The sequence below is a fragment of the Kistimonas asteriae genome (assembly GCF_018263925.1).
Taxonomy (GTDB): domain Bacteria; phylum Pseudomonadota; class Gammaproteobacteria; order Pseudomonadales; family Endozoicomonadaceae; genus Kistimonas; species Kistimonas asteriae.
The window spans coordinates 1-57671 of the sequence record NZ_JAEVHF010000026.1 but is presented as its reverse complement, the minus strand read 5'-3'; the positions used below and the strand labels follow the sequence as shown (position 1 = coordinate 57671).

54 protein-coding genes and 1 tRNA gene are annotated in these 57671 nt (G+C 50.0%); 21 read left to right on the top strand and 34 right to left on the bottom strand.

Annotated features, from left to right (window positions below; all coding sequences use genetic code 11):
* Nucleotides 1-115: 115 nt before the first annotated feature.
* The 7 genes from KHS78_RS20995 to KHS78_RS20965 all read right to left on the bottom strand — a co-directional run bounded on the left by KHS78_RS20995 (nucleotide 116) and on the right by KHS78_RS20965 (nucleotide 4931).
* A tRNA-Gly gene (locus KHS78_RS20995) sits at nucleotides 116-190 on the bottom strand.
* A gap of 65 nt (nucleotides 191-255) precedes the next feature.
* Nucleotides 256-1077: a c-type cytochrome gene (locus KHS78_RS20990; RefSeq protein WP_211830933.1), complete on the bottom strand. Its 822-nt coding sequence runs from the start codon at nucleotides 1075-1077 to the stop codon at nucleotides 256-258.
* Nucleotides 1078-1136: 59 nt separating this feature from the next.
* Nucleotides 1137-1445, bottom strand: coding sequence for a hypothetical protein (locus KHS78_RS20985; protein ID WP_211830931.1), 309 nt, complete (start codon nucleotides 1443-1445; stop codon nucleotides 1137-1139).
* 301 nt (nucleotides 1446-1746) lie between these two features.
* Nucleotides 1747-2502 (bottom strand): META domain-containing protein, encoded by a 756-nt coding sequence (locus KHS78_RS20980; RefSeq protein WP_211830929.1) that lies wholly within the window; start codon nucleotides 2500-2502, stop codon nucleotides 1747-1749.
* Nucleotides 2503-2557: 55 nt separating this feature from the next.
* Nucleotides 2558-3790 carry an FAD-dependent monooxygenase gene (locus KHS78_RS20975; protein WP_211830927.1) on the bottom strand — a complete coding sequence of 411 codons (1233 nt, stop codon included), beginning with the start codon at nucleotides 3788-3790 and terminating at the stop codon, nucleotides 2558-2560.
* A gap of 78 nt (nucleotides 3791-3868) precedes the next feature.
* A complete protein-coding gene (gene cdd / locus KHS78_RS20970; RefSeq protein ID WP_211830925.1) occupies nucleotides 3869-4777 on the bottom strand; it encodes a cytidine deaminase in 909 nt (302 codons plus the stop codon).
* A gap of 10 nt (nucleotides 4778-4787) precedes the next feature.
* Entirely contained in the window at nucleotides 4788-4931 is a 144-nt protein-coding gene (locus KHS78_RS20965) for a hypothetical protein (protein ID WP_211830923.1), read from the bottom strand.
* Between the two features lie 171 nt (nucleotides 4932-5102).
* Between KHS78_RS20965 and KHS78_RS20960 the strand changes: the two genes are divergently transcribed.
* Nucleotides 5103-5462 carry a TraR/DksA family transcriptional regulator gene (locus tag KHS78_RS20960; protein WP_211830921.1) on the top strand — a complete coding sequence of 120 codons (360 nt, stop codon included), beginning with the start codon at nucleotides 5103-5105 and terminating at the stop codon, nucleotides 5460-5462.
* A gap of 118 nt (nucleotides 5463-5580) precedes the next feature.
* Nucleotides 5581-6363, top strand: a complete 783-nt coding sequence (gene murI, locus KHS78_RS20955; RefSeq protein ID WP_343216952.1) for a glutamate racemase — start codon at nucleotides 5581-5583, stop codon at nucleotides 6361-6363.
* A gap of 161 nt (nucleotides 6364-6524) precedes the next feature.
* Here the strand turns inward: murI and KHS78_RS20950 are convergent, their stop codons facing one another.
* Together KHS78_RS20950 and KHS78_RS20945 are read right to left on the bottom strand one after the other, a co-directional pair.
* Entirely contained in the window at nucleotides 6525-7511 is a 987-nt protein-coding gene (locus tag KHS78_RS20950; protein WP_246506744.1) for a metallophosphoesterase, read from the bottom strand.
* Nucleotides 7512-7716: 205 nt separating this feature from the next.
* Entirely contained in the window at nucleotides 7717-8706 is a 990-nt protein-coding gene (locus tag KHS78_RS20945) for a metallophosphoesterase (RefSeq protein ID WP_211830915.1), read from the bottom strand.
* A 359-nt stretch (nucleotides 8707-9065) separates the two neighbouring features.
* Here KHS78_RS20945 and KHS78_RS20940 point away from each other — a divergent pair, with 359 nt between their 5' ends.
* Nucleotides 9066-10184, top strand: a complete 1119-nt coding sequence (locus KHS78_RS20940; protein WP_211830913.1) for a bZIP transcription factor — start codon at nucleotides 9066-9068, stop codon at nucleotides 10182-10184.
* A gap of 173 nt (nucleotides 10185-10357) precedes the next feature.
* On the opposite strand, the gene KHS78_RS20935 is transcribed toward KHS78_RS20940, so the two are convergent.
* Nucleotides 10358-10846 carry a GNAT family N-acetyltransferase gene (locus KHS78_RS20935; RefSeq protein ID WP_211830911.1) on the bottom strand — a complete coding sequence of 163 codons (489 nt, stop codon included), beginning with the start codon at nucleotides 10844-10846 and terminating at the stop codon, nucleotides 10358-10360.
* Nucleotides 10847-11044: 198 nt separating this feature from the next.
* Nucleotides 11045-11257 carry a DUF397 domain-containing protein gene (locus KHS78_RS20930; RefSeq protein ID WP_211830909.1) on the bottom strand — a complete coding sequence of 71 codons (213 nt, stop codon included), beginning with the start codon at nucleotides 11255-11257 and terminating at the stop codon, nucleotides 11045-11047.
* A gap of 669 nt (nucleotides 11258-11926) precedes the next feature.
* Between KHS78_RS20930 and KHS78_RS20925 the strand changes: the two genes are divergently transcribed.
* The gene (locus tag KHS78_RS20925) at nucleotides 11927-12472 is read left to right on the top strand and encodes a prolyl-tRNA synthetase associated domain-containing protein (RefSeq protein WP_246506742.1); all 546 of its coding nucleotides are present in this window, start codon (nucleotides 11927-11929) and stop codon (nucleotides 12470-12472) included.
* A gap of 114 nt (nucleotides 12473-12586) precedes the next feature.
* A complete protein-coding gene (locus KHS78_RS20920) occupies nucleotides 12587-13102 on the top strand; it encodes a hypothetical protein (RefSeq protein ID WP_211830907.1) in 516 nt (171 codons plus the stop codon).
* Between the two features lie 19 nt (nucleotides 13103-13121).
* Here the strand turns inward: KHS78_RS20920 and KHS78_RS20915 are convergent, their stop codons facing one another.
* Complete coding sequence (locus tag KHS78_RS20915) at nucleotides 13122-14231, bottom strand: TRAP transporter substrate-binding protein (RefSeq protein WP_211830905.1); 1110 nt, start codon at nucleotides 14229-14231, stop codon at nucleotides 13122-13124.
* 137 nt (nucleotides 14232-14368) lie between these two features.
* Nucleotides 14369-16546, bottom strand: coding sequence for a DNA helicase II (gene uvrD, locus KHS78_RS20910; protein WP_211830903.1), 2178 nt, complete (start codon nucleotides 16544-16546; stop codon nucleotides 14369-14371).
* A gap of 461 nt (nucleotides 16547-17007) precedes the next feature.
* Here uvrD and KHS78_RS20905 point away from each other — a divergent pair, with 461 nt between their 5' ends.
* On the top strand, nucleotides 17008-19842 hold the full coding sequence (locus KHS78_RS20905) for an EAL domain-containing protein (protein WP_211830901.1): 2835 nt from the start codon (nucleotides 17008-17010) through the stop codon (nucleotides 19840-19842).
* Between the two features lie 17 nt (nucleotides 19843-19859).
* On the opposite strand, the gene KHS78_RS20900 is transcribed toward KHS78_RS20905, so the two are convergent.
* The gene (locus KHS78_RS20900) at nucleotides 19860-20639 is read right to left on the bottom strand and encodes a gamma-glutamylcyclotransferase family protein (protein ID WP_211830899.1); all 780 of its coding nucleotides are present in this window, start codon (nucleotides 20637-20639) and stop codon (nucleotides 19860-19862) included.
* Between the two features lie 555 nt (nucleotides 20640-21194).
* Between KHS78_RS20900 and hexR the strand changes: the two genes are divergently transcribed.
* Nucleotides 21195-22049, top strand: coding sequence for a transcriptional regulator HexR (gene hexR / locus KHS78_RS20895; protein WP_211830897.1), 855 nt, complete (start codon nucleotides 21195-21197; stop codon nucleotides 22047-22049).
* A gap of 191 nt (nucleotides 22050-22240) precedes the next feature.
* Nucleotides 22241-22432 carry a PA3496 family putative envelope integrity protein gene (locus tag KHS78_RS20890; RefSeq protein ID WP_211830896.1) on the top strand — a complete coding sequence of 64 codons (192 nt, stop codon included), beginning with the start codon at nucleotides 22241-22243 and terminating at the stop codon, nucleotides 22430-22432.
* Here the strand turns inward: KHS78_RS20890 and KHS78_RS20885 are convergent.
* The 7 genes from KHS78_RS20885 to KHS78_RS20855 form a co-directional block, all read right to left on the bottom strand.
* Nucleotides 22372-22953: a class I SAM-dependent methyltransferase gene (locus KHS78_RS20885; protein ID WP_211830895.1), complete on the bottom strand. Its 582-nt coding sequence runs from the start codon at nucleotides 22951-22953 to the stop codon at nucleotides 22372-22374. The genes KHS78_RS20890 and KHS78_RS20885 overlap by 61 nt on opposite strands.
* Nucleotides 22954-23065: 112 nt before the next feature.
* A complete protein-coding gene (locus tag KHS78_RS20880) occupies nucleotides 23066-23254 on the bottom strand; it encodes a hypothetical protein (protein ID WP_211830894.1) in 189 nt (62 codons plus the stop codon).
* Between the two features lie 2 nt (nucleotides 23255-23256).
* The gene (gene eutC / locus KHS78_RS20875) at nucleotides 23257-24090 is read right to left on the bottom strand and encodes an ethanolamine ammonia-lyase subunit EutC (protein WP_211830893.1); all 834 of its coding nucleotides are present in this window, start codon (nucleotides 24088-24090) and stop codon (nucleotides 23257-23259) included.
* A complete protein-coding gene (locus KHS78_RS20870; protein WP_211830892.1) occupies nucleotides 24087-25499 on the bottom strand; it encodes an ethanolamine ammonia-lyase subunit EutB in 1413 nt (470 codons plus the stop codon). Before KHS78_RS20870 ends, eutC begins: the two co-directional genes overlap by 4 nt.
* Before the next feature lie 78 nt (nucleotides 25500-25577).
* On the bottom strand, nucleotides 25578-25772 hold the full coding sequence (locus KHS78_RS20865; protein WP_211830891.1) for a hypothetical protein: 195 nt from the start codon (nucleotides 25770-25772) through the stop codon (nucleotides 25578-25580).
* Nucleotides 25773-25825: 53 nt separating this feature from the next.
* Nucleotides 25826-25996 (bottom strand): hypothetical protein, encoded by a 171-nt coding sequence (locus KHS78_RS20860; RefSeq protein WP_211830888.1) that lies wholly within the window; start codon nucleotides 25994-25996, stop codon nucleotides 25826-25828.
* Between the two features lie 59 nt (nucleotides 25997-26055).
* Nucleotides 26056-27393, bottom strand: coding sequence for an ammonium transporter (locus KHS78_RS20855; RefSeq protein WP_211830886.1), 1338 nt, complete (start codon nucleotides 27391-27393; stop codon nucleotides 26056-26058).
* Nucleotides 27394-27726: 333 nt separating this feature from the next.
* Between KHS78_RS20855 and KHS78_RS20850 the strand changes: the two genes are divergently transcribed.
* From KHS78_RS20850 to KHS78_RS20840, 3 genes are all read left to right on the top strand, one after another.
* Nucleotides 27727-28947 carry a serine hydrolase domain-containing protein gene (locus KHS78_RS20850; RefSeq protein WP_246506741.1) on the top strand — a complete coding sequence of 407 codons (1221 nt, stop codon included), beginning with the start codon at nucleotides 27727-27729 and terminating at the stop codon, nucleotides 28945-28947.
* A gap of 163 nt (nucleotides 28948-29110) precedes the next feature.
* Nucleotides 29111-30055, top strand: coding sequence for a zinc ABC transporter substrate-binding protein (locus KHS78_RS20845; protein ID WP_211830885.1), 945 nt, complete (start codon nucleotides 29111-29113; stop codon nucleotides 30053-30055).
* 155 nt (nucleotides 30056-30210) lie between these two features.
* The gene (locus tag KHS78_RS20840) at nucleotides 30211-31065 is read left to right on the top strand and encodes a mechanosensitive ion channel family protein (RefSeq protein WP_211830882.1); all 855 of its coding nucleotides are present in this window, start codon (nucleotides 30211-30213) and stop codon (nucleotides 31063-31065) included.
* A gap of 21 nt (nucleotides 31066-31086) precedes the next feature.
* Here the strand turns inward: KHS78_RS20840 and KHS78_RS20835 are convergent, their stop codons facing one another.
* Nucleotides 31087-31560, bottom strand: coding sequence for a hypothetical protein (locus tag KHS78_RS20835; protein WP_211830881.1), 474 nt, complete (start codon nucleotides 31558-31560; stop codon nucleotides 31087-31089).
* Between the two features lie 265 nt (nucleotides 31561-31825).
* On the opposite strand from KHS78_RS20835, the gene KHS78_RS20830 reads away from it, so the two are divergent.
* From KHS78_RS20830 to KHS78_RS20820, 3 genes are all read left to right on the top strand, one after another.
* Nucleotides 31826-34291: a hypothetical protein gene (locus tag KHS78_RS20830; protein ID WP_211830880.1), complete on the top strand. Its 2466-nt coding sequence runs from the start codon at nucleotides 31826-31828 to the stop codon at nucleotides 34289-34291.
* A 114-nt stretch (nucleotides 34292-34405) separates the two neighbouring features.
* Complete coding sequence (locus KHS78_RS20825) at nucleotides 34406-35389, top strand: PLP-dependent cysteine synthase family protein (protein WP_211830879.1); 984 nt, start codon at nucleotides 34406-34408, stop codon at nucleotides 35387-35389.
* Nucleotides 35386-36549: a trans-sulfuration enzyme family protein gene (locus KHS78_RS20820; protein ID WP_211830878.1), complete on the top strand. Its 1164-nt coding sequence runs from the start codon at nucleotides 35386-35388 to the stop codon at nucleotides 36547-36549. The genes KHS78_RS20825 and KHS78_RS20820 overlap by 4 nt, the downstream gene beginning before the upstream one ends.
* A 50-nt stretch (nucleotides 36550-36599) precedes the next feature.
* Here KHS78_RS20820 and KHS78_RS20815 read toward each other — a convergent pair whose 3' ends face one another.
* Entirely contained in the window at nucleotides 36600-37562 is a 963-nt protein-coding gene (locus KHS78_RS20815; protein WP_211830877.1) for a bile acid:sodium symporter family protein, read from the bottom strand.
* A 131-nt stretch (nucleotides 37563-37693) separates the two neighbouring features.
* Here KHS78_RS20815 and KHS78_RS20810 point away from each other — a divergent pair, with 131 nt between their 5' ends.
* The 3 genes from KHS78_RS20810 (at nucleotide 37694) to KHS78_RS20800 (ending at nucleotide 43896) form a co-directional block, all read left to right on the top strand.
* Nucleotides 37694-41245 (top strand): hypothetical protein, encoded by a 3552-nt coding sequence (locus KHS78_RS20810; RefSeq protein WP_211830876.1) that lies wholly within the window; start codon nucleotides 37694-37696, stop codon nucleotides 41243-41245.
* 156 nt (nucleotides 41246-41401) lie between these two features.
* Nucleotides 41402-42715, top strand: coding sequence for a hypothetical protein (locus KHS78_RS20805; protein ID WP_211830875.1), 1314 nt, complete (start codon nucleotides 41402-41404; stop codon nucleotides 42713-42715).
* 41 nt (nucleotides 42716-42756) lie between these two features.
* Nucleotides 42757-43896 (top strand): pyridoxal phosphate-dependent aminotransferase, encoded by a 1140-nt coding sequence (locus KHS78_RS20800; RefSeq protein ID WP_246506739.1) that lies wholly within the window; start codon nucleotides 42757-42759, stop codon nucleotides 43894-43896.
* Here the strand turns inward: KHS78_RS20800 and KHS78_RS20795 are convergent.
* Nucleotides 43893-44342: a hypothetical protein gene (locus KHS78_RS20795; protein ID WP_211830873.1), complete on the bottom strand. Its 450-nt coding sequence runs from the start codon at nucleotides 44340-44342 to the stop codon at nucleotides 43893-43895. The two genes, KHS78_RS20800 and KHS78_RS20795, sit on opposite strands and share 4 nt — an antisense overlap.
* 129 nt (nucleotides 44343-44471) lie before the next feature.
* Complete coding sequence (locus tag KHS78_RS20790; protein WP_211830872.1) at nucleotides 44472-44969, bottom strand: bacteriohemerythrin; 498 nt, start codon at nucleotides 44967-44969, stop codon at nucleotides 44472-44474.
* Nucleotides 44970-45187: 218 nt separating this feature from the next.
* On the opposite strand from KHS78_RS20790, the gene nfsA reads away from it, so the two are divergent.
* Nucleotides 45188-45943 (top strand): oxygen-insensitive NADPH nitroreductase, encoded by a 756-nt coding sequence (gene nfsA, locus KHS78_RS20785; RefSeq protein WP_211830869.1) that lies wholly within the window; start codon nucleotides 45188-45190, stop codon nucleotides 45941-45943.
* A gap of 9 nt (nucleotides 45944-45952) precedes the next feature.
* Here the strand turns inward: nfsA and KHS78_RS20780 are convergent, their stop codons facing one another.
* The 3 genes from KHS78_RS20780 to KHS78_RS20770 form a co-directional block, all read right to left on the bottom strand.
* Nucleotides 45953-46231 (bottom strand): Lar family restriction alleviation protein, encoded by a 279-nt coding sequence (locus KHS78_RS20780; protein WP_211830868.1) that lies wholly within the window; start codon nucleotides 46229-46231, stop codon nucleotides 45953-45955.
* A 489-nt stretch (nucleotides 46232-46720) separates the two neighbouring features.
* Nucleotides 46721-47443, bottom strand: a complete 723-nt coding sequence (locus KHS78_RS20775; protein ID WP_211830867.1) for an SDR family oxidoreductase — start codon at nucleotides 47441-47443, stop codon at nucleotides 46721-46723.
* Between the two features lie 182 nt (nucleotides 47444-47625).
* Entirely contained in the window at nucleotides 47626-48345 is a 720-nt protein-coding gene (locus KHS78_RS20770) for an SDR family oxidoreductase (protein WP_211830866.1), read from the bottom strand.
* A gap of 332 nt (nucleotides 48346-48677) precedes the next feature.
* Between KHS78_RS20770 and KHS78_RS20765 the strand changes: the two genes are divergently transcribed.
* Both KHS78_RS20765 and KHS78_RS20760 read left to right on the top strand, forming a co-directional pair.
* Nucleotides 48678-49583, top strand: a complete 906-nt coding sequence (locus KHS78_RS20765) for a class I SAM-dependent methyltransferase (RefSeq protein WP_211830865.1) — start codon at nucleotides 48678-48680, stop codon at nucleotides 49581-49583.
* A 15-nt stretch (nucleotides 49584-49598) separates the two neighbouring features.
* Nucleotides 49599-50474 carry a LysR family transcriptional regulator gene (locus tag KHS78_RS20760; RefSeq protein ID WP_211830864.1) on the top strand — a complete coding sequence of 292 codons (876 nt, stop codon included), beginning with the start codon at nucleotides 49599-49601 and terminating at the stop codon, nucleotides 50472-50474.
* Here the strand turns inward: KHS78_RS20760 and KHS78_RS20755 are convergent.
* The 6 genes from KHS78_RS20755 to KHS78_RS20730 all read right to left on the bottom strand — a co-directional run bounded on the left by KHS78_RS20755 (nucleotide 50439) and on the right by KHS78_RS20730 (nucleotide 56526).
* Nucleotides 50439-50855 (bottom strand): copper resistance protein NlpE N-terminal domain-containing protein, encoded by a 417-nt coding sequence (locus KHS78_RS20755; RefSeq protein ID WP_211830863.1) that lies wholly within the window; start codon nucleotides 50853-50855, stop codon nucleotides 50439-50441. The genes KHS78_RS20760 and KHS78_RS20755 overlap by 36 nt on opposite strands.
* Nucleotides 50856-50896: 41 nt before the next feature.
* Nucleotides 50897-51322, bottom strand: a complete 426-nt coding sequence (cueR, locus tag KHS78_RS20750) for a Cu(I)-responsive transcriptional regulator (RefSeq protein WP_246506737.1) — start codon at nucleotides 51320-51322, stop codon at nucleotides 50897-50899.
* A 43-nt stretch (nucleotides 51323-51365) separates the two neighbouring features.
* A complete protein-coding gene (locus KHS78_RS20745; RefSeq protein WP_211830862.1) occupies nucleotides 51366-52106 on the bottom strand; it encodes a DUF6498-containing protein in 741 nt (246 codons plus the stop codon).
* 12 nt (nucleotides 52107-52118) lie between these two features.
* Complete coding sequence (locus KHS78_RS20740; RefSeq protein ID WP_211830861.1) at nucleotides 52119-53189, bottom strand: hypothetical protein; 1071 nt, start codon at nucleotides 53187-53189, stop codon at nucleotides 52119-52121.
* Nucleotides 53190-53322: 133 nt separating this feature from the next.
* The gene (locus KHS78_RS20735) at nucleotides 53323-53859 is read right to left on the bottom strand and encodes a hypothetical protein (protein WP_211830859.1); all 537 of its coding nucleotides are present in this window, start codon (nucleotides 53857-53859) and stop codon (nucleotides 53323-53325) included.
* A gap of 222 nt (nucleotides 53860-54081) precedes the next feature.
* Nucleotides 54082-56526: a heavy metal translocating P-type ATPase gene (locus KHS78_RS20730; protein ID WP_211830857.1), complete on the bottom strand. Its 2445-nt coding sequence runs from the start codon at nucleotides 56524-56526 to the stop codon at nucleotides 54082-54084.
* A 223-nt stretch (nucleotides 56527-56749) separates the two neighbouring features.
* Here KHS78_RS20730 and KHS78_RS20725 point away from each other — a divergent pair, with 223 nt between their 5' ends.
* A complete protein-coding gene (locus KHS78_RS20725) occupies nucleotides 56750-57565 on the top strand; it encodes a hypothetical protein (protein ID WP_211830855.1) in 816 nt (271 codons plus the stop codon).
* Nucleotides 57566-57671: the final 106 nt, after the last annotated feature.

Here is a 57671-nt window from a genome sequence, read left to right as displayed (position 1 = left end):
TGCATCAGCCCTATAAACGACAATGAATTAGTAGCCGGCAGCTTTATTAATAATATGTCGCTTAATTATCGGTATTTGGGAAGTTTGTCCAGAGAAGAATGTCGAAAATGCGATTTGGAGCGGGTAGCGGGAATCGAACCCGCCTCACGAGCTTGGGAAGCTCGGGTAATAACCACTATACGATACCCGCGAGCAGAGACTCTATTCTATCGATCTGCACTGAAACGGACAACTGACGAAAATCAACTCAAACGACTACTGACGCTCAGCATCACTTAAAGTCTTGTGCTGCTCTTGGTGTTTAAGGTAAGTGATGATCTGATCCAACTCCTTACTGCCGAGATCTTCATTATCTGGCATTTTCGAATACCGGAAATCAGACGGCTTGTGGATATAGGCTTTCAAGAACGCATCATCCCGGTAAGAGACAATGCCTTTCGGCATCAGCAGATCTGGCCCGAGCCAACCTCCCTGCCTATCCATTGCATGACAGGTAAGGCATCGCTGCCGAAACAACTTAAACCCCTGCCAGACATCAGATGTTTCTCGCACTTTCTGTGGAAAAACCGCCGGATAACGATTCTGAAAACGAAGCAGAACAATTTTTATAATCTGGTTTGGCCAAGGGTAACCTGTTGTAAAACGTTGGTGATCCCCGGTCCAGATCAGGTAATAGGGACTGAAATCGATATGTTTCTCACCAAACGGTTCAAAACCGGATGCGCGATCGGCATCCCGGAAAGCCAGCCATGCTTCGGGTTTTTCCTCAATTTGCTCCAGCCCCAGGACGGGCTGATAGCCATCCAGCGCGACAAAGGCCACATCCGAGAATTCTGGCGCTCGCCAGCGTTCTGCAAAACCACGCATCATCACATCACTGAGTCGGAAAGCTTCATATTTTTTGGTCTTATTAAAGTAGGGGTCATACAAATCGACGATCTGGCTCTTCAGTCCGGAACCGGGCGCCGTGAGGTCAACACTTGCCACCTCGTCCTGCTCAACGAAGAACTGAACAACGCTACCTTCGCTCACCTGTGGATACTGTCCCCAGAGCATAATCAGCAATACAAACCACATAAAATGCTTCACTAACAAACCCTGCGTCCGGTAACGTTCTCTAGTATTGCAAAAAAATCTTATAACTGTGGCAAAACATTTGCTGTGGCAGCCGTAGGAGGATTACAGATAATCTGAAGAATCTCACAAGCCCTAGAATGCCATGCAGGAGGGTTTGAAAGTTCTATTTCATATTGGCGTATTTTGCCGACTGCTTTTTTCAAGCTATTAATTTGGTCGGCGTTAGCAGGATATTGAAGTGCTCCAATGACTCTTCCTTTAAACACACCATAAGAGGGTTCGTCACAAGACAAGTGCACTTCACGAACATGTATTGTAAAACTTGCTTTATTAGCAGATGAAAATTCACAACATACACATTTATTCATCGTTGACCTCCAAGATCACACTTCAATTTAATAGAAAATAGTGAGGCTGATGAACCATAAAATGACTTTCATTCTAAAGTGCAAAATTTACGGATAACGCGTCTAATTCAGCCATGCCGTTTAATGGACAGTGGTTCAATCAGAAAGTTCAGAATAGTCTCCCTCCCAATGATCCGACCTCATAACTAGCTGTGAGCTTATTCTCACAATAAACAGATCCATCGAATAAATACGACGGGCATAACGGCTGACCCAAAAAGCACCTGACTCTTTTTGAAAATCAGCCAGCTCCGTCTATTGCCTATTCCAACGCCTCGACATCCACAATAACCGGATTATTGACACCGGAATCCAGTTCCAGCGGAATCTGGCTGGCATTGATATAAGCCAGCCTGCCCTCTTCCATTACCCTGACGGAGAGGCTATACCGATGATTATCCTTTACCAGCGAGGGCGCATAGGGCACCACGAACGATATGGGTGACGGTTCAGCCTGATCCAGACGCATTTCATTCATGCCAATGGTGAATGACCAGACATCCTGCTGGCTGACATCCTCGATCGAAACCATCACGACCGCCTTTTCCGGCAACTTACCGGTTTCAGAAATGATCCTCCCACTGACCAGCCGACTCTCAGCCTCAAACGTCAATGATTTGTCACCGGACTCATTCACCAGAACCAGAGTATTCTCATCCTGTTCAAGACGTGTCACCTGTTCCAGCTCAGACAGAAAAGTCTGCTCCTGTTTCATCACTGGATCCGGACACGCCATCAGGGTCGAGGCCAATCGACCGATTTCAACACTTTGTTGGTCGAGTGTGTACGTGCCAAAGTAACGATTACAGGAAGCATCCCCGAAAATGCGTCCCTGTCCGTTTTCCGGCGACTCTAACCTCAAGGTGACGCGGGAATTATCCACAGGTGCCTGGCCATTCATTGTAACCAACACCCAGTCATGTTCATAAAGCGTTGTGGTTTCTGTCATTGCTGCATTTTGAAAAGTACTGCATGCCGTCAATAGCAGGCTTGCCATTACCAGACACTTTCTCTTCACGTTTCCAAACTCCATAGAAAGAAATGGTTAGCAGAGTAGTCCATTACCGGTGGGCTTAAACATCCTTTAAGCCCATGGCGTATTTCATCACCTGCTTTTGCCCTGGCGTGAACCGTCCGGCAACCGTTAAGCCAATATTACGCAACACCTTGAGCGGCGCATGATCATTGCTGAAGGTATAGTAAAAAGCATCCATGACCCACTGCATCTTACGGTTGGCCGGCCGACGAATACGCTCGTACTCTTTCAAGACAGCCAGACTGCCGAAAGGTTCGTGCTTTTTATAAGCATTGGTCAGAAATTCCACCAACGTCGCAGCATCCTGAAAACCCAAATTGACGCCCTGACCTGCCAGCGGGTTAATGGTATGGGCGGCATCCCCCACCAGAGCCACACCGGGTTTTACATAATGTCGGGCATGTCGCTTGGTCAGCGGGAAGCTGCCTCTTTCCAGCAGCCGGCGGATAACCGGTAATTCGGCCGGATAGGTCTGCACCATTTCGTTCAGGAAATCCTCATCAGAGAGCGCCCTCAAACGCTGCACCTGTTCCGGCAGGTTATACCAGACCATAGACGCATAACTGCGGCCATCAATATCCGGCAGTGGCAGTAGCGCCAAAGGCCCCGTGGATGTGAATGCCTGCCAAGTGATATCCAGCTGGCCAGGTTCGATTTCGACCGTAGCCACCAGCGCCTGCTGTTCATAATCTTCACTGTGCAGCCCGATACCCGCCAACTGTCGTACTTGCGACTGCGCGCCATCGGCACCAACCACCAGCGGTGCTTCAAATATGCCTCCGTCTTTCAACGTCAATGTGGCTTTATCCGCTGCCCAGCGGATGTGCTCGATTGAAGCAGGACAATACAGATCCACTGACTCAACCCCGGCCAGCACCTGATGAATCGCCAGCTGCGTCACACGATTTTCAACAATGAAACCGAGCTGATCGACAGATAGATCGCGACAGTCAAACAGGGTCTGATTGGGTCTCTGTTGTAGCTCTTTGCCTGTCAGTGGTTCGCGCAGTTTTTCCCAGACAGCCATACGCCGGTAGGGACACATACGCATAGCTTTCATCAGCGACCAGGCACCGATATCACGCAGAAAATGTTCTGTCGCCGGACTCAAGGCAGATACACGCAGATCGGGGGATTGCTCAGGAGAAAAGGCGGAAGGCAGGGCATGATCAAACAGCGCCACCTTGATTCCCTGCTGTCCCAGCGCACAGCCTACAGCAGCGCCCACCATGCCGGCACCCACCACAAGCACGTCATACCGCCTTGTCATGTTGTCTCCTGAACTTACGTTTGCTTAAGGCGACTCTGCCTGTAATCCATGAATCTGACAAGCCTGCCTCAGGCCTGCTTAAAGGGTTGCCTCGAGATATCGAAAATGATCAACACCTAATGCATTCAGCACTGTATCAGTCAGTTGTTTTTGACTAACAGCCGCAGGGTGTTCAACCAAAACAATCTCACTGATACGACGGCGCGTATTCAAACTGCCAAAACGCAATTGGGACAGGGCAGAAATAATGGCAGTCAGGCTGGGATTAAACGCTGCGTTTTCAGCATAGCGACCGACAAATACAGCATCATCATCGGTTCGTAGTGCGACGCCGGCATAACCACCGCTATAAGGTGCATAGCTCGCGCAAGCTGCCTGACAGGCTGCCACAGCCAATGGATCACCCTCATCTACCTGCAACGATTGCGATGCGTCATCCATCAATAACGTTGTCACCCCCAGATTTTTTGGGCCAAACGCGGACGGCAGCAGCTGGGTCAACTGACAGTGTTCAACGGCTTGGCTATCCGTCATATCCCCAATCATGATATCCAGGGATTCCGCCGTGCTGGTTTCAAACATGAACTGCCGACAATGACCACAGGGTGCCGCATTGACCGCCAGTCGATCCAAGCCTTTTTCGCCGTTCAGCCAGGCATTGTTGATGACCGCCTGCTCAGCATGCAGCGTCACTGCCATGCTGCCACCGGCCAGTTCCATGTTGGCGCCCAAATAGACATTTCCCGATAGACCACGGGCAACCGCCCCCACATAAAACGACGACACCGGCGCCCAGGCGCAGGCTGCCGCCAGTGGCATCAAACGAACCAGCAGGTCATTTGGCGCACTATCCAACTTATTCGTTAAGGCATCTACCTGGTCTGGAAATACCACCCCTGCCTGACTGAAGACGATATCTTTCAGGAGGGAGTGGCTGTCAGCGGGGAATTGATCAAAAACATCAGCGCGGAAACAACTGGAAAACATGGGCTTCACTTCATACCGGTGACAGGCAGGTCATCTCGCAACCTGCCATGGCGGGACAGTGTAATACCGGGGCGTCAACGATACCAGAAACGGTGCCGCCCTCCTCACGGATCAGCGTATAGGATCGGGACACACCATGAGTATTGATGGCCACTCATCCATTACATCGCCTTTTTCATGATTTTGCTCTCCTTGCGTATTAACATGACTCAATGGGATATACGGGACTCCACACCCAAGGGATTTCTATCTTTCCGGTCAGCAGTGCCATACCGCAGAACCTCTGAAAATCCCCTCGTAAACATACCGTTATAAAGGCTTATCTATGGACGAATTGACCCAGGCTCAGCAGGAAGAATTAACAGGCAACCTGCTGTCCCTGCGTGATGACCTGCGGCAACAGCTTGATCGTACCAGCGAATCCGCCCAGACCGTCACACTGGACCAGCAGGCCTTCGGACGGGTTTCCCGGATTGACGCCATTCAGCAGCAAAGTATGGCCCAAGCCAGTAAAGTACAAAGTGAACAACAGTTACGGCAGGTGCTCCGGGCGCTGGCAGATGTGGACAGTGGCGACTATGGTTTCTGCCGCAGCTGCGATAACCCGATTGGCTACGACAGGCTGAAAATCCGGCCGGAAACGCCACTCTGTCTGACCTGTCAAACCAAAGCGGAACAGGCCTGAGCAGGCTATTTACTTATTTGGGTAATCCCTGTCGCGCTCTACAATGTGGGCAGAATGCACGCCCCGGCGCCGCATAATGGACGTGCCGAATGAACAACCATGAGATTTGACCAGACCCGTGTCACCTATTGTCATTTTTGATTCCGGGGTCGGAGGGCTCAGCATATTTGATGAGGTTCGCCAGCAATTACCCTGGCTGCCCATTGTGTACTGCTCCGATAACGCCGGCTTTCCCTATGGCCCGAAAAGTGAGGCCGACGTCGAGACGCGTGTCAGCGAGTGTCTCCGTCGCCTGCTGGATACCTATCAGCCCCAGCTGATGGTGATTGCCTGTAATACTGCCAGCACTGTTGCCCTTCCACGTGTTCGTCAGGAACTCCCGGTGCCCGTTGTCGGTGTTGTACCTGCCATTAAAACCGCAGCCAGTCTGTCACAGAATCGCTGCATTGGTCTGCTGGCCACACCCGGCACGGTGAATCGGCCCTATACAGACCAACTGATCCGGGAATTTGCCAGTGATTGCGACGTTGTTCGGGTTGGTTCATCAGAACTGGTTTATCTGGCAGAACAGCAGTTACGCGGCCAGCCTGTCAGTCAGGTTCATCTTGCAAAAGTCCTGTCGCCTTTTGTGCACCGGCCGCTCACGCCAGATTACATCGTGCTGGGCTGCACCCATTTTCCGCTGATGAAAGCGGCATTATCTACCTGTGCACCGGATGTGCAGTGGGTTGATTCTGGCCAAGCCATCGCGCGGCGTGTCAGCAACTTGATCCAGAAGCCTGGTTCAGCATCAGGCAATGCATCGCATATTGCCGTATTCACACAAGCATGCGACACCATCGAAGCACTGGCGCCGGCACTCTACTCACGGGATATTAGCGATATACAGTTGTTGCCATAAAGCCCTGTAAAAAAAATGGTCTCTCCCGTCAGGCACATTTTCTTGCAAACCTGTTCTTAAGAGCCTGTCGCCCGCCGGGAGAGTATTTCATTGGAAACATTAAACCAGTGTAAGTTCCCCTACACGCTGTACGACTATAGTCAGCACTGCTGACTATAGGGTTACTGCCGAGTAACTGTCTGGGTATAAGCCAGCTGCCATTCTCCAGTATTAGGATCAACGGTATAGGCTTCCCCGGTAAACTGATCCCCTTCAATCTGGATTCTGAAAAAACCCAGAGTATCAGCCGCCTGCCACCAGACCGTATTCCTGTCTTTTACTAACAATGGATGCGTCTTGCCTCCCGCACCGGATACAATGAATCCCGTCTTGCCGCAGGTTTCAACCGGCGTTAACCATTGCAGGTTGTGATCATGTCCGGAGAAATAAACATCCACCTGATCACACAGTGTGTCCTCCATCAGCAAGGACCAATCCTTACCCGAACCGGTTACGCCATCGTACTCACCGGCATTACCATGCTTGCCGTTGGACACATAGGGATGGTGAGCAAACGCAATTTTCCATGACGCATGAGAACCTGCCAGCATTTGTCCCAGCCATGCTTTTTGCTCAGCCAGATACGTTTCGCGCCAAGGGAAAAGATCCCAGTGCATTTTTCCACCACCTATCGGGTTTGAATCCAGGGCAAAAAAATCGATCGCCGGATTATCAGAGGCAACTGGGGCTGCAAAGTGATAATAGCGTGCCGGCAGATACCACTTTTCACTCAAACGGTCTCCCCGGTAATGATAATCGACCTGGAATCTTCCCTTGAAATCATCCAACCCATTTAGCGGAAAGCGAGGGGAATCATCATGATTTCCCAGCGTCATATAGAATGTAAAATCCAGTTTGGCATAAGGGTTTTCGAACTTGCTTTCAAAAACTTCATCACGGCTGCTTTCAACACCTGATGGATAAATGTTATCGCCTAACCCGATGGCAAAATCGCACGTTTTCCTGTCACAGACATCTGCGATAGCGCGAGCAACAGCGTATTGATTGGCATTTCCTGTACCCATATCACCCACTGCAATAAAGCTGACAGCCTCCGACAATGCATAAACAGATATCTGCGTAAAATACAGCAACAGAAATAAAAACATGCGTTTCACGAAACAGCTCTCCCATCAACAGGACTATAAATGTTGCAGCCTTTTATTGGATAACTAACCACAGCGCTTTTTTATATAGCAGAAGAAAGCCGACGGGCCGCCCCAGTCAACCTTTATCATTTCCTGGTTAGAACAAAGGGGAACATGAAAGTTCCCCCTTTTAACATAGTGCTGATTTTGAGACTTAAACTTTCACTTAATGTTTGCGGATAGTGTTGCTATACGCCAACTCCCACTGGCCTGATTCCGCATTCACCACGTAGGCTTCCCCGGTAAACTGGTTACCTTCAATCTGGATTCTGAAAAAGCCCAGCGAATCGCCAACCTGCCACCAGGCAGGGTTACGGTCAGGGTTGGTCAGGCTTCGTGTTTTCCCGCCAGCACCCGATACGATGAAGAACGTTTTACCGCAGTCACTGTTAGGTTTTAACCATTGCAGATCATGATCATGGCCGGTGATCAGCACATCCACTTTGTCACAAACTGTTTCCTTGATCAGCTTTTGCCAGTCCTTGCCCGACCCTGCCAGACCGTCATAAAAACCGGCATTGCCATGACGGCCGTTAGAGCGGAGTGGATGATGAGCAAACGCGATTTTCCAAGGTGCATTGGCATTCGATAAGGTACTTTTTATCCAGTCCTTATGCTTTGCTGTATAGGGTTTGCGCCAATACTGATAATCCCAGTCAAGACCACCGGCAATCGGGTTGGAATCCAGCGCAAGAAAGTCGACCAGTGGCTCTTCACTCTCCAATGGCGCTGTAAAGTGATAGTAACGGTTAGGCATACGCCATTTGTCACTGCCGCGATCATCCCGATAATGATAAGCAACCTGATACTCGCCCTTGAAATTATCCAGTCCGCCACCGCTGGCAAAGTGAGAGTTATCATGATTGCCTAACGACATGAAAAAGGGGAAAGCCAATCCTGCATAAGGCTGCTCAAATTTACTCTGGAAACTGTCGTCACGACTGCTGTCGACACCCGCCTCGTAAATATTATCGCCAAGACCGATGGCAAAATCGCAGGCTTTTTGCTGGCAAAGATTTTCTATGGCATTGGCAACCTTATACTGTTTGTCACTACCAGTTCCCATATCACCGATCGCAATGAAACTGACACTTTCTGCCATGGCGCCGGTCGCCACCAAGCTGGTTGCAAGAAAGAGTTGTCTAATCCGGTTCATATCCCTGATTCCTGTTTTTTTTTCGTTATTATCTGGAGCCTTTATGACACAGGAATGTCGAAACAATGACAAGTGAAACCAGTAACTTCCTCCCTTCTTACCAATAGGATTTAGTAAGATTAACTTGCAAACATGTACCCAATAAAAACTAAATACCCATTAAATGATGCTTCATCCAGCAATACCTTTGTATGTATAACAGGATTCATCAACAGTAAGCTTTATTAAGTATTTGGTTAGTGATTTCTTGAGGACAAAGAATAGACTTAATTTTTCTACATTGTTGTATGAGCTCAAAGCTAATGTTTCCAATATCATCGCCGTCTACCACCGTCAGCCAGACAGGTAACCGTGGAATAGTGCATCAAGCATCAACATCAACTGAACATTCTTCACACCTAAGCAGTCTACCTGCACATCAACCACTACTCTCACCGGTACGTACAGCGACATCCACAACAGGTACACCCTATTTAGGCTGTCTTTCTCCACTACAAGACCTGAGTGAAATCCCACTATTCGCAGATGATGATGTCCAGTTTATCGGCACAGAACATTTGAGTTTAGGTCCAGCATATGTTCAGACTGATAGCATAAAAATAGAACCTGGTACTATACCCCACACAACAATGACGCCTGGAATACCAACCAGCCCAATAATAAATCCACCCAGTTTTATGGACATAACCCAATATGCAGAATCGGGACTAGCAGATCCACATCAGCAAGCAGCAACATTACTACCTCAGCTATCACCTCAATTTTTTGCTGCCTCAGTATCACAGCAAAGGAAACTCATACCGATTCTTCCTGCAATTAAGCAAGAACCGAATCCTGAAGAACAGCCATCATGTAGCTCAACATTTCCTCCGGTATCTCATGCTCCATTTTCAGTTGTCTCCGAACAAACATGGGTAGCGGTCAAGGAAGAGGCAAAAACAAGTCCTTCATATGAAGAACAGCAATGCCATTATGTCGCATCTACTGATAGCGATGAGGAATCCGGCAGTGATGAGGAGACCGAAATAACCCACATGAAAACATTGTCGGTGCCTGATGAACTCAATCCTCAAAAAACAGCTGATTTAGGCAATTTATTATCAAAAATGGAATTAGAGTGTGGCGATTTAAAAGATACATTTGAAAAATATTTCAAGTCATTACCAACTATAGAACGAGCCAAAGATCAGTTTGCACAAATCGCAACAACAATAGGAAGCACGACTCAAAGGAAACGCTACCTTAAGTTAGCAAGTCAAAGAATCAGAAAATATAAGAATAAGATATCTGCACAAGAATCTAGACAAAAGAAAAAAAACCATCTTGAATCGCTAGAAAAGAAAGTAAGAAATTATGAACATCGACTGAATAGAATTTCTAACATAACAGCCAACCTAAAAGTGGTACTACAAAGAACAGCTATACCTCAGCGAGCGACTGAACTGTTTCAAGAGATACAAAAACTATCCAGCTTATAAAAATACCTGATTACTATCATGCTTGATATCTGCTCAACAGTTTCCATGCATTGTTAAAAACGTCCGTCAAAATAGATAATCGTAGATAGTAATCAAGAAATAAAATCATAGATAATCCAATTATTTTTCCATAGATACTTAGCCATCAACATCACTCGATTAACCGCATTGTCCTAAAAAGCTTTTTTCAGTAACGTGCCACAACGTTGATAGCCAAATTTTTCCAGACGGGCGACCGTCTTTTTCTCATCTACTTCAGTGGTTACTGAGCAATAGGTATACCGACAGCCATTCTCTTTGGCCCACTGCTCATACACCGTAAACAACTGCCCGGCAATCCCCTGGCAACGGTAGGCCGGATGAACAAAAAAACCATTTTCAAACGCAACCCGGTCATCCGAAAACTGGCTGATGTGGTTATATTGCGCCAGGAATCCCGCGACAAGGTTACCTTCCACTTCCACCACCCAACCGGCATAGGCTGGATCTGTCAGGTGGAGTTCAAAAAACTGTTTTACCCGTTGCTCACTAAACGACAAATTACGATATTCTGACTCCCGATGCATAATGGTCGACAGCGCCAGAAACGCCTTAAAATCTTTGTCTTCCAGAGAGCGAATGACAACATCGTCAACGGGTTGCTGCTTCAATACAGTATTCATGACAACCTCCTGATGTTATTGCAGATAACAAGACGACCGTGATAATCAATTAAAAAGATCATCCCAAGAAAATATTGGCTATCTGAATTGAAAGTGTTTATCTGTCTTCACAACACTATCAATTCAGATAGCTTGAGGATTACAACGGTAAATAGTCATATTGTGTGAAATATCTTATCTCGTACTCGTTCAAAGATTTCACTCAATATCATACTCACCAGATTTTACTGCAGTGATAAAGTGCTGCCATTCACCCTTATCAAAAATCAGGGTTTCTTTGCTGTCATCTTTGGTATCACGGATACCAACCAGACCACCTTCCTTGTCTACCGCAACGGCAACGCAATATCCAACAGTACCGCCACCACAGGCTTTGACAAAATTATTGTCATTGGCAAAGAACATACTCATGATAGTTACCTCTTTAATCGATACTTAATGATGTTCCTTTTCCGAGACTTTCTGTTGTCTGTTTTCCCTTCCGACAGTTTGAGATTAGATGAGCCTGAAACACTTTGTGTTAATGAAAGGTAAATTGTGCGGAAAGAAAGTGTAATGATGAAAAACAGATTTTTAATTGTACTTTGTCGTTTATATGAAAACAGGAAAGCGGCTGTATTGTCATAAGAACAGGGCATCCATGCCCTGATATCCTTCCATGGAAGGGGTATCCCTCCCCCCAGCTTCCTCCCTGGAACCGAAACGTTTTTATGTACGCTTAAGCTGACCACTCACCGTGGATGCCATTATCAACACCGTCATCCATGGCATGTATTCATCCCTGAATATCCTTCCCCCGTCCTTAGTCTGAGTGTTACAGGGTTCATGCCAACTTCATGCTTTCCCAGCCATGACAGGCTCTCCAGCAGACAAGACGCTTTTTCGGATAGCGCTACTCCGAGTAGTGGGCAGGACTTTAAAACGATCGTGCGATACTAAGCGAAACAGGTCGTAACGCTTTATTGCCTGACCAACGTCATGACACGTCACGAATTTTTCTAAACATGCCTTTTTGCCTGCATGCGCTATTCAGTAAGCTGAACAATCCGCTGTAGTTATATGCGGACTTAATGGGAAACAATGCAGCCCGCATTTCTGTATGGGATTCTGTTGAAGGTAACGACTATGGATATCTATAACCTGCTGACCAGCCAGAACATCACATTTCAACGTGTTGACCACACACCCGTTTACACCTGTGAAGAGGCCAACCGTGTAACACCTGGCCTGCCCGGTGCCAGAACCAAGAACCTCTTCGTCAAGGACCGTAAGGGTAAACGACACTTCCTCATCGTTGTCGCTGATCACAAAGCTACTGACCTTAATCGGTTGGGAGAGGTTTTGAATATCGGAAAACTTCAGCTGGCCTCTTCAGAACGTCTTCAAAAGTATCTGGGCCTGGAGCCCGGCGCAGTGACATTGCTCGGTATAGTGAATGATCCAGACAGGCATGTGACCGTTGTTATTGATGAAGATGTCTGGCAGCAGGATGCGATTCAGTGTCATCCCCTGGTCAACACCAGCACCCTGGTGATCAGCAAGGCCGGCGTTGAACAGTTCCTTCAAAGTACCGGACATACATTGCACATTACCAAAATACCGGAGCGGGAACTGGCAGCATCATAATGGTATGGCTTTGGCAGTGTAGTGTCCTGTATGGCATAGCGGTAAGCTAATCTCATTAGCAAGGAAAGCAGCAATCACTGCTTACATACTGTAGCTCTGCACCGGAAGCCTGTTATGCGTCATGGAATAGACTGGGGACGCCGTATCTCGTTTACATTGTTCATTGGAGCCTTGGTATCAGCCCCTTTTTTTATACCAGGGCCCAGCGGCAAACCACTGGCAACCCTTGATGATATCCTTCCCGATGCGAATACACTCACCTCACTGCTGAATGAAGGCAAACGCATCTCCAACAAGCTTGAGGCTTATATACCGGACAGCACTGATGCAGCCCAAAAGGAAACAGTTAACGGATGGCAGGATGCCAACGGTGTCTGGCACTTTTCAGATACCGTCCCAACGGAAGATCCCAACGTGAAAACACGTAAAATTCACATCGATACCAGCCACATAACACCGCTGCCTGACATGCCTGAACTGGTAAAAAGGGAAAATACCGCTGAAAAGGACGACGATGTTCTGTTGCCTAACCGTGCAAACCCAAAAGATATGATCAACGAGGCACAGAAAGCACGCGACCAGATGAATGAGCGCCACTCAAACCAGAAAAAGATTCTGGATAGTCTCTGAGTGGCGGCTGATAGAGATGCTATAGAAGACGAGCGTCGTAATAAGCCATCTCTGACACTTTATGATACTCCGTGACCTGTTCGGTAAAGCGCTTGAACGACTCATAAATAGCCTTCGACTGATCGTTAGTCGCCGCCACTTCCTGAGTAACCTGCTCCGCCACGTCCTGGAGGCTCTTCAATACATCATCCGGCAATTTCAGCACCTGCACACCGTGGTCATTGATCAGCTGATTCAGAGCCATGTTGTTACGTGCCGTATATTCATCCAGCATGGATTGATGCGCTGCCTGAGTTGCCGTTTGCACAATGGCTTTCAGGTCTGCCGGCAGCTCTTTCCAGGCATCCAGATTAACCGTGAATTCCAGGGTTGAACCTGGCTCATGCCAGCCTGGGTAGTAGTAGTACTTCGCTGCTTTGTAGAGACCAAACGCCATATCGTTATAAGGGCCAACCCATTCTGTGGCGTCAATACGACCCGTCTGCAGTGCAGTGAAAAGTTCACCACCGGGCACATTGACCGGTGACCCGCCCAGACGCTTCAGCACCTCACCACCTAGACCGGGAATACGCATATTCAGGCCTTTCAGATCTTCCAGCGACTCGATCTTGCGATTGAACCAGCCCGCCATCTGAACACCTGTGCTGCCACCCGCGAACGGCTTCAGGTTGAAAGGTTCATAGAGCTTTTCCCACAACTCCATGCCGCCGCCATAGTGCAGCCAGCTGCTCATTTCCTGGGCATTCAGACCAAAAGGTACAGCCGTGAAAAACTGAGTCGCGGGTTCCTTTCCTTTCCAGTAGTAAGCACCACTGTGGCTCATTTCTGCGGTTCCGGTACGAACCGCATCAAAGACTTCCAGCGCTGGCACCAGTTCACCCGCACCGTAGACTTTAATCTCAAGACGGCCGTCGCTCATCTGGTTGACCATCTCGGCAAAACGCTCCGGTGCTGTTCCCAGCCCTGGAAAGTTTTTCGGCCAGGATGTCACCAGTTTCCAACGGTACTTTTTCTTTTCGACGGTACCCTGTCCGGCAGCCTGCGGCGCCGGGGCATTGTCATTACACCCCGCCAGCATCGCACCGGCGGCGCCTACACCCAGAGCAGTCAGCATCTGACGGCGTTTCATACATATCCCCCTGTGTTGGTATCCAACTTTCTTATTATCAACAGCCCTGCTTTACCCCAATAACGCGGTAAAGCAGGCTGGTATTACCGGTAAGCCATGCTTACTTCGAGCCCATACTAGCGACAGAAGCCGTTATTTCACAAGGGCATCAGTTTGGCATAAGCAACCATTAGCCACTTACTGCCTTCGTCATCAAAGTTAATCTGTACCCGTGCCTGGCCGCCCTGCCCTTCAAAATTCAGCACCGTACCATCACCAAACACTTCGTGTGCAACCCGCTGACCAAGATGCAGGCCGGTATCCGGCACTTCCGCATTGATGGTGGCGCCGCCAGCGGTAACGGGTCGGCTGATAGTGGCATTCAGGCGGACTTCTTCCATCAGCTCACCCGGAATTTCCCGCAGGAAACGTGATGGACGGTTGTAATTTTCCTGTCCGTGGAGACGCCGACTTTCCGCATAGGTTAGATACAGTTTTTCCATTGCGCGGGTAATGCCAACATAACAAAGACGACGTTCTTCGTCTAAACCGCCCGAGTCATCCATGGACATCTTGTGTGGGAACAGACCATCTTCCATGCCACACATGAAGACCAGCGGAAACTCCAAACCTTTGGCAGAATGCAGTGTCATCATCTGCACACTGTCGGCAAATTGATCGGCCTGGGTTTCACCCGCTTCCAGCGCGGCATGGGCCAGGAACGCGTCCAGCGGCGACAGGTTCTGCTGCATCTCTTCATCGAAGACGTCTTCCGGATCAAACTCCTTACAGGCTGACACCAGTTCCTCAAGGTTCTCAATACGGGCGCGACCTTTTTCACCTTTTTCTTTCTGGTGATGCTCGATCAAACCCGAGACGTTGATGATGTGATCCGCCAATTCCGACAGAGGGAGATCATTGGCAGAAGATGACAACCCTTCCACCAGCTCAATAAAGGAAGACACCGCATTCGCTGCCCGTGCCGTCAGTCCATTACTCTTGACCATTTCACGGGCTGCGCGCCACATGGACACACCACCGCTCCGGGCAACATCCCGAATCTGTTGAACAGTTTTTTCACCAATACCGCGCGCCGGGACATTAATCACCCGTTCCAGTGACGGATCATCATCCTGGTTGCTGGCCAGTCGCAGATACGCCAGCGCATTCTTGATCTCAGCACGCTCGAAGAACCGCTGTCCGCCATAAATACGGTAAGGAATACCACTGCGCAGCATGGATTCCTCAAGCACCCGGGACTGTGCGTTGGAGCGGTAGAGAATAGCGATGTCGCTACGCGCCATGCCACTATTCGCCGCGTCCTGAATACGATCGGCAATGAAACGGGCTTCATCCACCTCATTGAATCCCGCATAAACCTGGATGGGGTCACCGGCATTCCCTTCGGTCCAAAGCTCCTTACCCAAACGGTCCGGATTATTAGCGATCAGGGTATTCGCCGCTTTCAGGATGGTACCGGTTGAACGGTAATTCTGTTCCAGGCGGATGGTCAGAGCCTTGGGGAAATCACGGGTAAACTGACGGATATTCTCGATACGCGCGCCACGCCAGCCATAAATTGACTGGTCATCGTCGCCTACTGCCATCAGGTTACCTTTATCACCGGCAAGCATACGCAGCCAGGCATACTGCACGGCGTTGGTATCCTGAAACTCGTCGACCATGATCTGCTGGAAACGTTCCCGGTAATGGGCCAGCAGTTGTGGATGCTCCAGCCAGAGTTCGTGGGAACGCAGCAATAATTCCGCAAAATCGACAACACCCAAAAGACGACAGTTCTCTTCATAGGCGGTGTAGACCTGGTGCATATTTTTCTCAAACAGGTCATAACCCGGTTCAATATGCTGCGGCCGCAGACCTTCGTCTTTCTTGCCGTTGATATACCATTGGGCCTGACGCGGCGGCCATTTAGATTCATCCATGCCCAGTGCACGCATCAGCCGCTTGATGATCCGCAACTGGTCATCGCTATCCAGAATCTGGAAGTTTTCCGGCAAGCCTGCTTCTTTCCAGTGTGCGCGTAACAGGCGATGCGCCAAACCATGGAATGTACCAACCCACATGCCACGGACAGGCATTTCCAGCATCTGCTCAATACGCCCCCGCATCTCGGCCGCCGCTTTATTGGTAAAGGTCACCGCCATGATGGACCAGGGCGACACCCCTTCCGTCTGGATCAACCAGGCAATGCGGTGAACCAGCACCCGTGTCTTGCCGCTGCCCGCACCGGCGAGAATCAGACTGGAACCCAAGGGCTGAGCTACCGCTTCGCGCTGGGCATCATTGAGAGAGTCGAGAATTGCAGTGACATCCATTATTGCAGCCGGAAGGAAATTGAAAACCTCAAGTGTAACCGAGAGCCATGGCCCCCATAAACCGGGAATTCGGGAAACTGTCCTCTCCAAGGGATCGGGACGTTGCTTCATCACACCCGGCAATTTCGCGCACCATTACCAGACTGTCCGGTATGACGGGTAAATCTGTGTGATCAGCGTCGTATCTCGAACGTAAATATTGGCCTGTGTGTTGCAGCCACACTACGGATTGCGATTTAATAATCAGGCAAACAAAAGATGCACCATCGTACATTAACGAATAATGTTTCCTTTCAGTACGATGGACCGGGAAGATTACTGAATGTCATTACCCACCTTTCCGACAACGTTTGCACCCTTGGCATGGAAGCACCCTGACAAAAACAACAACGACGGCACGACCGGCACCGATCCCGGGAAAGGAACGATACCGGCTACGCCCAGACGCAAATGCTGAGATCATGCAGGAACACAACCTGTTATCCACGCCCCAGATAACGCATGACCGACAGGCGAAGCTGTCCTATTCCTGGCTTAATGCACGCATCAGCACCGAACAGCTGAAACTGCTGCACCAGGGATCACTGCGTATGATCATCATCCTGGGCATCAGTCTGTCTGGTGTCATTCTGCTGCTGTGGAATTCAATCAATACCAGTCTGGTGTTACCGATTGCAGCCTGGCTCGCAACACTCGGATTATTGCGTCAGGCGCTGGCATCAGGTTTCCTGCGGGAAGCGCAGGATACAAAACAGGATGGTCATCAGAAGTGGCTACTTTACTTCTGCATGAGTACATCCCTGAGCGGGGCCTCCTTTGCGGCAGCGATCCTCCTGTTAATGCCGTTTTCCACCTTTATGGATCTCGCCGCAACACAGCTTTTGCTGACAATAGCGTTGCTATCAAGCGCCGTACTGTTTTCCTGCTACCTGCCTGCTTTTATCTGTTTCAGCCTGCCAAGTCTCTTGCCCGTGTCGCTTGCCCTGTGGATGAATCCGGTACCCCAGACTGATATCTGGGCCTTTATCCAGGTTATTCTGTTAGGCGTTGTCTTGTATTGCGCACTTTATGCACACCGTTTTTCCATCAAATCATTGGAACGACGCTTTCGTAACCAGGCGCTCAGTGATTTATTGTCCGATGAAAACCGCAAAGTCAGGGATACCCAGAAAGAACTGGAGGAAACCCATGCGGGACTTGAGCAGATGGTTACCGAACGGACCCGGGAACTCTCGGAAACCACAGAAGCGTTAAAAAACAGTGAACATCGCCTCAGCCAGGCCCTGGACGCCAGTCGTCTGGGCTTCTGGGACTGGGACATGGAAAACGAACAGATCTACCACAGCCATTTCAAGGAACTGTTTGGCTATGACACAGAAAAACTCAGTGGTTTCAAAGGCCACCTGGAACCTTTAATCCATACGGCTGATGCGCCCCGTGTCCGCAAAGCGATCATTGCCCACCTGCGACATAAATCCGATCAGTACCGGGCCCGTTACCGGATACTGCATGCCAATGGCTCCTGGGTCTGGGTAGAAGACAGCGGCCAGGTCGTTGAATGGAACGACAAAGGACGCGCAAGCCGCATGCTGGGTACACGCCGGGATATCTCACTGGAAATGGAACATGAACGACAGACCCGCCTGGCCCTCACCCTGTTTCAGAGCACCAGCGAAGCGATCTTTGTCCTGAATGCCCGCTTCCGCTTTGTCGCCATCAACAAGGCGTTCAAGGAACTGACCGGATACAGTAACGACGACATCATCAATAAAACCATTGCTGATTTTCAGGCAGATGCCGGTAACGAAGAACTCTACAACCAGATCGGCAGTTCGCTGATTGAACAGGGTCGTTATGAAGGCGAATTGATTGAACGACGGAAGGATGGCGATACCTATCCAATCTGGATACAGATCAGTTCAGTTCGCGATCAAAGTGGCCGGATTACACATTACGTCGGCCTGTTCCGTGACCTGACCGAATACAAACAGACGGAAGAACGTCTGACCTATCTGGCCAATTATGATCCACTGACGGGTCTGGCTAATCGAAACCGGTTTCGTGAACGTCTGTATGAAGCCATCGCCTATGCCGATGCCAAGCAACAGTCCTTTGCACTGATCACCATTGACTTGGACCGTTTCAAACAGATCAACGAAAGTCTTGGCCACGAGGTGGGTGATGACCTGTTGCAGCAGGTGTCACGTCGCCTGATGCAACATACCTCACACGCACACAGTGTGGCGCGTCTGGCGGCAGATGAGTTCAGCCTCATCATTGATAATAACCCGAGTCAGAAAGCGATCTCCGCCTTGGGTGAAACCATTGTCCAGGCGGTTTCCATGCCATACCGAATTAACGACCATGAGCTCATCATCGGCGCCAGTATCGGTGTCACGCTGTTTCCGGATAACGCCCGCGAATTACAGACGCTGATCAGCCAGGCCGATATGGCCATGGCACAGGCCAAATACCTCGGCGGCAATAATTTGCAGTTTTATAACAGGAACCTGCAATCTGCCTCCAAAGAACGAATCGCACTGGAAACCAGCCTGCGCAAGGCGATCTGCAATGGTGAACTGGAAACCTATTATCAGCCTAAAATGACGCTGGCTGGCGATACCATCACCAAAGCGGAAGCGCTGGTCCGATGGAATCATCCGGAAGAAGGGCTGATAACGCCGGGACGGTTTATCAGCATTGCCGAGGAAAGCAGCCTGATTAACGACATTGGTGAGTTTGTCATGCGTCAGGCCTGCCAGCAGGCCAGAACCTGGCTGGACCAGGGTTGTGAGATCCGGGTTTCCGTCAACCTCTCAGTCAGCCAGTTGCGTCAGACGCAGCTGATTGAGCTGATCCGCACCGTTCTTGACGAAACCCATCTGCCACCGCATCTTCTGGAGCTGGAACTTACCGAAAGCCTGATCATGGACGATATTGAGCGAACCATTGAGACCCTGCATGCCATCCGGCAACTGGGTGTGACGATCAGTATTGATGATTTCGGCACCGGCTATTCATCACTCAGCTACCTGAAGCGCTTCCCGGTTGATGCCCTTAAAATCGATCGCTCTTTTATCAGCAGCCTGGATACCAGCGAGGATGATTCCGCCATTACCCGCGCCATTATCGCCATGGCACATAGCCTGGACCTGAAGGTAGTCGCTGAGGGCGTTGAGAAATCATCACATCTTCAGTTCCTGCGCGACAATGCCTGCGATGAAGTCCAGGGGTATTTCATCAGCAAGCCTCTGCCCGCGACGGAATTCAGCCAGTTTCTCGCCCGTCGCGCCTGAACAAAACCCGGTCAAGGCTAACTGCTTTCACAGACCGTGTTCATGCGGTTCATGTAAGTAGTCCAGTCCTGATCCAGGTAGTCTTCCAGTTCCCTGACCCGCTTGCGGGCGGAGTCCAGCAGGTTCGCCGGAGCGCGGGGATAACGGGGCTTCTGACGGTCATCATCAATATGGTGTTTGCGCAACCCCATGCTGATATGGCAGTCACCAATAAAGCGCCCATTCAACTGATTGCGGTCATCCACTTCCATACAACCAGCCAGTACAACATCCAGGTAGGAACGGGTAATCTTTTTGTTCATATGGTCATACCCATTGCCCAGGTAATTCCCCCCATCAGAAATATCATGCTTAAGCGCTACATACATGTAGACTTCTACCTCATCGGAGTGCTCAAAAAACCAACGACTATCCTGTGGGTTATAAAGCTCAACGGCACTGAGCGGTAAACGGATACGCCGATAGTGACGATGGCCTTCACGGGCATCAAAACGCCAGAGGTCGTGTGGATTCACACGGTACGCCAACCCGTTAACAAATCGCCCTGACTTCTCTTCAGCGGCCAGCATGCGCATATCGTACTGTTCCAGCCAGAGGTTCCAGCTACGCTCATAACCATTGATCCGTACCGGGATCAGTGTCTGATCCGCCACATCCGGTGCTGTCACCGTGCGGGTCAGGGACAGCATCAGACTGCCATAACCAACAATAAAAACGGACTTACCCTCCGGAGAAGCCATCGCACTGGTTGTGAGCAGGGAAAACAAAATCACTATCGCAAAAATGTTGTTTAACATCCTTCCATCCTTGTCATCAGTCTTAAAAATTAAAAAAACAGAAAATGAAGGAAGGCTGCCTGGACCATAACAGTCATTACCTGACAGATAGCATGGGCAAAAAACGACTTATTCGTTGAAAGTAGAAATGACACTACAGGCTTACCGATTGTGTACGCAGCCATTGTGCATCAGATTCATGCCATTAGCTCTGATCAGCAACCAAGGCCGCACATTTGATACCCTGTAGTGAAAGAACCATTTTGCCTCCCTCCTGATAACTACTAAAGACCTTTAACAAACCTGAAAATTCCCTTGGAATATTATTTCCACCTGCAATTGTCTGACATTCTAATGCACTGGTTACCCCCTGCTACCAGCCATTGCATCCCCCTCCTGTGTTTTGACAGAACCACGTGCCAGCATGACTGTAGTTTTACTACATAAAGATTACCGGCCGGACCATTGGTTTTACTGACAATTACGGACACACTCACCGCAAAGATAGGTACATTCCACTACCATCCCTGTAACCCTTGTTGTATAACTACAATCCAAAAATGAACCGGTCATCCAATGCCCCCAACTAACCTGCTGCAACATATTGATGAAAATCGACCTCTTCTCAGGAAGTCGGAGCATAAGGTAGCGGATTATGTGGCGGCGCATCCCGCCAATGTGATTCACATCAGCATCGCGGATCTCGCCGCACACTGTGGTGTCAGTGAGCCTACGGTGCTTCGTTTCTGCCGGGCTATCGGTTGTCATGGTTTTCAGGATTTCAAGCTACAGCTGGCCCAGAGCCTGGCCAGTGGCGCCAGCTTTGGCCAATTTGAAGTGACCGGGGAAGAATCCACCGGCGATTTCAAGCAGATGGTCTTCAACACCACCATCAGCAACCTGATTGATATTCGTGACCAGCTGGACTCTGCACAACTGGAACAGGCCATCGCCCTGCTCAGTCAGGCGCAACGGATTGAATTCTATGGCTATGGCGCCTCCGGTATTGTGGCCACCGATGCACAGCATAAGTTTTTCCGCCTTCAGGTGACGACCGCCGCCTATTCCGATCCTCACATGCAGTCCATGTCTGCGGGAACACTGACGCCTGACGATGTCGTGATCGCTATTTCACAGACCGGACGCACCAAGGAATTGCTACATGTCATCCAACTGGTGCAGAAGCAAATGGCCAAGGTCATTGCCCTGTGTCCTTCCAACACGCCCATGGCCAGTGCCTGTGATATTCATGTGCCCATCAATGTGCCGGAAAACACGGATATTTATACGCCATTAACATCTCGCATCGCTCACCTGGTGGTGATTGATGTGCTGGCGATGGGGGTCGCCATGTCACGGGGGCCGGAGCTGGCGCAGCAATTGCAAACGGTTAAGAAAAACCTTCGTTCACTGAGGCTTACACAAAAGTAGCAAAGCGCCATGAACCGTTACCGGAAATTTAAACGACAATGGCATATTTCCTACAGGCGACCGGTATAATCTCGCTTGAGTTCAAGCCTGTCGCTTTATAAAAATGCCTATAGCGAAATAAGGTCATAAAACGGCAACAGACTCCGGTCACCATTCGCATAACAAGTAATAACAAGAAAGGGAGTGGCACAATGACTGAACCACGCACCAGCACCACGGAAAAGACTATACGCCCGTTGATCCAGGAGAAGGTCAAAGCTAGCGAGCCCCTGCCGGAAAAAGCGTCTGAGCGTTCGCTCTATATCCGTCGCGCCATAGAAGATCACTTTGAGGAAAAGCGGCTCAAGGCGTTAAGCGATGACGGTTGGTGGGACAGCATATAGACCCACAGACGGCTCCCATACCAGTCACCTATCGGATGCTCCAACATGGGTGTCCAGCCCGGAATGGAGAATGTACTGCTGACGAGCTGACACGGTGGGCTAACCGATGCAGACAGCAAAAGCTCTCGGATACGCAGCATCTGTCCTGTGCAGAGATAGCAGTAGATAAGCCCGCAATCATCCAGAGAGGCGCGGCGAAAATCCCCATAGCGGACACTCAGGTTGTCCTGTCCGCTCAACACCTTTCTCAGATAAGCGACAAGCCAGGGAACCGGTGAATTCTCCCAGGCAACCACCGGATTTTCCGGATACTTTCTGGCCAGATACAGTGCGATTCCCCCCCAGCCACAGCCGAACTCCATAATCACACCATCGGTTGTCTCAGGTAACAGATTATCCAGTGCATCTGTCGTACGGCGGCAGGAGGGTGTGGGGCCGATACCATTTTTCAGGGTGAAGCCGGCAATCAACGCGACCACCAGAAACAGGCAAACCAGTACTGTGATCTCCAATCCCGTCATCGCTCATTCCAGAATGCGTCCTGGGGATAACATCGGCGAGCAACAGGATCGGATGAATGCGCTGGTTAACGTGAGCAACCCGCACATCAGGCGATGACATCACCAACTCATATTATTTGCTGTGTTTTTTCAGTAACCAGAGGTCGTACCCGTTCACCAGGCAATGAATACATCCTGCCACCAGCATGGCGACCATAACCGCCCCCATTCCCCGCCATTCCAGCAGGTAAAATCCCATTGAGCAGAGTAAAAACAGCGGATAGAACAGGGTACGCTTCAAAATCAGCGGCAGTTTTTCCACAATTAGTCCTTATGACGGTTTATCAGAAGATTACCGGTCTTTTCTCGTCCCGGCAGTGATGCCTCGCCGGCATCGGTTTCATCTTTCAGGTAGACGCCGGAGAGTTGCCGACGATCCGCTTCCTGCATGAGGTACATCAGCTTGTGCGTCGCCTCCTCATAACTGAGCCCTTCATGGCGAATATTGGAGATGCAGTTGCGCTGCGCATCCGTCTTACCGGACTGTGGCTGCCAGGTGAAATAAATCCCCAGGGAATCCGGCGAACTGAGTCCCGGTCGCTCCCCGATCATCATCACCAGCAGCCGGGCATTCAACAGTTCACCGATCGGATCACCCACCGCAACCCGCCCCTGGGTGACCAGGCAGATCGGCGCACAGCGATACCCTAACGGATGAATGGCTGACAGCAGATGTTCCAGCATCGGCGGCGCATGGTGCTGAACAGCGGTCGATGAAAGCCCATCGACAATCACCACGGCGATATCAAATCCTTCTGCAAGGCTGTGCTGACGAAGAAACTGTTCTGATTCCCGACTCAGCAAACGCCCCAGATCCGGCCGCTGGAGATAAGTGGCCCGATCAGCGGTCCGGCTTTTCAGCGACCAGATATCCACAGGAGAAAAGGCACGGATCGCTTTCTCCAGCTGATCAATGGCCAGCGGAATATGCACGGCATCACGAGCCCGGGCATGGGCCAGCTGGAAAGAGAGGTGGGCATCGGTGGGCAGGCTGACACCACTACGTCCCAAACCAATGCGTGCATCGGTATGGCGTCGCAGAGACTGCCAGGGGTTATCGATCAGAAAGTCCTGTTTCGTCGGAGGCTGACTACTCATGATGTTATTGTTGTTGCCTCTGTTTCGTTCACTATCACATGCTGAAACGCTGGCGGCAAACCTAGCCGATGGTGTATCAGCCGGTTGTCCTGATCCACAATTCCCATCGTCTGCAACCAGTGTTCGAATTCTGGCGCGGCGCGAAGCCCTAACAGTTGTCGGGCATAAAGCGCATCATGGAACGAGGAGGTCTGGTAGTTCAGCATGATGTCATCAGAACCGGGAATGCCCATGATGAATGTGCCACCGGCCGCAGCAAACTGGGTCAGCAGCATATCCATATCATCCTGATCCGCTTCGGCGTGGTTGGTGTAACAGATGTCACACCCCATGGGTAACCCCAGCAGCTTGCCGCAGAAATGATCTTCCAGCCCGGCACGGATAATCTGCTTGCCGTTATAGAGGTATTCCGGCCCGATAAAACCCACCACGGTATTCACCAGCAACGGATCAAACTGCCGGGCAACCGCGTAAGCACGTGCTTCACAGGTCTGCTGATCAACACCATGATGGGCATTGGCTGACAAGGCGCTACCCTGCCCCGTCTCAAAATACATGCATTGCGAGCCAACCGTCCCCCGCTGTAATGCCAAAGCCGCCTCGTGGGCTTCCTGCAATACAGACAAACTGACACCAAAGCTCTCATTCGTGCCCTGCGTCCCGGCAATGGACTGAAACACCAGATCAACTGGCGCTCCCCGGTTCATCGCTTCGATATGGGTGGTAACGTGCGTCAGGACGCAGCTTTGTGTCGGGATGGCATAATGCTGAATCACTTCATCCAGCAAATGCATTAACCGGATAACAGCCTCCAGGTTATCCGTCGCCGGATTAATCCCGATCACCGCATCACCATTGCCATACAACAGACCATCCAGCACTGATGCCGCCACACCGGCGGGATCATCGGTTGGATGATTGGGTTGCAACCGTGTCGACAGTCGCCCCGGCAAACCAATGGTATTGCGGAACCGGGTGGTGACCTGACACTTCTTCGCCACCAGAATCAGATCCTGAATACGCATGATCTTGCTGACAGCTGCCGCCATCTCCGGCGTAATACCGGTACGGATGCTGGCGAGTGTTTCTGCATCCACCCGATCACTCAATAACCAGTTACGAAAATCACCCACCGTTAAATGGCTGACCGGTGCAAATGCCCCAAGGTCATGGTTATCCAGAATCAGACGCGTAACATCATCGGTTTCATAGGGAATCAGCGCTTCATTCAGGAAGGTTTTCAGGGGAAGATCCGCCAGCGTCAGCTGGGCTGCCACCCGTTCCTGTTCATCGACAGTAGCAATCCCCGCCAGACAGTCACCGGAACGCAGCGGCGATGCTTTCGCCATCAGTGTATTCAGGTCAGCGAACTGGTATTTCTGTGTACCGAGTACTATTCCGTAACCCATGCGCGAGCATTACTCCTGTTACTCATAGTTTTGTTTTATTGATTCATTCTGACGACTGTCCGTTACGCTGACCTCTGATCAACATTCCAGACGTCCTTGGGCTTTCTGACGATGAAAGCTGCACTGCAAACGACGATAAAGCGCAGTACACAGATAATGGCTGCGACTCAGGGCTGAATCCGTACAGGCTTCCCCGCCACACTGCTTACAATCCGGCTGACGACAGGGCAGATAACGGCAACGGCGTTGTCCCAAAACATTCCTGTAGCTCATGGCGTTCTCCCGGCGTTGCAGTGACGGGAAAGAGGCTTCTTTCCCGTTCTCGCTTAATCGTTATGCGGGCCAAAAGCACTGGCTTCGTGATGGATGATGGTGCCGATCAAACCGGCAAACACCCCCACCGCCGCCACAAAACAGAGCCCGATGACAAAAGGGTTATCGGCATAAGTGAAATAAGCGCTAACCCCTTCCCAGCTGGTAATTGGTGATGCATTCATGATGGTGTTCTCCTGTTGGGTGAAACGGGCGGGAGGTGCTACTCCCGCCGTTGAAAGAATCAGGCTTTGTTAGCTGGCATATCCGGCGTCAGGGTTGAGGCAACAATATCCTGTGCCGGTACAGTTTCCGGATAAGGACGTGCAGGGATTTCCACCAGATCCAGCCCCAGGGCTTCGACCTTCTCAGGCACCCGCAGCATCTTGAACTGCTTCATGGCATACGAAATGACATAGCCGGGGATAAAGCCGAGCAGGCACATGATGACGGCAGCCAGCAGCTGACCGGTGAATGAGATGTCCGGCGCATCGCCCACGTTCGGATAACCCGCCGCAAAGAGGCCCACGAAAACCACACCGAGGAAACCGCACCAACCATGTACAGCCACCGCGCCGACGGCATCATCAATCCCACGCTTTTCAAGGAAGCGACCAAACAATGGCATGGTGAGACCACCAATTGCTGCCAGCACAAACGCCAGACCGGGGTAATAAAGATCAAGACCCGCTGCAACCGTAATGATGCCGGCCAGACCACCGGACATGGTCATGAAAGGCTCACGGGACGTCAGGTAGGCGCCCACAACCCCGCCGGCAAAGCCCATCAGGGTATTGAAGGCAAATGCGGAAAGGTTGGTTGGCGTGTTGTAGATAGTGGTCCAGCCGGTATCGCCGCCGTTAAAGATGATGCACCCGCCAAGGAATCCGAAGAAACCCACAATGATCATCATCAAGCCAATCAGCGCCATCGGCATGTTATGCGGCACAATCGCCATCGGCTTGCCATCAACATATTTGCCAATACGCGGCCCAAGATTGATCAATACACCCAACGAGAAGAAGCCGGCCACGGCATGAACGACACCGGATGCACCCACATCGTGGTAACCCAGATCCAGCAGCAGCCAGCCTTCCGGATGCCATCCCCAGGCGCCCGCCAGAATCCAGACCACAGAGCCAACTACAACCGCCAGGATCAGGTAGGCGCTCAGGCGAATCCGCTCAATCACCGCGCCCGACATGATGGAACCGGTTGTTGCACCAAACATGGCGAATGCCGCCCAGAAGATACCGGTACCCAAATCGGTCGCGTCCGGTCCCATGCTGGTCGACCAGGGGAGAGCAGCCGCAGCTTCAACTGGAACAAACCCACCGGGAAAAGCGTTATAAATCCACCAGCCAAAGAAATAGAACGTAGGGATAATCACAGCGAGCGTCAGGATATTCTTCATGCCCGACGCTAGGGCATTCTTCACTCTCGAGGCCCCGATCTCATAGGCCAAGAACCCGGCGTGGATCATGAACATGATCGCAGTACACCACCAGTAGAACACCTCAATGTTCATCGCCTGGTGCATTTCAAAAGCCGCTTTCAGGGCTTCCATTTCGGTTGGGCTCATACTCACTCCCCCAGTTAACCTGCTGTCTGTTGTTGTGCATAGGTTCAGCTTTGTCGCATGGGCCTTTGCATTGGCAGTGCCAACTTTGTCAACCGGATGAGATTTGAGAATGTTTTAAGCAGAAAGTGATCCAGACCGAAGGTTCTATCCTTGCCAGCAACCCAACAAACAAACGAATGCGAATAAAACCGGCACTGTTACGAGACAACAACAGGCGTTACGCACCGTTATGTATCAGTGAAAGTGTCATTACTGACAGGCTCTTTGCTACTATGTCAGTCAGCCTGATCGCCACGTCATCCGGCAACCCTATAAAACGAAAGAACAACAATAATGACGATGATGAAACGCGCGCTTACTCTGATTCTGTTGGTGGTCTGCCTGATAGCTATCGGGGTAGGCATTCGCTTCCATACGGAAATCAACCGGTTCTACCATGTGCTGACCCTGTTTGATCCAGATGTAATTCAACACAACTTCAGAAGCATGGGCACCATCTTCGCATCTCGAGACGTTGCACGTTCCGGCCCCGTGTACAGATTACCTGAACAGCCCCAGCCCCTGTCGGAAAGTTATTCATGGAATAATGAACAACGCGACCTGGAAGACTGGCTCGACCGCACCGAAACCACCGGGCTGGTTGTCCTGAAAGACGGCAAGATGGTTTTCCAGGAATACTATCGCGGGAATGACGAGAACAGCCGGACCATCTCCTGGTCGGTCGCCAAGTCTTTCGTCTCCGCGCTCACCGGATTCGCCCTGCAGGATGGCGCGATAAAGACGCTTGAAGACCCGGTGACGGATTATGTACCGGAACTGAAAACCAGCGGCTATAACAATGTGCGCCTCAAAGATGTCCTGCAGATGTCGTCCGGTATCGGGTTCAATGAGGATTACGGCGATTTTTATTCTGATATCAACCGCATGGGTCGCACCATGGCGCTGGGCACCAGCATTGATGACTTTGTCATTTCACTGAAAAATACCCGTGAGCCGGGCACCTACAACCACTATGTCAGCATGGATACCCAGGTGGTCGCCATGGTCATCACCCGGGCTACGGGGAAAAATCTCTCTGAGTATATGGAAGAGAAACTCTGGTCGCATCTGGGGGCAGAATCTGATGTCTATTGGCTGACGGATGATGATGGCGTCGAACTGGCCTTCGGGGGTCTCAACAGCACCCTGCGCGATTACGCCCGTTTCGGTCAGCTATACCTGAATCAAGGCAAGAACTGGCAAGGCAAGCAATTATTGCCAGAAAGCTGGATCAAGGCATCCGTGACACCCGACGCGCCCCACCTGATGCCCGGCAAAAATCCAGCCTCTGGTTCTCGCTTTGGTTATGCCTACCAATGGTGGCTGCCGGAAGAGACAACCGATGAAGGAGATTATCTGGCAGTCGGCATCTACGGCCAGTTTATTTACGTTAACCCCAAGCATCGAGTGGTTATCGCCAAGTCCTCTGCCTACAGCGACTACAATAACTCCTCAGAAGCGATGGAGACCGAAAGTATCGCGGTGTTCCGACATATCGCCCGTAACCTGAAGTAAGCGGTCTCATAGTCTTTTCTGCCGTACCCAAGGTACTGGCAGAAAAGCCCCTGCTTTCATTCCCTGTTCCCTCTGTTTCGGACAGAATCATTTTCCCAACACAGCAAATGTTATAACATAACGTTTTTGCCATTATTCCTGACGATCCGCGAAGTACCCCTTTATGCCGTTATTCCGTGCTCTGCTGTTGTTTGCCTGCCTGATCCCTGCCGCCCTGCCCACACAGGCAGCGGAGACGGTGAATAAAACACCACCGGTCAGCGTCATCACCAGTATCAAGCCACTGCAATTGATTGCTGCCGCCATTACCGACGGGATCAGCGAACCGGGTCTGCTGCTTGATCCGGGGTTATCTCCCCACAGCTACAGCATGAAACCTTCCGATATTCGCCGGCTGACAGACACATCCGTTGTTTTCTGGCTGGGTCCAGAGCTTGAAACCTTCCTGGAAAAACCGCTGGAACAGGTAGCGGCAAACAACACATCCGGACAACGCATTGTGGCGTTGATGGGTGCCCCGGGGATGCATCTGAGGGAATGGAGCGGTGAAGAACATCACCATGACCATCACGACGATCATGATAACCATGGCTCCGTTGACTCCCATGTCTGGCTGTCACCAGGTAATGCCATTGCCATGGGTAAAGCCATGACAGATACCCTGGCAGCCATCGATCCCCAGAATACCCCGCGTTACCGTGAGAATCTGACGTCCTTTATCGACCAGGTGAAAGCTACCGATCTCGCCAACAACGAAAGCCTGGCCAGCGTCCGTCAGCACGGATTCTTCGTCTTTCACGATGCCTGGGGCTACTTTGCCGACCACTACCGTCTCACCGTCAAGGATGTCTTTGCACTGAGTCCGGATCGCCAACCGGGAGCGCGCCACCTGATGAAACTCAAGGATTCTCTCAAGCGCGCCGGCCATACCTGCATCTTCCGCGAACCCCAGTTCAAACCCGCCTATATCGATCGTCTGACCGAAGGACTGGATGTAGGGGAGGCTGTGCTTGACCCCATGGCAGGCAATATTCCCGTTTCGGCCAACGGCTATCCCGCCTACCTTCGTCAGGTGGGCAACACTATTACCGAATGCCTGTCTGAGTAACCCTTTCCGTCCCGGCCATCCACGCCGGGATAAACCCGCTTGTACTCCCCGCCGATCCGGATACTATTCGACAGTGTTCATATAAATCACAGGCCATCCTTTGACGGCGCGTCCCGTTCATCCGGATGGCAGATAACACCTCAGGGAATCAGGCAATGAATCAAACCGGCCTTGAACAGGAGCTGCAACAGCTTCAAAACGTCTATACGCTGATCACCGAGTTCCTGGTGAAATACAGTTTCCAACTCGTTGGCGCCCTGATCATTTTCTGCATCGGCCTCTGGGTGGCCAGCAAAGTCTCCCGCCTGTTGCTGGGATTGTTCAAGAAACACAATATCGATATTACTCTGGCCACCTTTGTCGCCAGCGCCGTGCGCATCCTGATCATTGTCCTGATCGGCATTATTGCCCTGGGTAAGCTGGGAATCAGCGTTACGCCGTTGGTCGCCGCCATCGGTGCGGTCTCTCTCGGTGCCGGACTCGCGTTGCAGGGCATGCTGTCCAACTACGCTGCGGGTATCACCATCATTGTTACCCGTCCCTTTGTCGTTTCAAACACCATCAGCGTGCTTGGCGTGAGCGGCCAGGTGAAAGCCATCAGTCTGGGCAAAACCATACTGACCAATGAGGAAGGCGAAGAGATCTGCATCCCCAACAAACACATTCTGGGAGAAGTGCTGCACAATTCGTTTGGTAACATGTTAGTTGAGACAAAAATCGGCATCAGCTACCAAACTGATCCGGAGCAGGCGATTGCCGTGCTGGAAAAAGCCACCGCAACACAGCCAGATATTGATCAGAAACAGGGTATACAAATTGGTGTTGATGCCTTTGGTGACAGCGCCATTGAACTGGGTATCCGTTACTGGGCACCGACAAAACAGTACTACCGGGTGAAATACCAGACTAACCTGGCACTCTACAAAGCCCTGAAAGAGGCCGGCATTGTGATTCCGTTCCCGCAAAGCGAAGTCCGGATAGTCAACGAGAAATTGCCAGAAATAGCCTGATCCATCGCAGGATGAGGATGGTTACTCATCAACCACCCTCATCCTCGAACCGTGTTCTTTAGCAACAAAGTTTCGGGTATTCAGCCCATAAAACAACGCATTCCCCGCCACACTGCTGGTAAAAATATTCAGCAGAATCACAAGGATATTCACATAGTCGTCAATCATGGCGGGATCGGCCAACAGCCGTTGCAGGCCTGACATTTCGATCACCGCCAGATCCGCCACAATCGCTTCCTTGGACATCACGATATCCAAAGAGGCAATAGTTCCAAAAAGAATCAACGTGATACTCACGGCAATGTAATGCCATTTCCCCCAGGCATTCGCCATAGCGGAGAGTAACAGCACCAGCACAGCGGAATATCCCATAAAACCGAAGGCTGGAAACCAGCGATAAATATCCAGAGAAAGCGATACTGTACCCAATGCGACAAACAAGAGCACAGAGCTGATCCATAAATAAATGAAGCGACGATTCCGAGGTGCAGGCATAGTGAATGATTCCTCCCTGAATCGGTTCGAGACACCCGCCATTATCTACTGAGTATAGAAGTCACACAGTATCCGACACACACGCCATTATTTGGGTATATCGATACAACTATCCATTCCATCCCTGCACGCTATATTTTGCCTTTTTATCACTGCGGATGAAAAGAAATTAGTAGGCATACTAAGCATAATGTTAGTGAAAATAATCGATTAGATATTTCAAAATTTGTCTGAATTAAGACCAGCTATAAGTAAAGGAACTACAATGGACTCGAAATTCCCTCCTCCCAACATTTCTAGCAGTCATCATACAGGCCGCATGGCTGTAACACCCCCAGATGATTCAGACACACCCGATCAACCACTGGTAGCTGGAGCTTCAACAGCCTCTCTAACACCTCACAGGCGATTCACAGGCACATCTATCAGTGTCAGAGGAAAGCCAAGCAGATTCGGTACAGGCTATCAAATCACAGAAAAAATAAGTAATACTTCCATTGCAAAGCAATGTATTGCTGAGTTCGAGTCTGCATTTCAAGGAATAAGAATCAGGGTAAATCAAGATATTCATCTTCCTGAAGGAGAACGAATACCATTCAGAGGATATTTATCATGGTTAATTGGTGTTATTCACTGCCATCTAATTTGTAATCAGCTCGATAAAGCACAAGAACGTATAAATGTTGCGATGGATGCACTGAATGACACTAAAGGCCCATCTTACCCTGATGATATGAGAGGAACCGTTTACTACTTAAACTTTCACCTTCTATTAAATAAAAAAAAGAAAGCCAGAGTAGCACAAGAGATCGGAGGAGCCTCAGCACTGCCAACAACCACCTTTAATACATTAGAACAAGAAATGCGTAATAGCCTTGAACTGGCTATTCGATACGAAAATCCTTATGCAACCATGGCTGGCATTGTATATAACCTCAGCGTTGATAATACCGCCTTCCCCCCCAACATGCAGCGAGCTTTTGCACTTGTCGATAACATATACCACGCAACAAAGCATAAAAGCAAAGGCTCCAAAATAGAAAAAGAGAGTCTCAGCATTTTGACATCATTATTCAAGTTAAATATTGATCGCATTAACGAAATTAAAAGAAAACCGCCTTCAAAACGAAATGCCCCTGCTATGGTTAAAGGCAATATTTTTGCTGAGCACACTTTTTATCAAACCGAGCCATTTATGAAAGGTCAGCCCTATTTTACTTTCCTTACTCAATGCGAGGAGGAGCATGATACATTCTATAGTCATCTATATTACAACTTCCTTGGAAATCGCGAGTTACTTTTTAAATATTTACAATGCTCTCAGCCAATTATTTTATATACTTTATTAAAAGAAGATAGAGATCAATTTATCACCTGCATCGCACAATTAAAACAATTAATACCTGAAAATGGTATACTGCTCACTCGCTTCTTAGCAAAAATTCCTGAATATCATAAATGTACCTGGGTTTATGGTTATCCCGCCATAAAAACACGCCCATCTTGTGATACACACCCCTGCCAGTTTGACCCTTTACTTTCTCGTGAAACTCTGGACTATATCGTTATAACATATCTAAACACCTGTCAAAACTGGCCATTATTGGAAGAATATTTTAATGATGCTATCAGAGTGACAGATGGTAAATTACCTTGCGCTATTAGATTACACTATTTAGAGCTACTGATAAGACAAAATAGACTGATCGAAGCACTTGACGAAACAACAGAGCTCATCAATGAATACACAGCCATGAATATGCATCATGAAGTTGCAATGATGACATTCAAAGCTGAGGAGTTAGAAAATCGTATCTACGCTGAGGCTTCAGCCACGCATGAATTGGAAAGCCTCGTCTACGCTAAAGATACAAAGCCTGATACTGTAATACCTGAAGAACAGCCAGTAAAACAAGAAAGTGTAGAGGAACTTACAGCCCACCTTCAAGAAACGCACCTTTCATCTGAAGCAACATCATCAGTTTCTGAAAATTACTCCCAGACAATGACAAAAGCAGGTGTAACCCTAATTTCTCAAGAAGCCTTATCTTCCCCACCTCAGCCGGTAGAGCCTCCCCCTTCCACTTTAAAAAAAGCACATAGAAAAAAGGCAGCTGCACCAGTATTGGATTACAACTATTTTATAAACAAGATAAAAAATGAAATGGAATTATGCAGCCTGCATACCATTAAGCAAACAATCGACGAAGCGCTGAGTATACCAACCCTGACCGCGTTAGAGCGTGGCAGGCTATTGTGGCGAAACGGCTGGGCGCATAAAGCACTCGCACCGAACCCGGAAGTGAGAAAACTGGCATTGTCTTTCTTTAACCGTGGATTAGCCTGCGCCATTAAAGCATATCTACAAGAAAAACAAGAAAAACAAGAAAAACAAGAAAAACAAGAAAAACAAGAAAAACAAGAAAAACAAGAAAAACAAGAAAAACAAGAAAAACAGAAAGTACCTAATATCATCGATATGGTTCATTTCCTGGAAGCCCCTCTCCTTACAGAATTCATTTATGAAGGTAGTTATCGGGTTCCCTACATCTCTCTTATTTCCGATCTCTATAGTGCCGCCGGCCATTGTCATAGAGACCTTGGAAATCCCGAACCAGGAAGAAAATTTTCTGATCTTGCTGATAGAATTAAGCCTTGGCGTAGAAGGCGGATATGTCACTATTTAAAAGTTATTGAACCCAAAATTAAAATCATCAAGAAAAAACCATAACTTCTAAAAGTTTCGAACTGATCATTCAGTTATATTGATACATCAAATAATTACAGTCATATATGCAGTCTTATGTAAGACTAGAGCATCCTAATGAATAACTGTCATTGATATATGTTGACCAACAATTCCACGCTAGAGCTAATCGGCAATACACCGATCATGCAACTCCATCATTTCGATACCGGCTGCTGCCGTCTTTTGATCAAGCTGGAATGCAACAATCCTAATGGTTCCATCAAAGACCGGACAGCCCTGAGCATCATCAATGCAGCAGAGAAAAACGGCGAATTACGTCCTGGGCAAGGCATTATTGAAGCCACTGCCGGGAATACCGGCATCAGCCTGGCTGCTATTGCACGCATGAAAGGCTATCCGCTTACGACGGTAGTGCCTGACAAAATGAGCCGGGAAAAAATTGATCTGCTGAACATCATGGGCGTTCACGTCGTGATCACCCGATCGGATGTCAGCCGGGGTCATCCTGACTATTACCTGGATTTTGCAGAAACTATCAGCCGGGAAAAGAGCCTGTTCTATACCAACCAGTTCGCCAATGCCGCCAATATTGACGCCCATTACCACACAACCGGCCCCGAACTCTGGCAGCAAACCGAAGGACAGATCAATGCCTTTGTCTGCGGCGTGGGCACCGGTGGCACCCTGACTGGCACAGGCCGTTACCTGAAAGAACACAACCCGGACATCGACATCGTACTGGCCGATCCGGAAGGGTCGCTGCTGGCTCCCAAGGTGAAGGGGAAGTCCGGTATGGAAGCTGGCAGCTGGCTGGTTGAAGGTATTGGCGAGGATTTTGTACCGGATAACTGTGACCTCTCCCTCGTTGATCATGCCTTCAGCATCACCGACCATGACGCCTTTCAACACACCCGCGCGCTGTTCAGCCGCGAGCTGATTCTGGCCGGTACCTCAACCGGTGTCCTGCTGGCCGCCGCATTGCAATACTGCCGACAACAAACGATTCCCAAAACCGTTGTCACCCTTGCGTGTGATACAGGCTATCGTTATCTCTCCAAGGCGTTCAATGCCGACTGGCTTGAACAGCATCACCTTGCCGGAGACAGCGAAACACTATGACCAGCCAACCCATGCGCTTCGCCACCTGCACCATCCATGGCGGACAGGAGAATGATCCGGTGACAGGTGCCGTGATGCCTGCCATCGTCACTGCATCCACCTATGCCCAGCAGGCGCCGGGCCACCACACCGGCTTTGAATATTCCCGAAGTCAGAACCCGACCCGGTTTGCCTGTGAACGACTATTGGCCAGTCTGGAGGGCGGCCAGCATGGCTTCGCATTTGCCTCGGGGTTAGCAGCTATTGGCACAGTGCTGGAACTGTTGAGCCATGGTGACCATGTCATTGCCATGAATGACCTGTATGGCGGCACCTTTCGCCTGTTTGATCAGGTACGTCGGCGCAGCGCAGGATTGGCCTTCAGCTTTATCGACATGTCTGACCCGGAAGCCTGCGAGCAGGCAATACAGGCCAACACCCGCATGATCTGGATAGAATCACCGACGAACCCGCTACTCAAACTGGTGGATATAGAAGCCATCTGCACACTGGCCAAAGCGCAGGATATTCTGGTGGTTGTGGATAACACCTTCGCCACCCCTTTCAACCAGCAACCTTTGTCGCTGGGTGCGGATATCGTGGTGCACTCCACTACCAAATACCTGAATGGCCATTCGGACACGGTAGGTGGCGCAGTAATTGTGGGCAGCAACACCCACCTGAGTGACAATCTGACATTCCTGCAAAATGCCATTGGCAGTGTGGCCGGCCCGTTCGACAGCTACCTGACCTTACGTGGTATCAAGACGCTGGCCTTACGCATGCGCGCTCACAATGATAATGCACAGCAACTGGCTGAGTGGCTTGCACAGCACCGGCAAGTTGAAAACGTTATTTATCCTGGACTACCCAGTCATCCACAACACGCTCTAGCGAAACGACAAATGACGGGCTTCAGTGGCGTGGTCTCCATTCAGATAAAAGGCGGCATACAGGAAACGAGCCGTTTCTTCTCCCGGCTCCAGTTATTCACCCTGGCGGAAAGCCTGGGCGGTGTGGAAAGCCTGGTGGAACAACCCGCGATCATGACACACGCCAGCATCCCCCCCGAAACCCGGAAAACCATCGGGATTCATGACAACCTGATCCGGCTCTCTGTGGGTATTGAAGATATCGAGGACTTAAAAGCTGATCTCGACACCGCACTGCAGGCAGCCTGATCACTTCACGGTATGAACAGGAATCACCAGAGAACCTGTTCATACCCTACTTAAACATTTCCTGCGGATGAGGACTTTACAGGGTTTCCTTTATCGATAGCCTGCGACTCATCCTCTGGCTGGCGTCGCCACCCTTTCGCTGCAGCCACACCCAGTAGATTCTGGCTGATAGAAAACAATACACCCGGTAACGCCGCCAGTGCCGAGAAATGTTTTAATGCCAACGCCATGGCCAGACCGGTGTTCTGGGTACCCACCTCGATGGCAATAGTTCGCGCATTGGTCACAGATTGCCTGCAAGCCAATGCCAATAAATAACCGATCACCAAACCTGCAACATTATGAATCAATACACCCACAACCAGCAGCCCGGTCAACTGGTGCAGACTGCCTGCATTGATGGCAACCAGCAACGCAATGGCCACCATAATAAACAGCAGCGCCAGATCAGGCAGCCAGTGCCTCACACGATGGATACGAGACTCGCCCAGCACCTGCACACACAGTAATCCCAACGTCACCGGCGCCACTACAATCTGGCCAATACTGAGCAGCATACCCAACCGGTCAATCTCAATGACCGAGGATAGATACCAGCCGCTCAACAAAGGCATCATGAATACCGCCAGTGTGGTAGAGACCAGCGTCATGCTGACCGACAGCGCAACATTTCCCCTGGCCAGATAAGTGAGCGCATTGGATGCCGTGCCCCCGGGGGCAGTCCCTACCAGCATCATGCCCAGCAGCCACTCCGGAGGAAATCCAAACGCCTTGCTGACCAGCCAGGCTAATGCTGGCATCAGCAGGAATTGCAGGGTTACGCCCAGACAGACAGCCCCGGGATGCCGGAAAATATCGCGAAAATCCTGCCAGCGAAGGGTCAAGCCCATCAGGAACATGATCGTGGCCAGTAGCCAGACAAAATAAGGCTGCAGCCCCAGCCACGGAGAGGGCCATAGCCACGCGGCCAAAGCCAGCAGAAGAATCCAAATACTGTAATAACGAGACAACATTTTATAACCAATAATTTAAACAAGTTTTCGAACTGCCTTGGGCGGGGAACTTTGTCCTGTAAATCGGTGTCTCTATTCTAACAAGCACGTTACTCACCCATGGTGATCAATAAAACAGGAAGTTGTTTATTATGCCAGGCAGCAATCGTACCTCTATCCCCAGCCCCTTACATACTGGTGCACAACCCATTCCCTATCATAAGTCGCCTGATGAAGGCCTCCGTTTAAAAAAAGCGCCTCATAGCGTTCACGGAGAGATGAGCGCTCCGGATAGCACTTCATCTTCCATGATTTCTGATAGAGATATACAGTCCACAAAAACGTTACCAGAAGATGTTCAGGTTTTAGCTGATGATCTTGTATCGCTTACATACGATATATGGCTTTTGAGTGTCTCATCAAGATTGGAAACAGCATTACAAGATCCGCAAACCCGATTTGATCAATATACAATTCAATCTATAAAAAAAATAACTTGCGATAAGGAAACGATTTCTCTTATAGAAAAGAGCTATAGAAACACACAGTTAGAAGACCAACGATACCTGAAACTATTATCCAACCTGAAGAAAACAGTAGACTCCGCCATACAGTTAAAGTATCCAAAGGAGCAGGATCACACATCGCTAAAAAAAATAGTAAAACATAGGCAAAAAAAATGTATCTCAGACATGAAAGCTATTTACAGTGATACTAAAACAATTATTAGCAACATTTCGAATAGGAAGTTTGTTTTCCCGAAAGACCCGCTTCAGTACACCGCAGGAGCACAGGAATCATTACTCCATAAACATAGAAAAACACAAACTCGCCAAGAGTTTCCAAAACCGCAGAGGAGAAACTTTGGCACATCTCCCAGCCACCCTTTAAGAAAAGGGTGCTTAAAGCCTACTATGGACACCCACCCTGCAAGAACCCAGTCAGTACCGGATCTATCATCTCCGGAAAAGAGCAGATATGGCACCGGATACGACAATCGTGAAGAACGAATGAGTCCTAAAAAGCGTGGAAGCTTACCACCTCTGTACGACCGAAAAGGCATTACAGATTGGCTTACATCCAGCCAATCCAGTCTTGACGGGACAATACCTCCTGAACACCCGAATAGTGGCTTCTCTGCTAAGAATCACAAGAGACATTTTAAAGAGGATACAGACAATGGAATAATCGGGTCACCCTTTAGAGAGAGTGCACCAGAATCACATCCTAGGCCACATATAAGCCTCTCTTCACGTCGTCAAACACCCGAACCTAGAGTGATGACAGAAGACCATTCAAGCGCGTCATCTGTTGATGATATCAAGCATAGTGTCCCTGTATTACTCCATCAATCACACGACACACTTTCGTCAGATAGATCGGAGTCCTCCCACAGAGAAATGCCTGCTTTCGATCTCACAAGCAGGTCACCCGTTGCAGGTTCTGGACATATTGCGCCTAGATCGCCTGCCAGATCACAGGAGAGACTTTCTTTAAATAGCGCAAGCTCAGTCCATAGCGAAGAGCCAGACTGTATAGCCTATAGAAGTCCTCATCAAAGTGTCTGTGGAATACTCAACACATCATCTAACAGTCTGCCATCGGACAGGTCGGAGCTCCTCCATAGTGAGACGAATAGCCATGGTAACGTATCATCTTCTGAGCGGACTCCTGAACACAAAGCTTCTGAACTACTAGATGAGGACCGTTCTTCAACATACCCTAGGAGCATCTATAGTGATACGGATCGAACAAGCCTAACTACAAACGATCTTGATGCTCCCCCTACCCTTGAATTTGAAGCACTCGAGGGACATTTACCTCACTCCTATTCTGCTAATTCATGGCCATGGAATTCCTCCAAACATCCCAAGCAATACGACGACACCAAGAGATCACTGTCGCTGTCAGATCTGACAACAAGACGAGAAGAGCTATTGCGTGATACATCTCAGCCCTTTTCTGATTCATTTTCTGGCGCCACCGTCATTCAGGGACCCATTCATTATCCCTCCAGCGGACATTTAATGCTGTCGTCAGCCAGTCAGTCAACAAATAGCCACGCATCCTCCCTTGAGTCGCAGGGCCGATTACGGGATAAAATCCACACATCTGAGGAGGAACGGGTCCTCCAAGCTGCCACCCCTGAAGCAAAACAACCAAGCTGCGCGTTAACATTACCCTCAGAAACAGAAGACAGATTACCTAATCAAGTAGAAAGCCCTTTACATAGATCAACTTCACATGATGTAGCGGACAACATGACCAGTTCCCGCTCAGTGTCGCCCGTACCATCAGAGGCATCACACACATCCAGCGATGATTGTGAGTGGATAGTTGAAGGTTGCCTTTCTATATCCAGGCGGAATTCATTTGAGAAACTCTTAATGATGTCATCTGAAGACTCTGAATCTGAAAACTCGGAGTATGAAGTTTCATCACCGGTTAAACGGGACATTTCATTCCGTGCACCATCAGATGACGCAGTATCCATATCAGTCGGCTCTTGCTGGGATGAGATGGATATAGCGCTTACATTACCAGAACCAGCGTTTGATCTGGATGGTAATATTCTGTCACTCAATACAATGATTACCCAGATCAAAAACCAGAAGCTGAATGAAGCCCCAGTCATACCAGCACTTAATTTACTTGAAACAACGTTTCTAGCTCAGAATAACGAAGAAAGTGCCTCAACAACCATCATTGTCTTCAGAGAGCTTTTAATTGAATTGACAGACGGAACCCATAAAAAAGTAACAACGCTGCTGACTGAAAAAGAGGAGTCCACACCCACACAAGATGAAGATAGCCCAAATGAAATAAATGCACGGCTTAAAAAATCAATGAAAGAGCTAAAACGATTAAGCTCTACGCCTACACGGATAAATGAAACACCCAATTCAACCATGCAACGAAACACAAGAATTTTTAGTAAACTAATTGACGTCATTAGTCTGATTCGAGATGTCGAACCGACAATAGCAGATCAATTAGAGGATGATATAAAAAATAGGATTCTCTCTAAACTGAGCGAAGGGTTGGATCAATTGGAAAGAATAAACCGTGGAGAGGAAGATAGTACTGATGCTGAATGCGAGGAGCTACCATTAGATAGCTCTCGTCAGTACCTCATACCAAACGAGCTACGCCGTCCAATAACAGATGATGATTCAGCGTGGTCGACAGAGATTATTGAAAGGTTATCGAAGACTGGCGCTGCGGAGGTAGTACCTGCGATGGAGGCGACTGTATCATCAACACGAGTGAAGCATGACCCAATAACAGGTCCAGCGGTTGTAGAAAGCTCTCCAATGAGTGTCTCATCAGACATGAAATCCGAAAGCGGGGAACCAATAAAAACGCTAGACGGTCGATCAACATGGGACAATTATCTTCCTCTACCAATAGGAATAGAAAGCTCAGATGAACACAAACCCCATGTATCTGGACAGACAAGTAGCAGGTTAAGTAAAGATACATGCTACGATTTCCAACAAACAAGCATTGACAAAAATAAATGCTATAAATTTCGACAAACGCTCCGTGGAAGCGATGAATTATTAGAAGTCCATATTATAGAAGATAGATCAGCCTCAATGCCGGCAGTCCTTCAACCTTGCGATGAAGGTTACTCCCCGCTAACTCCAGAAAAGCGCCCCAAGCGACAATCTGTTGCTAAACGTCTATTTAATAAACAATAATTCAAATAAATTAACAGACAGTACTAAAATCCATAAATATATCTATGGGTTTTAGTATTTTTTATTCCATAATTTTATATAAAAATTTCAATATGCCTCTATTAATCCTTACAACACAATAAAAAGCTAAACTAAAAAAATAAACAAGGAGGCATTATGGAAGGTCCCAAAGGGAGACATTCTCTGACTTCGCTCCCCCATTCGAACGCATTCGAAGAAAAAGAAAGCGTCGCGGGGTCAATCAGCACGACTAAAGGGCAATCAATCATCTCAGAAAGCTCAAACTCCAAGGCAAGTGCGAGCTTAAGAGCCAAGCAGCGAAGTGTCGGAAAGACAGACAATGGTTTACCCGATCCTGATGTATTAGCCAACCAGATAAACGACAACATTAATAATCTCTGGCTGGCAAAGGTAGCGGAAAATATTGATTTTCTGAGCAACCCTGATTATGAACCACCAGAATGCATCACTGAAATCATAATCAGAAAAGATGGTGAAATCATTTACAGGTACCCCGATCCAGAAAGAACAAGCGGTCTTGCCGCCGGTATCATAGAACAAGTCAAACAAGCCTTACCACAACATCCAGAAGAAGAGCTACTATCGCAAACAAAAGACAATCTTGCACTCTACAAACAGGTGTTACTTGATCAGAAGCAGAATGAAAGCAATCCAGTAGCGTCCGTTATTCATTCTCTGAAATCACTTGTAGATACAATGCTACATTGGCGAGAAAGTCTGACCTCCTCAACCGAGCTTGAATTAACGGGACAGTTACCCGATTCACGTAAGCTTATTCAAGAATTAGAAAACAGCGAAAAGTTTAAAGAGAGAAAAAGACACCGTTCGCCCGATGATGAAATTACCGTAACGATGGAAGCAGTCCCCGTTGTTGATGAGGATGACGGTAAGCCATTACGTGATGAAAACAACAATCCGGCACCTGCATCTGTTCATACAGTCGAGCCAACATTACCGGACTTCGGCCATCAGCCCCCGTCACCTGCGCCACAAGAAATGCCACCTCCACCTCCACCTCCACCTCCACCTCCGCCTCCGCCACCGCCACCGCCAGATTCGCAGCAGTCTCAATCATCTAAAAGCATGAGCCAACCTGCGTCATCGCCTCCACTGCGTTATGGCGCCAATGCAACAGAGGATCATGCACATTCCATGAAGTCGTTGAATGAAGACTTTTCAAAATTCGACAAAAGCACACTACGAAAAACAGAGACCAATTCTGAGGAACAGATACAACAGAGAAGAGGGGCTATGGATAAAACGTTGGATAAAATACGGTCTTTTGATAAATCATCCATGACGACGGTAGAAACAAATTCGCCTGAACATATAGCCGAACGAGAAAAAACGGCTTCCAAAACCCCCAGGGGTGAACTTCTTGAATCTATAAAGTCTTTCAAGCCCGACACGATGCTCAATAAAACATCAAAAAAAGATAAGGACCAATAACACGTTTCCCTACTGAAACAGCGGTACCCGGCATAGGGAAAATGACACAAGAAAACACTCTGCGTATACTGGCTCCGCCTGTTGACCACAACGATCATGACAACAAAGCGGTGCAGACCATGAGTGTTTTCAAATCCCATATTGCTGCCATGAGTGCCTATGCCCCTCCGCTGGAAGGCCGCGATCCGGGGCAGCATTTACTGCTGGATTTCAATGAACGCACCCTGCCCGTTAGTCCTCAGGTTCGTCAGGCGCTGCTGGATTATCTCAATAATGATCAGCTACAGATGTACCCCAATTATGGCGAACTGACCGAACGTATCGCCGACTATAACGGTATCAGCAGCAACCAGGTCATGATCACCAACGGTTCCGACCAGGGCATTGACCTGATCATCCGCGCCAGCTGCCGTGAGGGGGATGAAGCGATCATTCCCGGCCCGTCATTTGCGATGTATTACCAGTGCGCGAAAGTGGAAAATCTCAATATCATTGAGCCGCAATACACCCGCGGGGAAGGGTTTCCCGCTCAGGCCGTCATGGATGCCATCACCCCGGCCACACGCCTGATTGTGATTGCCAGCCCTAACAATCCATCCGGTACCGCTGTCAGTCGAGAGACTATCATTAAGATCACCCAGGCGGCACCGAACGCAGCCATCCTGGTGGATGAGTGCTACTTCGAATACACCCAAACCACGGTCAGCGACCAGGTGAATGACACACCCAACCTGCTGGTCACCCGTACGTTTTCCAAGACCTGGGGATTACCATCTATCCGCCTGGGTTATGTGATCAGTTCCCCCGAGAACATCAATGCCCTGCTCAATGTCCGCGGCCCCTATGACGTCAACCAGTTTGCCGTTGTCGCCGCGACTGCGGCACTGGCACATCCGGAATACACAGAAAACTATGTCAGGGAAGTGATGACCGTCTCCAAACCGCTGTTTGAAGCGTTTCTTGTGGATAAGAAAATTGCGTTCTGGCCCAGCGCCGCCAACTTCCTCTGGACGTTCCCGGAAGATCCAGACACCGTCAACCGCCACCTGCAGGCACACAACATTCTCGTACGCCCCAAAGCCGATCAACAGGGCCGCATGGGCCTTCGTATCACGCTGGGAAACCGGGAGCAGACGGAACACCTCATCCGGGTACTGGACGAGGTCATCCCCGCCCCTTAACGGTGTTCAGCCAGCAGCATTTCCAGCTTTTGCATGAATTTGCTGTTGCCGGGTACCGGATCATCCGGAAACACCGCCGCCTGATGCCCGCGGCGGTTCACCAGGCAGACGGACATACCCGCAGGGCCGGCCAGACCGGTGAGTGTCTGAAAGTGCTCATGATCACTGCCGGTGGGCAGCTTCAGGAGTGGAAAAGACACGTTGGTCGCCACCTGGACCGTTTCCGGGTAAAGACCCACCACGGTGAAATGACGTAAACGATACCGCATGAACATCTGCTCGAGGGCCTCCAGCCGTTCCTGAACCGTCTCTGGTTCCAGCAACGTCATCAGGATGACATGGCCTTTAAAATGATCCCGAAGTATCAGTGGTTCGTTGTTCGAAGAGAGCCTGAACGCATGGTCCAGAATAGGCGACTGGCCACTGCCAGCGTGTGTGATCACCATAACAATCCCTGTTACTGCGCGGAGACAACGCCGGTCTCGTCCTGAACCGGCACACCTTCTGAAAAGTATACTCAGCGCAGTAGCAGGCGGTTATAACCATTCACAATCACACCTGCGGGTATACAGCGGTTAGCGATGAAAAATCCGATCCAGCCAGGAACGCTTTTCGTAGCTGGCCTTGACGCCACGGGACAGGAAAAATGGCACATAGTCCCGGTCATCTTCCAGGATATGACGGGTCAGCCAGGATTTGAGGAAATGGAGCAGTTCAAAGCTGATATGCTTGCCGTCGCCGACCTTGCCCCGGAGTTCATACACCTGCTCAATCAGTTGTTCATGGTGTTGCTTGTGTTCTTCATAGCCGGGGTAATCCAGTACCCGCATCAGGCTTTCTTCAACGGAAAAATGAATCCGGGTGTATTCCACCAGTCGATCAAGGATACCAATCGCCGTATCGCTTCCATGATGCTCGGTAATGGCCCGGTGTAGCTCGTTGAGCAGATCCACCAACACCTTGTGCTGCTCATCAATCTCCTGGATACCCACGCTGAGAGAGTCATTCCAGGGTATCAGCACATTGCTCCCTTTATTATCTGTCCGATGACCGTCTGCAACGGCATTTTCCATGGTTAACCTCGCTATTATGCCGAACGTGTCGCTTATAAATATATGTGACTATGCGACCATCCGGTGTGTTGTGTTTATGGGCAGGCAACCGGTACTTTAGAGACAAACCAGCCGGACAAACATTGACACAGGTCAACACTCAGAGAAAGACCGCACTACCCTGCCATAATATGTCGCGATCACCCGCGAACAGACGATAACTGGATAACGGAGACCCTATGCACCACGATCCTGCCACCGAAGCCAGTCTGCTGAAGCTGTTGGGGAGTCACCGCTCCATCCGCAAATTCACTGACCAGCCACTGACCGACACACAACTGCAGGCAATCATTCATGCGGGCCAGGCCGCTGCTACCTCAAGCTTCGTTCAGGCCCGCAGCGTGATTCGTGTACGCAATCCCGACGCCAGGGAACAACTGGTGACGTTATCCGGCGGTCAGCCCTATGTCTCGTCTGCTGCAGAATTTCTGGTGTTCTGTGCCGATCTCCGCCGGGCGGAACAATGTTGTGAACGGCACAATATGACGATGCCGGCTGGCATGACAGAAGCGTTTATTATCGCGACCGTGGATGTCGCCCTGATGGCACAGAACTGCGTGATTGCCGCGGAAGCCATGGGACTGGGCGCCTGTTACATCGGCGGTATTCGCAATAACCCGAGCGAGGTCAGCGACCTGCTGCAACTACCGCAACAGGTCTACCCTGTCTTTGGTCTCTGCCTGGGTTATCCGGATCAGAGTCCCGAAATAAAACCCCGACTGCCTGCTGACATTATTATGAAAGAGGACGTCTGGTCCGATGATGATCCCGGGACACTGGAAGCTTATGACGACACCATTCGCGACTATTACCAGACCCGAACCGGCGGGAACAAAAATATCAGCTGGAGTGAGCAGGTCAGTGGCTTAATGGCTGAGAAAACCCGCCCTCATATGCGAGCTTTCCTGCAGGAGCAGGGCTTTGAAATGAAGTAGGGGCTGGCTTCAGGAAAAACCGCTGTTCAATCCCAACAGCATACCGATGACAAAACCAATCACCGCCAGGAACGCACTCCCAATGGTGAGACTGAGCAACACCATTTTCAGGTGGTCTTCCCGCTCCCGGCGGTTCCATTGCTTGAGGCAAAGCATGCGATCATCATCGAGCTCGGTAGACAAACCACAGCGGCGGCAGGTCACCTGCCATAGCAGGCTGCCGGATACCGGAACATCCACAAACTCGGCTTCAGACTGACAGCAGGGGCACTTACGCAGTATTTCCATGATACACCGACCTACCGATACCCTGAGACACCCGCCAGGCGCTTCAGGAAGAGAAAGACCTGTCTTTTTTTATCGGCAGCCGATGACTGAATTGGAGTGAGAAACGGGGGTCAGGCGGTACGGATATTTGACGATTCCCGGGACGAATCATCACCGTTGCCCGGCTTTGTGGATGAACGCCGTCTCAAGCCGCTGAAGGAGAAGAAGTGGGCGTTCTTTTTGTCTTGCTTTGCGCTATCGTCTTGTTCAACGTGTTTCGTATCTTTTCTTTTCATTACTCGACCTCATGGTACGTGATCACAATCATTCGCTAGTTGTATGACAGTAATGCGTCAGTCAAAGTTCCCGTGACTGAATAACCCCATCCTTTACAAGCGAAATAGTGATATCGGCAGAGGTCGATCATTATTGAGAATGCGATTGCACAGCCGCCCCTGTCATTGGACGGCTATTTGAAACACTGAATGACTTAAAAATACCTATCAAACATCAAGGCTGCTGACGTGTCGCTGCAATAACAATCTCACGTACACACACATTCTGCGGTTGGTTATAGGCAAAGCTGATGGCGCCCGCGATATCGTCCGGTGCAATGGCGCCGCCGATGCTGTCTTTCCAGGATTCGTAGCCAGCCTTGATGTCATCACTGGAGGTATGACCAAGCAATTCGGTTTCCACCGCACCGGGGGCAATGGTGATCACACGAACATTGTCGTCAGCCACTTCTTCCCGGATATTCTCGCCCATCGCATGCACTGCGAACTTGGTGCCGCAATAAGCCGCATGATTGGGGAATGTCTTACGGCCCGCAATAGAGCTTATGTTGATGACAGTGCCGGCTTTTCGCTCCCGCATGCCCGCCAAGACCAGATGAACGCCATTCAACAGGCCGAGCACGTTCACATCAAACATCCGCTGCCACTCTACCGGATCCTGGGTATCCACATGCCCAAGCAGCATGATACCCGCATTGTTGATCAGGCAGTCCACCGGACCAAACTGTGCTTCGGCTTCTTCCAGTGCATGACGGAAGCTTTCACGATCCATCACATCCACCTGACGGCACAGGGTATTCGGCAAACCCAGACGTTCCAGTCGCTCAATCCTGCGCGCCAGCAACAGCAGAGAATACCCTTCAGCAGACAGTTTGCGTGCAGTGGCTTCGCCAATGCCGGAGCTGGCGCCGGTAATCACAACCAGTGGTTTGTTCATCGTGCTTCCCATTGAAAAAAGAGTTTGCACACGTCAGACGCCGTGCAGTAACGAGCGGCACTATAGGCGTTCAAACCGGGTAGATAAAATTGTCATTTCTGAGGCTTACCATAAGCCAGACCTATGGATAGACAGGCAACAGGGTTTCCACAATCATCCGCCAGCCTCACGCTCTTTTATGATTACTGCTGACGGGTCGGTGCAAGCACCACCTCCCGGATACAGACATTCTGCGGCTGCTGATAGGCATACCAGATCGCTTCCGCGGTATCCTCTGAACGGATGCCGCCGCCAATGTCCTTTTTCCAGTCCTTATACTCCTGTCGGACAGCATCACTGGTCGTGTGGTCGAGGATCTCCGTTTCCACGATACCCGGCGCAATGGTAACAACCCGGACATTATCATCCGCCACCTCTTCACGAATGCCTTCGCTAATGGCATGTACCGCGAACTTGGTACCGCAATAACCCCCATGATTCACAAAGGTCTTGCGACCCGCCACTGAGCTGATGTTAATCAACGTTCCCGATTGCCTGCGCCGCATGCCGGCCAGCACAAGATGTATACCGTTCAGCAATCCCTGCACATTGGTATCGAACATCAGCTGCCATTCCTGCGGATCCTGGGTATCCATCCGCCCCAGACGCAGGATGCCAGCATTATTAATCAGGCAATCCGTCGGCCCGTATTTACCTTCCGCCTCCTCAAGCGCCGCCCTGAAAGCGATCAGGTCAGTGACATCCACCTGCCGACACAGGGTATTGGGCAACCCCAGCGACTCCATACGCTCCAGACGCCGCGCCAGCAATAGAAGGGGATAGCCTTCCTGCGAGAATTTACGCGCCGCAGCCTCTCCAATACCAGAGCTGGCACCGGTGATAACCACCAGGGGTTTAGTCATTGATTCACCTCTGAAAACTCGGGCAAGAAAGAAAACGTATATTTGGGCCGTAGAACTATAGACGCTTCCCCTGCAACCGCTAACCGAAGTGATTCTACTCAAGAGTCTGTTCCGGTATCCGATGGGCGTAGCCTTCCTGACTATGACCCCCACCATAACGATCCCTGCAGGACTAATCTTTGGTTTCATCGAATAAAGTATGGAAAATTGAGCAAAAAGCTCACACGCCCTGAACAGTACGGGATCTTTTTATGCGCCAGAGGGCGTGATTATGAATCGTCTCTCTATCGTCTACACTCACCACCCTTCCATTCACGAATGGTGCTTAAATCATGTGGTCGAGGCTTTCTACATATCGGGTGCTTACTATAGCCCTCTTCCTTTGCTTATCGCTTTGCCGTTTGTCTTTCGCTGGCAGCCTATATTCCTTATCAAATAGTTGGGAGCATGCCAGGGAACGGCTGACTTATTTAGAAAACTATTCCAACCCCTACACCTTTGAGATTTTGGAAAAAGCCGATATCCAACCAGGATGGCACTGTCTAGATGCCGGCGCAGGCCTGGGAGGCATTACACGCTGGCTCGCAGAGAAAGTGGGTGTAGAAGGCTCTGTCGATGCCCTGGATATTGAGCCTCATTTCTTGCGAGAAATTCCCGATTCGAACGTCAACGTTCTTGAGCAAGATCTGGTCACCGATGATCTTTCCGAAGCCACCTATGACTTTATCTTCGCCAGAAATGTATTAATGCACATCCCCGAGCGCGAACAGGTTATCCAGAAATTTGTGCACGCATTAAAACCCGGAGGCCTGCTGATCACAGAGGACTCTGCCAGATTACCGCTGGACGCCAGCATTCCGGATTTATCCAAAGACAGCGCCATGAATACCATGATGCACTCAATACTGACATCCCTCGAACAGGCCACCAATATATCCTTTCTGTCAGCGTATGAAAGTCCAAAGTATTTCGTCAAAACGGGATTAGTTAATGTGACCGGTTCAGCCTCAGCCTACTTTCCGGCAAGCAGCACTGACATGGCCCACATGTTACTGAATTTTAAACAGCTTAAACCTGTGTTTATCCAAGCGGGTTACGATGAGGCTGTTTACGACCGCTTGGTTCAAACCATTGAACAAAACACAGCCCATTGGCGCGGGGCGCAGGTGGCAACCATTGGTTATAAGCCAGCTAAAACAGAGACGGCAAATACCGTATTATACAACCTTATTCACTGAACCATTGTTGAACCTATGGATCTTCGCCTGTTGCGCTGCTTTGTCGCGGTGTATGAAGAAAAGTCCATTACCGCTGCTGCCGCTCGCCTGTTTCATTCTCAGCCGGCTATTTCCAGTGCCATAAAATCGCTGGAGGAAACATTGGGCACGGCGCTATTCCTACGCCACAAGAAAGGCGTGGACCTGACCGATGAAGCACACTATCTCTACCCACTGGCGCTGCGCTTACTATCCGACGCAGATCGCCTGCCGGGTCTGTTCCAGCAAAGAAAACACCAATTGCCTTTCAAGTTGGCGACTTACCCTGACCTGAGCCAGTTATCACTGGCCCGGGTATTGGCCACACTGCAAGACGAAAACCCTGAGTTACTGCTGGAACTGATTGATCCTTCCAGCACACCGGATGCCAGCATTACGCTGGATTGTCAGAAAGGGGAGGATGAGATATTCCTGCCGCTATGGGAGGAGGATTATATCTTGTGCATGCGGCCTGAACACCCGCTGGCCCAGAGGCAATCCATCGAACCCCGCGAGCTGCATCAATACCGTTTTATTGAGTGTCCGCCCTGTGAAGCCCATCAGCAAACTCTGGGGCTGCTGGCCTGCAATGGGCTAAGCGTGAACCTGGTGGCCAAGGCGGAGAGCAAGACACAGGTCATGCATCTGGTTCAGGCGGGCCTTGGCATCTCTTTCCTGCCGACCGGTGTACTGGAATCTGCCAAAGAGCTGGTAACACGCCCGCTCATAGGCCCCAGAATGTTCCGACGCATAGGGCTCTGCTACCCGGCCAGCAAAAGCCTGAAACCGGCGCTGAGTGCCGCGATTGCCACACTGGGCCGGTATCAACAGAATCGCTCAAAAACCGCCATGGACACCCAGACCAATGTTTAATCCGGGCCCACTGGACGCCGGACGCAGTGCTTCAAGCCTCAGCCCTGCTGAACCGTAGGCGCTGCCTTCGTAAATCAGGAAATTCCCCTGCCAGAGGAAAGAGAGGGTTTCCCCCTGATCCAGGGTCAGGTCAATGTAGCTGCCGGACCGTAACCAGTGACCCACTCGCGCTGCCTTGTCCTTGGGATGATCCAGATACGCTTCCACAAACAGGGCGTCCCCATCCGGAAACAGCATCAGTTCGACAAAACGGCCAGAGCCTGAGGCGCTGGGCAGGGCGGTAGCATACACGTGGGTAGCTGGGACCGACGCACCGCTGATCCCGTTACCGGCACAACCGGTCAGCACTGCCAACACCATCAAAATACCGAGCCAACGCATGGCGGATGCTCCTGTTCTGTAATGCAAAAAGTCTGTGATTATTAATCAGGACTGGCCAGGTTATCCAGAATGGGACAATCCGGCCGTTCATCCCCATGGCAACAGTCTGACAGAGCCATCAGGCTATCGCGCATGGTTTCCAGTGCCCGGATTTTAACGTTGATGTCATCGATCTTTTCTCGGGTCAGGGTTTTGACATCGGCACTCCGGCGAGACTTGTCGCGGTAAAGGCTCAACAGTTCACGACACTCTTCCAGGGTAAACCCCATATCCCGGGCATGGGCGACAAAACGCAACTCACGCAGATGCTGTTCGTCATAACGCCGATAACCATTCGCCTGACGACCGGCCGGCTGGATCAGCCCTATGGATTCGTAATAGCGGATCGTCTTGCTGGTCAGCCCGGTTTTCTGTGCAGCCTGGGAGATATTCATGGGTAGTCTGGGAGTCGCGGCTTGTGGCGTCATTCTAACGACCATAACCGTATTTTAATACGACTGCGGATCCTCTTCAGGGAGTATTCGACTGACGCTTCTGCTTTTTCCGCTGCTGCCGCTCAATCTGTTTTTTCATGTAGGCTTCCGCCTGTTCGATACCACCTGGATATAATTTTGCCATTCGCTGCCGGTCTTTCTCTGTGAGTCCCGCTTTCCACTCGTCAAATGATGCAGGATACTCGGGCTCACCAAAGGAAAGTACACCATGGTTCATCGCGACTTCAATGCCGGTCTTGGCAACGATCAGACCGAAGGCCATGAAACCCATTGACAGAATACCGATAACAAAAGCTCCGAAAAGGGTAAGAACCCTGGGTCCCAAATCATCAGATAATTCGTCTGCAGAACATCGGCGATTTTCAGATGCCGCCATAAGCAAGCGGTAAACCGGCTCAACCACTAAAATCCCCAGAAACAGGAAAAACATGGCCGAAACATTCTCCAGCGGCATGATGAATTTTTGTTCAAACACTATCTGTGCCACGACAATCGCCATCGCGAAAAAGCCAACGAAAGGCGCCAGCTTCTGCAATTCATCAATCACCATTTTGCGCTTGACGTCACTGTCATCTGAACACAGCAATGACACACGTACCGGGTAAAGTAATCCGATGACCAGAGTTTCCAGCCAGTACAACCAGAGCAGATCATACTCTGTCCAGGCGCCAACAATCAGGCCATAGAGAGGACACAGGTTGGTGATCACGATCATCGCGTCAGACTGCTGCCTTTCCTTTTTCCTGACATGCAACATCCGGCCTGTTCCCTATAAAAAGCGAATCAATAATACCGCCAGTACCATCGACAAAAATACACCCGCAAAACCCAGACAGATAAAACCGCGCAGCTGATAGGAGCGGATCAAAGCGCCTTGGGGAATCGTCGACAGAATAAACGGCTGCTTCCAAACATGCGGGTTACGCATGACATTCAATTGTTGCAGCCCGTTCTTATGGCGGCATTCGCCAAGCACCGCACGTTCAAGGCGTTTTTCAATATCACCCAAATCGCCGCCGTCCAGGATCCCATCATCATTCTTGTCAAACTGATCCAGCATCTCGGGATCCTGCTGTGCCATGTGCATTTTGACCGCACTATCAATCACACTGCCAAAATCCAGCCGACGTAGCGCCTTACCAGTCTCGTCTACGGCCTCACTCGTTGCGTTTGCCCTCCGCTCCTTATAGGCCAGCAGTTTTTCTTTCATCTCCGGCTCATAAGGTAATTCACTGGCATCCAGGCAATCGAACTGCCCTAACGCATACAAAGCATCATCCTCTCCGAGGATCTCTTCGGTATACCGATATTGAGGAACGAAGGGTACACTGGACCAGAACAGTAATTTGAGTCCCGTTAACAGTTCAGGTTGCGTATTGTCTTTGGGAGCATCCTTACCTCGCCCCTTGTTAATACGCTTCAGTCTGAATAATGGATCATCATCAGTATCAATCACACAGAAGCCTGTATGATCACGCAGTAACAGGTATTGGTGACTGGTATCATAATAAACCGTGTGCCATTGCCACTTTGCTTCTGAATCATGCCTTTTTCGTATGCGCATATAGCGCTCAACCTTATAGGCATACCAAATACAGGCTTGATTCGTCAGTGGACTTTTAAGGCGTCCTTTTTCAAAACCTTCAGGACGACCAATTAATTCAACATAACCAGATTGTGCCGCACCCACCCGTGAGGTCGGCATTTTATTGACAGCGTGGTATTTTCTGAAAAAATTGATACCAATAAAAAGAAAAATAATGGCAGGAATGGCAAAAGCACCGATAAGCAAGCCTGCACCATCATCACTCAGGCCTTCAATCCATGAAAATAGTTCCATCGTAAGTACAGCTCACCATAAAACAAACTAATTTAATATTAGAAGAGTGAAATACTCTATAAAAAAATATGATGAACTAAAGAAGAAATGAGCCACTAACTGTTAACTAATGGCTCACTTTTCATATTTAGATTTATTTAAATTTGTTTTTAAAATTTTGCCAAGCGGATCTTGCTCTTGGTCTGGCATATGCCACGCCTGCCTGAATATCGTGGCCTAACCCCTCAAGATAATCACCCTCCTCATAGGCGGCCTCAGCCCGCTCATGATTACTTATAGCATCTGATAGACCTTCGAGCTCATCCAATTTGCCTTGAAGTTTATCTATTGCACCACTTTTTATTGAGTTTTGTGCCCTCGGGCTACAAAAGCATATACCCCAAGCAAGCCAACAGAATCCTTTACCTATATACAAACCCGCCTTTTGGAAAAAGACTGCAATTTTTCTGGCTCCTATCTCACAACATGATGAGCAATTGTCAAAGCAAGCACTGTCTACAAGGGACTCACCCTCTGTGCCAGAAGTACTTCGACCAAAACATCTAGACTGGCCTTTATCCCTAGCAGCTTTTCTTTCCGCATGCTTTTCATGGCTCTCTTGTACCCTACGATGAAGATCAGAGTCCTGATAAGGCCCCGGACTTCTTCTCCCAAGCTCTGGTGATTTCATACTCCACCTCCTTGCCAATACGGAATTAACATTCCTCTATAACTATTTAGAAAACGATTAAATACAAATGTTCCTTGATCCAATCGAATAAAAACTAATAACAGTATCAACCAAAAAGAAATCAACGGAAATTAGACATTGGTATAAAAGAAAGTTCCTAACAATCCACTCATCAACTGAAAATAATAAGGCGGCTAATGCCGCCATTATGGATTAAACAATCTAGCGTTTCATATCATACGAAGGTCTAAATAACCGTAAACGGTTAGCATTACTGACCACCGTCACCGAAGAAAACGCCATAGCGGTTCCCGCCACGACCGGACTGAGTAGCAAACCTGTCAGGGGGTACAGCACGCCGGCCGCAACAGGAATTCCCAGCGTGTTATAAATAAACGCACCAAAAAGGTTCTGTTTTATATTCTTTAGTGTCGCCCGCGACAGTTCAACGGCATCCGCCACGCTGTGGAGGGAGGATCGCATCAGGGTGATATCCGCCGCCTCTATTGCCACATCAGTACCGGCGCCAATGGCCAGACCGACGTCAGCCCTCGCCAGGGCAGGGGCATCATTGATACCGTCCCCGGTCATGGCGGTCATCTCGCCCTCACTCTGCAAACGGCGGATATGGGCCTCTTTATCCTCTGGCAGTACGTCAGCATGAAAAGCATCAATGCCGACCTGCCGAGCAACCGCTTCAGCCGTGACCGCATTATCCCCGGTTAACATCATCACCTTGATGCCCAAGGCATGCAGTCGTTCAATGGCTGCCGCAGAATCCTCCCGAATCGGATCCGCCACGGACACAAGACCTGCCAGCTGATTATCCACCGTCAGATACATCGGCGTTTGAGCCTTTTTCGCCAATTCGGAGGAGATCGATGCCAATGGCGCTATTTCAACCCCATTTTCCTGCATTAACCGGGCATTCCCCAACAGCACCGAGCGATGCCCCTGCAGTCCCTTAACGCCAGCCCCCGTTACAGCTTCAAACTGTTCACAGGGTGCGATGTCCAGTCCCCGGTCTCTGGCGGCTGCCACAATGGCTTCTGCCAGGGGATGCTCGGAGGCCTGCTCCAGCCCGGCAGCGAATGCCAGTACCTGCTCTTCGGTAAAGTCTTGCATAGGCACTACCGCCGTCACAGAAGGGCGTCCCTCAGTAATCGTTCCGGTCTTGTCGAGCACCACGGTTGTCAGGTGGCTGGCTTTCTGCAGCGCCTCACCACTACGCACCAGCATGCCGTATTCCGCCGCTTTGCCCACCGCCACCATGACCGACATAGGCGTCGCAAGCCCCAAGGCGCAAGGGCAGGCAATGATCAATACGGTGACAGCAACCACCAGCGCGTGCGCTATTGCAGGCTCCGGCCCCACGAAGTACCAGACCATGGCAGACACCAGTGCAATCACCATCACAACAGGCACAAACACCGATGAAATGCGATCAGCTAAACGGGCAACAGGCATTTTCGTACTCTGCGCATGACGCACCATGGCAATAATGCGCGCCAGAGCCGTATCCCTGCCAACCCGCTCAGCCCGAAACAGCAGTGCACCGTTGCCATTCATCGTACCAGCAGAGACCGTATCACCGGCCACCTTCTGGACAGGGACGGGCTCCCCGGTCAGCATGGACTCATCAACCCGGCTGGCGCCTTCTGTGACCACACCATCAACCGCTATCGACTCACCAGGACGCACCCGGACAATATCGTCGACCTGCACCTGTTCAACCGGCACATCCCGTTCTTCCCCATCCCGGACGATACGGGCCGTTTTAACCTGCAGGCCCAACAGGCGCTGAATAGCCGCCGACGTCTTTCCTCGCGCGCGAATTTCCAGCGCCTGCCCCAGGTTGATCATACCGATGATCATGGCGCTCGCTTCAAAGTAGACATGCCGGGCCGCAGCCGGCAACAAATCGGGAAACAGCACCACCAGCATGGAGTAAAACCAGGCCGCACCGGTCCCTAAGGCAACCAGGGAATCCATGGTCGCTGAACCATGCTTCAATGCTTGCCAGGCTCCCCGGAAAAAGTGTCCGCCGGATAACCAGAGAACAAGGAAGGTCAATCCACCAACAATCCCCCAACCCCACTGCTGAGCACTGTTATTAACCCCCATCTCCCCGGTCACCATGCCCCAGATCATCAGCGGCACCCCCAACCCAAGGGCTATGGCCATATGTTTGAGCAAATGCCGATACTGCCGTTGCTCCTGCTGCTCACGGTTTTTGCGCGCCTTCTCTTCTGAATCAATGACCTCGCCGGGATAACCAATCTCCGACAGACTTGCCAGCAACGGGGCAATATCAGCACGACCAGTGACGATTACCTCGCGATCTCCCAGGTTGACGACAACGGCCTGTACCCCGCTCACACTGCTCAACGCCTTTTCAATTTTTCCGACACAACCCGCGCAGCGCATACCCGGCACGGCAATGTGCAACGCTTCAACAACTATGGGGCTGGCACCATAACCAGCCGAAGCCACGGCTGCCACCAACGCAGCAGTGCTCACCTCGCCATCAACCTGCGCTGTCCGGTCAGCAAGATTAACCACCACACCGTTCACCCCTGGAACGGATAGCAACGCCTTCTCAATGCGACCGACACAACCCGCACAAGAAACCCCGGTCAAAGCCAGCATCTGCTCTTTTTTCGGCATAATTGCCTCCTGAAACCTGCTTTGAGGGAAGCATAAGCGTTCTCCTTACGGGAAGGTCAAACCTGTTTTCAATTATCAAGAATAATGACAACCATTGTTTGCATTTGCTTGTTAAATGACCGCACCTTCATCAGGAACCATTCCTGATGAAGCCTGTCTAATCCCATAAGTTAAAGGTCTTTTTCAGACCGAACTATTCACGGGGACAGGAGAAACAGCAAGTATGTTCAAAGATGCTGATAGAACCGCAGCACCAGGTTATCAACCTACCTGGTCTGGCCAGGCTGATTCCCCTCATTCGTCTGATCAAAAGCCCTATCTAAATGGCCAGTTAGGCCGCTCTTCTGTATCTGAATCAAAACCACGAATAGTTAAGATTCTGCTCGTCCCCGTTAAAATGGTGGCGATCTGTGTAACAGTCCCTATCTGCGCTGCACTGGAATGCTTATCGGGAATATCAATTGGCATCATTTTAGGCTCAGGTCTAATCATGAAGGCGTATGATAAGCATGGTTTAGTCTTTGCAATGCCTATTTCCATAATTGTATATCCCATGGGCCTTGTGATGGGTGTTGGCTTCGCTCTTGTAGGTTTCTTTTTTGGTATTTACGACGGTTTTCATCTGGGCTGGAACTGCGATAAATCTCCCCTTGAAAATAGAGCCAAGGATGTGAAAAGTCGCCTTGACGCCTTTTTAAAAAAGGATCATGAACCTAACCATAAAGAAACGACACGCTATAGACCAATAGAGCTAAACGATGACGACTCATCACACTCCTCAAATAGCCCTGATGTTTTTGCTGGCTTAGTTAAAACAGAGGTCACCAGCGCCCCCAATGGGGGAAGGCTGAGTATTAAGTCGGGTGATACTGGCGCCACCGCAGCTAGCACAAACATGTCTGATGTTTCCTCTGGGCCGACTGCTCCCGCTCCCAACGGTAAATCTGATCCATCAAGCAACAGAGCCCAACAGCGCCCTTATGGACCGAATCCTTTTGATGTGGGTAACAAAGACTCTCCTGATTACCACCTAACATAAGCCATTCTCCCGTCTAAACTTACGACACTGGTTTTCCTTGGGTTAGGAGACGTGTCATGGCCAGGAACAAAATCCAGTTTCAGAAAGGCATGAGCCTTGTGGAATT

What these genes read in the sequence shown, in the direction of transcription:
- KHS78_RS20990 (WP_211830933.1), bottom strand. Translation starts at nt 1,077, where the DNA reads ATGTGGTTTGTATTGCTGATTATGCTCTGGGGACAGTATCCACAGGTG.
- KHS78_RS20985 (WP_211830931.1), bottom strand. Translation starts at nt 1,445, where the DNA reads ATGAATAAATGTGTATGTTGTGAATTTTCATCTGCTAATAAAGCAAGT.
- KHS78_RS20975 (WP_211830927.1), bottom strand. Translation starts at nt 3,790, where the DNA reads ATGACAAGGCGGTATGACGTGCTTGTGGTGGGTGCCGGCATGGTGGGC.
- cdd (WP_211830925.1), bottom strand. Translation starts at nt 4,777, where the DNA reads ATGTTTTCCAGTTGTTTCCGCGCTGATGTTTTTGATCAATTCCCCGCT.
- KHS78_RS20960 (WP_211830921.1), top strand. Translation starts at nt 5,103, where the DNA reads ATGGACGAATTGACCCAGGCTCAGCAGGAAGAATTAACAGGCAACCTG.
- KHS78_RS20950 (WP_246506744.1), bottom strand. Translation starts at nt 7,511, where the DNA reads ATGTTTTTATTTCTGTTGCTGTATTTTACGCAGATATCTGTTTATGCA.
- KHS78_RS20945 (WP_211830915.1), bottom strand. Translation starts at nt 8,706, where the DNA reads ATGAACCGGATTAGACAACTCTTTCTTGCAACCAGCTTGGTGGCGACC.
- KHS78_RS20935 (WP_211830911.1), bottom strand. Translation starts at nt 10,846, where the DNA reads ATGAATACTGTATTGAAGCAGCAACCCGTTGACGATGTTGTCATTCGC.
- KHS78_RS20930 (WP_211830909.1), bottom strand. Translation starts at nt 11,257, where the DNA reads ATGAGTATGTTCTTTGCCAATGACAATAATTTTGTCAAAGCCTGTGGT.
- KHS78_RS20925 (WP_246506742.1), top strand. Translation starts at nt 11,927, where the DNA reads ATGCAGCCCGCATTTCTGTATGGGATTCTGTTGAAGGTAACGACTATG.
- KHS78_RS20920 (WP_211830907.1), top strand. Translation starts at nt 12,587, where the DNA reads ATGCGTCATGGAATAGACTGGGGACGCCGTATCTCGTTTACATTGTTC.
- KHS78_RS20915 (WP_211830905.1), bottom strand. Translation starts at nt 14,231, where the DNA reads ATGAAACGCCGTCAGATGCTGACTGCTCTGGGTGTAGGCGCCGCCGGT.
- uvrD (WP_211830903.1), bottom strand. Translation starts at nt 16,546, where the DNA reads ATGGATGTCACTGCAATTCTCGACTCTCTCAATGATGCCCAGCGCGAA.
- KHS78_RS20905 (WP_211830901.1), top strand. Translation starts at nt 17,008, where the DNA reads ATGCAGGAACACAACCTGTTATCCACGCCCCAGATAACGCATGACCGA.
- KHS78_RS20900 (WP_211830899.1), bottom strand. Translation starts at nt 20,639, where the DNA reads ATGTTAAACAACATTTTTGCGATAGTGATTTTGTTTTCCCTGCTCACA.
- hexR (WP_211830897.1), top strand. Translation starts at nt 21,195, where the DNA reads ATGCCCCCAACTAACCTGCTGCAACATATTGATGAAAATCGACCTCTT.
- KHS78_RS20890 (WP_211830896.1), top strand. Translation starts at nt 22,241, where the DNA reads ATGACTGAACCACGCACCAGCACCACGGAAAAGACTATACGCCCGTTG.
- KHS78_RS20885 (WP_211830895.1), bottom strand. Translation starts at nt 22,953, where the DNA reads ATGACGGGATTGGAGATCACAGTACTGGTTTGCCTGTTTCTGGTGGTC.
- eutC (WP_211830893.1), bottom strand. Translation starts at nt 24,090, where the DNA reads ATGAGTAGTCAGCCTCCGACGAAACAGGACTTTCTGATCGATAACCCC.
- KHS78_RS20870 (WP_211830892.1), bottom strand. Translation starts at nt 25,499, where the DNA reads ATGGGTTACGGAATAGTACTCGGTACACAGAAATACCAGTTCGCTGAC.
- KHS78_RS20865 (WP_211830891.1), bottom strand. Translation starts at nt 25,772, where the DNA reads ATGAGCTACAGGAATGTTTTGGGACAACGCCGTTGCCGTTATCTGCCC.
- KHS78_RS20860 (WP_211830888.1), bottom strand. Translation starts at nt 25,996, where the DNA reads ATGAATGCATCACCAATTACCAGCTGGGAAGGGGTTAGCGCTTATTTC.
- KHS78_RS20855 (WP_211830886.1), bottom strand. Translation starts at nt 27,393, where the DNA reads ATGAGCCCAACCGAAATGGAAGCCCTGAAAGCGGCTTTTGAAATGCAC.
- KHS78_RS20850 (WP_246506741.1), top strand. Translation starts at nt 27,727, where the DNA reads ATGACGATGATGAAACGCGCGCTTACTCTGATTCTGTTGGTGGTCTGC.
- KHS78_RS20845 (WP_211830885.1), top strand. Translation starts at nt 29,111, where the DNA reads ATGCCGTTATTCCGTGCTCTGCTGTTGTTTGCCTGCCTGATCCCTGCC.
- KHS78_RS20840 (WP_211830882.1), top strand. Translation starts at nt 30,211, where the DNA reads ATGAATCAAACCGGCCTTGAACAGGAGCTGCAACAGCTTCAAAACGTC.
- KHS78_RS20835 (WP_211830881.1), bottom strand. Translation starts at nt 31,560, where the DNA reads ATGCCTGCACCTCGGAATCGTCGCTTCATTTATTTATGGATCAGCTCT.
- KHS78_RS20830 (WP_211830880.1), top strand. Translation starts at nt 31,826, where the DNA reads ATGGACTCGAAATTCCCTCCTCCCAACATTTCTAGCAGTCATCATACA.
- KHS78_RS20825 (WP_211830879.1), top strand. Translation starts at nt 34,406, where the DNA reads ATGTTGACCAACAATTCCACGCTAGAGCTAATCGGCAATACACCGATC.
- KHS78_RS20820 (WP_211830878.1), top strand. Translation starts at nt 35,386, where the DNA reads ATGACCAGCCAACCCATGCGCTTCGCCACCTGCACCATCCATGGCGGA.
- KHS78_RS20815 (WP_211830877.1), bottom strand. Translation starts at nt 37,562, where the DNA reads ATGTTGTCTCGTTATTACAGTATTTGGATTCTTCTGCTGGCTTTGGCC.
- KHS78_RS20810 (WP_211830876.1), top strand. Translation starts at nt 37,694, where the DNA reads ATGCCAGGCAGCAATCGTACCTCTATCCCCAGCCCCTTACATACTGGT.
- KHS78_RS20805 (WP_211830875.1), top strand. Translation starts at nt 41,402, where the DNA reads ATGGAAGGTCCCAAAGGGAGACATTCTCTGACTTCGCTCCCCCATTCG.
- KHS78_RS20800 (WP_246506739.1), top strand. Translation starts at nt 42,757, where the DNA reads ATGACACAAGAAAACACTCTGCGTATACTGGCTCCGCCTGTTGACCAC.
- KHS78_RS20795 (WP_211830873.1), bottom strand. Translation starts at nt 44,342, where the DNA reads ATGGTGATCACACACGCTGGCAGTGGCCAGTCGCCTATTCTGGACCAT.
- KHS78_RS20790 (WP_211830872.1), bottom strand. Translation starts at nt 44,969, where the DNA reads ATGGAAAATGCCGTTGCAGACGGTCATCGGACAGATAATAAAGGGAGC.
- nfsA (WP_211830869.1), top strand. Translation starts at nt 45,188, where the DNA reads ATGCACCACGATCCTGCCACCGAAGCCAGTCTGCTGAAGCTGTTGGGG.
- KHS78_RS20780 (WP_211830868.1), bottom strand. Translation starts at nt 46,231, where the DNA reads ATGGAAATACTGCGTAAGTGCCCCTGCTGTCAGTCTGAAGCCGAGTTT.
- KHS78_RS20775 (WP_211830867.1), bottom strand. Translation starts at nt 47,443, where the DNA reads ATGAACAAACCACTGGTTGTGATTACCGGCGCCAGCTCCGGCATTGGC.
- KHS78_RS20770 (WP_211830866.1), bottom strand. Translation starts at nt 48,345, where the DNA reads ATGACTAAACCCCTGGTGGTTATCACCGGTGCCAGCTCTGGTATTGGA.
- KHS78_RS20765 (WP_211830865.1), top strand. Translation starts at nt 48,678, where the DNA reads ATGTGGTCGAGGCTTTCTACATATCGGGTGCTTACTATAGCCCTCTTC.
- KHS78_RS20760 (WP_211830864.1), top strand. Translation starts at nt 49,599, where the DNA reads ATGGATCTTCGCCTGTTGCGCTGCTTTGTCGCGGTGTATGAAGAAAAG.
- KHS78_RS20755 (WP_211830863.1), bottom strand. Translation starts at nt 50,855, where the DNA reads ATGCGTTGGCTCGGTATTTTGATGGTGTTGGCAGTGCTGACCGGTTGT.
- cueR (WP_246506737.1), bottom strand. Translation starts at nt 51,322, where the DNA reads ATGACGCCACAAGCCGCGACTCCCAGACTACCCATGAATATCTCCCAG.
- KHS78_RS20745 (WP_211830862.1), bottom strand. Translation starts at nt 52,106, where the DNA reads ATGTTGCATGTCAGGAAAAAGGAAAGGCAGCAGTCTGACGCGATGATC.
- KHS78_RS20740 (WP_211830861.1), bottom strand. Translation starts at nt 53,189, where the DNA reads ATGGAACTATTTTCATGGATTGAAGGCCTGAGTGATGATGGTGCAGGC.
- KHS78_RS20735 (WP_211830859.1), bottom strand. Translation starts at nt 53,859, where the DNA reads ATGAAATCACCAGAGCTTGGGAGAAGAAGTCCGGGGCCTTATCAGGAC.
- KHS78_RS20730 (WP_211830857.1), bottom strand. Translation starts at nt 56,526, where the DNA reads ATGCCGAAAAAAGAGCAGATGCTGGCTTTGACCGGGGTTTCTTGTGCG.
- KHS78_RS20725 (WP_211830855.1), top strand. Translation starts at nt 56,750, where the DNA reads ATGTTCAAAGATGCTGATAGAACCGCAGCACCAGGTTATCAACCTACC.